48 protein-coding genes and 2 pseudogenes are annotated in these 48427 nt (G+C 47.5%); 39 read left to right on the top strand and 11 right to left on the bottom strand.

All coding sequences use genetic code 11. From position 1 onward, the window contains the following. From B147_RS32485 to B147_RS0115955, 3 genes and pseudogenes are all read left to right on the top strand, one after another. Window positions 1-233: pseudogene (locus B147_RS32485) on the top strand (hypothetical protein); the annotation flags it as partial. A 201-nt stretch (window positions 234-434) separates the two neighbouring features. Further along, entirely contained in the window at window positions 435-2063 is a 1629-nt protein-coding gene (locus B147_RS28625) for a sigma-54 interaction domain-containing protein (protein WP_020588200.1), read from the top strand. Between the two features lie 881 nt (window positions 2064-2944). After that, window positions 2945-3259 (top strand): hypothetical protein, encoded by a 315-nt coding sequence (locus B147_RS0115955; RefSeq protein ID WP_020588202.1) that lies wholly within the window; start codon window positions 2945-2947, stop codon window positions 3257-3259. A 313-nt stretch (window positions 3260-3572) separates the two neighbouring features. Here the strand turns inward: B147_RS0115955 and B147_RS0115960 are convergent, their stop codons facing one another. From B147_RS0115960 to ilvC, 5 genes are all read right to left on the bottom strand, one after another. Further along, window positions 3573-4031: a MamS/MamX family magnetosome protein gene (locus tag B147_RS0115960; protein ID WP_020588203.1), complete on the bottom strand. Its 459-nt coding sequence runs from the start codon at window positions 4029-4031 to the stop codon at window positions 3573-3575. Between the two features lie 196 nt (window positions 4032-4227). Then, entirely contained in the window at window positions 4228-4476 is a 249-nt protein-coding gene (locus B147_RS0115965; RefSeq protein ID WP_020588204.1) for a hypothetical protein, read from the bottom strand. Continuing rightward, window positions 4476-4715 (bottom strand): hypothetical protein, encoded by a 240-nt coding sequence (locus B147_RS0115970; protein ID WP_020588205.1) that lies wholly within the window; start codon window positions 4713-4715, stop codon window positions 4476-4478. Before B147_RS0115970 ends, B147_RS0115965 begins: the two co-directional genes overlap by 1 nt. Next, window positions 4715-5548, bottom strand: a complete 834-nt coding sequence (locus B147_RS0115975; RefSeq protein WP_033397532.1) for an SIR2 family NAD-dependent protein deacylase — start codon at window positions 5546-5548, stop codon at window positions 4715-4717. Before B147_RS0115975 ends, B147_RS0115970 begins: the two co-directional genes overlap by 1 nt. Window positions 5549-5989: 441 nt before the next feature. After that, entirely contained in the window at window positions 5990-7462 is a 1473-nt protein-coding gene (gene ilvC / locus B147_RS0115990) for a ketol-acid reductoisomerase (RefSeq protein ID WP_020588209.1), read from the bottom strand. 229 nt (window positions 7463-7691) lie between these two features. Between ilvC and ilvY the strand changes: the two genes are divergently transcribed. Further along, the gene (gene ilvY, locus B147_RS0115995; RefSeq protein ID WP_020588210.1) at window positions 7692-8573 is read left to right on the top strand and encodes an HTH-type transcriptional activator IlvY; all 882 of its coding nucleotides are present in this window, start codon (window positions 7692-7694) and stop codon (window positions 8571-8573) included. A 25-nt stretch (window positions 8574-8598) separates the two neighbouring features. Here ilvY and B147_RS30445 read toward each other — a convergent pair whose 3' ends face one another. After that, window positions 8599-9204: a DUF1007 family protein gene (locus B147_RS30445; RefSeq protein WP_020588211.1), complete on the bottom strand. Its 606-nt coding sequence runs from the start codon at window positions 9202-9204 to the stop codon at window positions 8599-8601. 265 nt (window positions 9205-9469) lie between these two features. Here B147_RS30445 and B147_RS0116005 point away from each other — a divergent pair, with 265 nt between their 5' ends. The 30 genes from B147_RS0116005 to fliW all read left to right on the top strand — a co-directional run bounded on the left by B147_RS0116005 (window position 9470) and on the right by fliW (window position 37425). Next, window positions 9470-10123: a nitrite/sulfite reductase domain-containing protein gene (locus B147_RS0116005; RefSeq protein WP_020588212.1), complete on the top strand. Its 654-nt coding sequence runs from the start codon at window positions 9470-9472 to the stop codon at window positions 10121-10123. 30 nt (window positions 10124-10153) lie between these two features. Further along, window positions 10154-10885, top strand: a complete 732-nt coding sequence (locus B147_RS0116010; RefSeq protein WP_020588213.1) for a ParB N-terminal domain-containing protein — start codon at window positions 10154-10156, stop codon at window positions 10883-10885. A gap of 160 nt (window positions 10886-11045) precedes the next feature. Continuing rightward, window positions 11046-13379, top strand: a complete 2334-nt coding sequence (locus B147_RS0116015; RefSeq protein WP_020588214.1) for a PAS domain-containing sensor histidine kinase — start codon at window positions 11046-11048, stop codon at window positions 13377-13379. Window positions 13380-13611: 232 nt separating this feature from the next. Continuing rightward, a complete protein-coding gene (locus B147_RS0116020; protein WP_020588215.1) occupies window positions 13612-15522 on the top strand; it encodes a flagellar hook-length control protein FliK in 1911 nt (636 codons plus the stop codon). 386 nt (window positions 15523-15908) lie between these two features. Next, on the top strand, window positions 15909-16520 hold the full coding sequence (locus B147_RS0116025; protein ID WP_245569032.1) for a flagellar basal body-associated FliL family protein: 612 nt from the start codon (window positions 15909-15911) through the stop codon (window positions 16518-16520). Window positions 16521-16527: 7 nt separating this feature from the next. Then, a complete protein-coding gene (gene fliM, locus B147_RS0116030; protein ID WP_020588217.1) occupies window positions 16528-17526 on the top strand; it encodes a flagellar motor switch protein FliM in 999 nt (332 codons plus the stop codon). Between the two features lie 2 nt (window positions 17527-17528). After that, window positions 17529-17885 carry a flagellar motor switch protein FliN gene (fliN, locus tag B147_RS0116035; protein ID WP_020588218.1) on the top strand — a complete coding sequence of 119 codons (357 nt, stop codon included), beginning with the start codon at window positions 17529-17531 and terminating at the stop codon, window positions 17883-17885. Then, window positions 17882-18310 (top strand): flagellar biosynthetic protein FliO, encoded by a 429-nt coding sequence (gene fliO, locus B147_RS0116040; RefSeq protein ID WP_020588219.1) that lies wholly within the window; start codon window positions 17882-17884, stop codon window positions 18308-18310. Before fliN ends, fliO begins: the two co-directional genes overlap by 4 nt. Beyond that, a complete protein-coding gene (gene fliP / locus B147_RS0116045; RefSeq protein ID WP_020588220.1) occupies window positions 18307-19083 on the top strand; it encodes a flagellar type III secretion system pore protein FliP in 777 nt (258 codons plus the stop codon). The genes fliO and fliP overlap by 4 nt, the downstream gene beginning before the upstream one ends. Before the next feature lies 1 nt (window position 19084). Then, window positions 19085-19354, top strand: coding sequence for a flagellar biosynthesis protein FliQ (gene fliQ / locus B147_RS0116050; protein ID WP_020588221.1), 270 nt, complete (start codon window positions 19085-19087; stop codon window positions 19352-19354). A gap of 17 nt (window positions 19355-19371) precedes the next feature. Then, on the top strand, window positions 19372-20160 hold the full coding sequence (fliR, locus tag B147_RS0116055) for a flagellar biosynthetic protein FliR (RefSeq protein ID WP_020588222.1): 789 nt from the start codon (window positions 19372-19374) through the stop codon (window positions 20158-20160). Window positions 20161-20163: 3 nt separating this feature from the next. Continuing rightward, a complete protein-coding gene (flhB, locus tag B147_RS0116060) occupies window positions 20164-21240 on the top strand; it encodes a flagellar biosynthesis protein FlhB (RefSeq protein WP_020588223.1) in 1077 nt (358 codons plus the stop codon). 59 nt (window positions 21241-21299) lie between these two features. Further along, window positions 21300-23408: a flagellar biosynthesis protein FlhA gene (flhA, locus tag B147_RS0116065; protein WP_020588224.1), complete on the top strand. Its 2109-nt coding sequence runs from the start codon at window positions 21300-21302 to the stop codon at window positions 23406-23408. Beyond that, on the top strand, window positions 23401-24504 hold the full coding sequence (locus B147_RS0116070) for a flagellar biosynthesis protein FlhF (protein WP_020588225.1): 1104 nt from the start codon (window positions 23401-23403) through the stop codon (window positions 24502-24504). Before flhA ends, B147_RS0116070 begins: the two co-directional genes overlap by 8 nt. Further along, the gene (locus B147_RS0116075; protein WP_020588226.1) at window positions 24505-25398 is read left to right on the top strand and encodes a MinD/ParA family protein; all 894 of its coding nucleotides are present in this window, start codon (window positions 24505-24507) and stop codon (window positions 25396-25398) included. Between the two features lie 41 nt (window positions 25399-25439). Beyond that, window positions 25440-26186, top strand: coding sequence for a FliA/WhiG family RNA polymerase sigma factor (locus tag B147_RS0116080; RefSeq protein ID WP_033397538.1), 747 nt, complete (start codon window positions 25440-25442; stop codon window positions 26184-26186). Window positions 26187-26263: 77 nt separating this feature from the next. After that, window positions 26264-28000, top strand: a complete 1737-nt coding sequence (locus B147_RS0116085; protein ID WP_020588228.1) for a midas domain-containing protein — start codon at window positions 26264-26266, stop codon at window positions 27998-28000. 12 nt (window positions 28001-28012) lie between these two features. Then, on the top strand, window positions 28013-28321 hold the full coding sequence (locus B147_RS0116090; protein WP_020588229.1) for a hypothetical protein: 309 nt from the start codon (window positions 28013-28015) through the stop codon (window positions 28319-28321). Beyond that, window positions 28318-28917 (top strand): hypothetical protein, encoded by a 600-nt coding sequence (locus tag B147_RS0116095; protein WP_020588230.1) that lies wholly within the window; start codon window positions 28318-28320, stop codon window positions 28915-28917. Before B147_RS0116090 ends, B147_RS0116095 begins: the two co-directional genes overlap by 4 nt. Next, window positions 28914-30503: a flagellar hook-length control protein FliK gene (gene fliK, locus B147_RS0116100; protein ID WP_020588231.1), complete on the top strand. Its 1590-nt coding sequence runs from the start codon at window positions 28914-28916 to the stop codon at window positions 30501-30503. Before B147_RS0116095 ends, fliK begins: the two co-directional genes overlap by 4 nt. Before the next feature lie 2 nt (window positions 30504-30505). Continuing rightward, window positions 30506-30790: an EscU/YscU/HrcU family type III secretion system export apparatus switch protein gene (locus B147_RS0116105; protein ID WP_033397528.1), complete on the top strand. Its 285-nt coding sequence runs from the start codon at window positions 30506-30508 to the stop codon at window positions 30788-30790. A gap of 359 nt (window positions 30791-31149) precedes the next feature. After that, complete coding sequence (locus tag B147_RS0116110) at window positions 31150-31842, top strand: flagellar hook-basal body protein (RefSeq protein WP_020588233.1); 693 nt, start codon at window positions 31150-31152, stop codon at window positions 31840-31842. 12 nt (window positions 31843-31854) lie between these two features. After that, window positions 31855-32637 (top strand): flagellar basal-body rod protein FlgG, encoded by a 783-nt coding sequence (flgG, locus tag B147_RS0116115; RefSeq protein ID WP_020588234.1) that lies wholly within the window; start codon window positions 31855-31857, stop codon window positions 32635-32637. Between the two features lie 20 nt (window positions 32638-32657). Next, complete coding sequence (flgA, locus tag B147_RS0116120) at window positions 32658-33761, top strand: flagellar basal body P-ring formation chaperone FlgA (protein WP_020588235.1); 1104 nt, start codon at window positions 32658-32660, stop codon at window positions 33759-33761. Window positions 33762-33775: 14 nt separating this feature from the next. Further along, the gene (locus B147_RS0116125) at window positions 33776-34501 is read left to right on the top strand and encodes a flagellar basal body L-ring protein FlgH (RefSeq protein ID WP_020588236.1); all 726 of its coding nucleotides are present in this window, start codon (window positions 33776-33778) and stop codon (window positions 34499-34501) included. Between the two features lie 21 nt (window positions 34502-34522). Beyond that, window positions 34523-35548: a flagellar basal body P-ring protein FlgI gene (locus B147_RS0116130; RefSeq protein WP_020588237.1), complete on the top strand. Its 1026-nt coding sequence runs from the start codon at window positions 34523-34525 to the stop codon at window positions 35546-35548. A gap of 13 nt (window positions 35549-35561) precedes the next feature. Continuing rightward, a complete protein-coding gene (locus tag B147_RS0116135) occupies window positions 35562-35870 on the top strand; it encodes a rod-binding protein (RefSeq protein WP_020588238.1) in 309 nt (102 codons plus the stop codon). Between the two features lie 163 nt (window positions 35871-36033). Next, window positions 36034-36549: a flagellar export chaperone FlgN gene (gene flgN / locus B147_RS0116140; protein WP_020588239.1), complete on the top strand. Its 516-nt coding sequence runs from the start codon at window positions 36034-36036 to the stop codon at window positions 36547-36549. A gap of 183 nt (window positions 36550-36732) precedes the next feature. Continuing rightward, the gene (csrA, locus tag B147_RS0116150; protein ID WP_020588241.1) at window positions 36733-36981 is read left to right on the top strand and encodes a carbon storage regulator CsrA; all 249 of its coding nucleotides are present in this window, start codon (window positions 36733-36735) and stop codon (window positions 36979-36981) included. 6 nt (window positions 36982-36987) lie between these two features. Then, the gene (gene fliW / locus B147_RS0116155; protein WP_020588242.1) at window positions 36988-37425 is read left to right on the top strand and encodes a flagellar assembly protein FliW; all 438 of its coding nucleotides are present in this window, start codon (window positions 36988-36990) and stop codon (window positions 37423-37425) included. Here the strand turns inward: fliW and B147_RS0116160 are convergent, their stop codons facing one another. The 3 genes from B147_RS0116160 to fliS are packed head-to-tail and all read right to left on the bottom strand — an operon-like array spanning window position 37426 to window position 38774. Then, entirely contained in the window at window positions 37426-37857 is a 432-nt protein-coding gene (locus B147_RS0116160) for a flagellar protein FlaG (RefSeq protein WP_020588243.1), read from the bottom strand. Between the two features lie 29 nt (window positions 37858-37886). Continuing rightward, window positions 37887-38279 carry a hypothetical protein gene (locus B147_RS0116165; protein ID WP_020588244.1) on the bottom strand — a complete coding sequence of 131 codons (393 nt, stop codon included), beginning with the start codon at window positions 38277-38279 and terminating at the stop codon, window positions 37887-37889. Between the two features lie 15 nt (window positions 38280-38294). Further along, on the bottom strand, window positions 38295-38774 hold the full coding sequence (gene fliS, locus B147_RS28635) for a flagellar export chaperone FliS (protein ID WP_020588245.1): 480 nt from the start codon (window positions 38772-38774) through the stop codon (window positions 38295-38297). Window positions 38775-39153: 379 nt separating this feature from the next. On the opposite strand from fliS, the gene B147_RS0116175 reads away from it, so the two are divergent. Together B147_RS0116175 and B147_RS0116180 are read left to right on the top strand one after the other, a co-directional pair. Then, window positions 39154-39453: an integration host factor subunit alpha gene (locus B147_RS0116175; protein WP_020588246.1), complete on the top strand. Its 300-nt coding sequence runs from the start codon at window positions 39154-39156 to the stop codon at window positions 39451-39453. 12 nt (window positions 39454-39465) lie between these two features. After that, window positions 39466-39903 carry a hotdog fold thioesterase gene (locus B147_RS0116180; RefSeq protein ID WP_020588247.1) on the top strand — a complete coding sequence of 146 codons (438 nt, stop codon included), beginning with the start codon at window positions 39466-39468 and terminating at the stop codon, window positions 39901-39903. Between the two features lie 5 nt (window positions 39904-39908). On the opposite strand, the gene B147_RS0116185 is transcribed toward B147_RS0116180, so the two are convergent. Both B147_RS0116185 and B147_RS0116190 read right to left on the bottom strand, forming a co-directional pair. After that, window positions 39909-41720, bottom strand: a complete 1812-nt coding sequence (locus B147_RS0116185; protein WP_020588248.1) for an ABC transporter ATP-binding protein — start codon at window positions 41718-41720, stop codon at window positions 39909-39911. Further along, window positions 41717-43465: an ABC transporter ATP-binding protein gene (locus B147_RS0116190; protein ID WP_020588249.1), complete on the bottom strand. Its 1749-nt coding sequence runs from the start codon at window positions 43463-43465 to the stop codon at window positions 41717-41719. Before B147_RS0116190 ends, B147_RS0116185 begins: the two co-directional genes overlap by 4 nt. A 258-nt stretch (window positions 43466-43723) precedes the next feature. On the opposite strand from B147_RS0116190, the gene B147_RS0116195 reads away from it, so the two are divergent. The 3 genes and pseudogenes from B147_RS0116195 to B147_RS33545 all read left to right on the top strand — a co-directional run. Continuing rightward, window positions 43724-45538 carry an AMP-binding protein gene (locus B147_RS0116195; RefSeq protein WP_020588250.1) on the top strand — a complete coding sequence of 605 codons (1815 nt, stop codon included), beginning with the start codon at window positions 43724-43726 and terminating at the stop codon, window positions 45536-45538. Window positions 45539-45604: 66 nt separating this feature from the next. Beyond that, window positions 45605-48073 carry a phosphate acyltransferase gene (locus tag B147_RS0116200; protein ID WP_020588251.1) on the top strand — a complete coding sequence of 823 codons (2469 nt, stop codon included), beginning with the start codon at window positions 45605-45607 and terminating at the stop codon, window positions 48071-48073. A gap of 202 nt (window positions 48074-48275) precedes the next feature. Continuing rightward, window positions 48276-48427, top strand: a pseudogene (locus B147_RS33545) (IS110 family RNA-guided transposase); the annotation flags it as partial.

The raw sequence follows: 48427 nt of genomic DNA on the forward strand, positions 1-48427 counted from the left end.
ATGAAAGACGGCTTGATTTCCCCACTGTAAAAGCGTTGAATTTACCTATTGGCAGCGGTGCTATTGAAAGTTCAATTCGTAGGGTGGTGAATTTACGTCTGAAAGGTCCATGCACTTTTTGGTATCGGGAAAATGCAGAAAAAATGATTATGCTACGATCATACTTTAAAGCAGGGCGTTGGGATTGTTTGAAACTCATGGCAACCACGCACAATCCAATGCCGGCGGCATGACCGGGAAAATGGGAATGCGCCCATTAAAACAATTCTTATGCCAAAGGCATTAAAATTTTATTACCAATTGAAATCATAGGATTTTGTTGGCTTTTAAACCATTTTCGAAAACTCAAAATATTGAGATTTCTCAATTTATGCATATCTTTATCTCAAATATTCGAGGAAAATATGCGGTGATTCTTTGGAAAGGTGCCCCTTATGCCCCATACTAGAGACAGCTTAAAAGTGCTTGAGAATAAATGCAGGCTTCTGGAAGGCCAGTGCAGCGAATACGTTGACGCGTTGAAAGAGGCGAATCTGTCGCTTGAAGAACGGGTTTCCCAATTACGCATTTCAGAGAACAGCATAAGGGAAAGCGAATCAAAGTTTCGTAAAATTTTTAAGCATGCGCCTTTTGGCGCATCCATCAATGATCTTAAGGGAAATGTCCGCTTAGCCAATCGGGCGCTTTGCCGTATGATGGGCTACCCGGAAGAGGAATTGAAGAGAATGCATTTTTCCCAGATTACTCATCCGGATGACCAGGATACCAATCAGGTTTTATTTAAAAAATTGATATCCAATGAGATTGATCACTACAGCATGGAAAAAAGATATATCCGGAAATCAGGGGAAATCTTCTGGGCAAGTCTTGCGGTCATTCTGGTGAAAGACAGCAGAACAGGGGAAAAAATGATTATTGCCATGATCGAAGACGTTTCAAAACAAAAAAAAATCGAACTGGAACTCAAAGCGCACCGGGATCATCTTGAGACAATCGTGGCAGAACGGACCTCTGAAATACAATTGCTCAAAGACCGGCTGCAGGCGGAAAATATATTGCTCAAGCAGGAACTTGCCGACTCCCTTCAATATGGGACGATCATCGGCCAGAGCCAGTTGATGAAAAATATCATATCCCAAATAGAACTGGTGTCACCCACCAAATCCAGCGTTTTGATCCAAGGAGAGTCGGGAACCGGAAAGGAGCTCGTTGCCCGTGAAATCCATGTGCACAGCAGCAGGCGCAGCGCCGCATTCATCAGGGTCAATTGCGCCGCCATCCCCAAGGAACTCTATGAAAGTGAATTTTTCGGTCATGTGAAAGGCGCCTTTACGGGTGCAGTCAAAGACAGAATCGGCCGATTTGAAGCTGCAAATGGCGGTACAATTTTTTTGGATGAAGTCGGTGACATCCCTTTATCCCTTCAAAGCAAGCTGCTGCGAGTCCTTCAGGAGGGGGAATATGAACGCCTTGGTGAGGAGACAACACGAAAGGTTGATGTCCGTGTTATTGCCGCCACCAATAAAAATTTGACAGATGAAGTTAAGCAAAAAAGATTCCGGGATGATCTTTTTTACCGGTTGAATGTCTTTCCCATCCATGTTCCACCTCTAAGGGACCGAATTGGTGACATCCCGCTGCTGGCCTCCCATTTTATTGTGAAGCTCTCAAAAGAAATGAATCGTCCGAAACCTGAATTGACCCAGGCAAATATAATGGATCTGCAGTCTTATGACTGGCCGGGGAACGTCCGTGAACTTGAAAACGCCGTTGAAAGGGCTATGATCCTATCAAGGTCAAAGCGGCTGAGCTTTAATTTCACCATAGAAGCAGAAGGAGGTCCTGTCACCAAAGAACCACAGCAGTTGCCCGCTGCAGAGGCACAGGGCATTTTATCTATTCATGATTTTCAACAATTAGAGCGGGAAAATATGATCCGGGCACTCACGCATTGTAAATGGAAAATTTACAATAAAGACGGTGCAGCCAGCCTGCTTGGCATCAAACCCACAACGCTGATTGAGAGAATGAAACGAATGAATATAAAAAAACCAGGAAAATAAATCCCCCCTTCACTTTCCAAACGGCTCTGTCTCCTTTAATTTTTTATAAGAAACTCTCTGTAAGCCAAAGAGATGTTACAATATTCGTTGTGGAGCGAACCACGGTCAAAGACCAAGGACGGTCCGTGACCGTTTATATGAAAGTCTCCAGCAACTAACTGGATTCTTTTTATCTTTGTTGTGGGCTGAGCCTGGGTGCTGATAGACCAGGTCAGCCCATGGCTGTTATAAAAAATTATGCGCCAATTTCAGTCAAAACCTATGTTGAAACTATAGGTCCCCATATTTATTGAAATAATTTTCCTTGTTTACAATCTACAGCTTAACGGGTTCACACAAAGCGCGTTTTTCAACGGCAGCGTTCCCGCATGTCCCGCAAAAATAAGAAGGCTCCATTTTGACGGGATTGCAAGATGTCTTCTGCCCGACTGCTCCTCTACTGCAGTCGTGACACATATAAACAGCCCGCCCCGATTCCGTCCTGCGCTTTACAGATTTTGTTTTTGTCCGTGGATATTTTACCACAGGTTGTACACTGAAAGTTTTTCATATCATCATCTTCATATTTTATCTGGCACATCCAGCCTGTATTATCAATTGAAGATTCAAAATCTCGGACAGCCCACGCAAATCCTTGCTGAATCTTATGTAGAAAAGATATGACTATTTCAGGATTAATCAATATTATGGCTATATGAAATTGTTATTCAGAGCTAAGATTATAGAATAATAATTTCCACATCTTGATTTTTGTTTAGCATTATTTATCTTTTTTAGCAGGAACATATAAAATATATTTATGCCAAATAAAATCTTTAGTGGCTAACATAAAATCAGTATTATGCTGTCATATAAATGCTTAACAACAAAGAAGTGAATTTATGGAAAAAGACAAAATAAAATTACAGGAAGATCCAGCGGATCTTGACACCTGCACTATGGCGCCCGAATTCGCTGAGCATGCCAGGCCCAACGAACCGGCAAGAGAACCCTGTGACGACGGCAGGGCAGGAGGCGCAATGAGCGTTACACCCATAAAGGAGGTGAATGAGATGGCAGAGAAAAAACAATGCTTGGACATTGTCAAAGAAAAAGAAGAACAACGGCAGCATACCATGGACAAAATGTCCATAGCCACGTCTGAGGCGCATACCTATGATAAAAACCAGGATGCTGACTCAGAGAAATGTTCATAAAAACAGATGATACGACAGCCGGGAGAAATTCATCCCGGCTGTTTTTATAAGAAAGTCTGTGTAACTAACACAGATCTTTCAACTTTCGTTGTGGGCTGAGTCTGGGTGTCGATAGACCAGGTCAGCCCATGGCTGTCAGTCGAACTCTTTCATCGCCATCAAATTGCTATATAGTGTCTGAACGAAAACCTGGAAATTTTGTTGAGTACAAGGCGGGATAAAATTTTAAACGGAGGAATACATGGAGTATTTCGAGGATTAAAATTTTAGACCAATGCCGTAATCGGCAAAATTTACGGTTTTCGGTCGGGCACTATCTACGCCTCCAACCGCTCCAAATAGGAAAACCGCTTGCATCTCGAAGTACCAACACGTCACCACCCTTCATTACCTCCGCAGCAATCAGGGTGGGGTTGCCCTCAAATGTGATTCGCGAACCTTTAACTTCGATTTTGTCCTTAGGCACAATTTTCACGTCCTGGTTTTCAATATACCAACTCGGACCAAGATGCACAGAAATCATTTCCTTGTCTGTTTTAAGAATGAGGTGCACACCGTAATTCATGCCCTTCATAGGCGTGATCTTATCAACTGTGACAACCTCACCACTGATCATCTCAACGGTCTGGGGGTTGTACATCCTGCCGTAAGGATCTCCTGGTCTCCAGCCTCCACTTCCTTTCCACGTCATTCCTCGCTGTGCCAACGTGTCGGTAGAAAAAATAAAAGCTATTATAGTCATCACGGCCATTAACGTAATTATTTTTTTCATTTCGTGCACACTCCTTTCGTTTTTTGAGGCTAACAGTTGATTAGACAAAATGGGTCAATTGGGTTATAGACAGACCCTGACTGTTCGTTTTTAGGTGGACGGTTTAGAGCAAAAACGCAACTACAGAATATCCTTACCCAGCCAACTTATGCAAGAAAAACATGAGCAAAATGAATTAAAACCTGAAATCATCTTCTCACACCGATGAAAGCGGCTGCAATCCTGTTGCAATCAGAGGCCAGATACCCGTAGCCATAGCATCTGACTGACCCAGGCCGAAGAGGATCACCCCATATGTGGCGATCCGGGTCATATCGACGATAAACCCGATCATGGCATTGGTGACCACAAAAGCTTGAGTGGAGCCACCGGCCTTTGACAGGAAAGCTGACCGAAGTGCCCCCTGGTGTCTGGAAAGCCCGCCGAAAAAACCAATCAATTGCATTATTCAAACAACCAGCTGTATTGCAATCCCGGCCCAACACATTTCCAACCATCGTCAAGTAATGAGAGGCCTGTCGAGCTGAAGTCAATATCAGTTTGACGATCAATGATATTAACATTTCCATTCTGATTTGATTGAAAGGCGACAGCTTTTCCATTTTTATGCAAGAGTACAAAATTATCGGTCCCTTTTTGAAAGAGCCTTTGTAAGCCGGCTTCTGGATAATCATTCTTATTCATCAGCACAAAATCCGGTTTATGCCTTCCCTGGCGCCAAGCGGCAGGCCGATGGCACCTTGGCAGACATGGTAATCCCTTGGGTTGATGCGTATCAAGGTTGAATTTAAGTTCCGGCCGGTTCGTTGGGATTTATATCTTACCGTAGGTACGGCAAGGCCTGCCCCCATTTCAATAATGGCCAATTTTGCATTGAAGCTGTTGAGCTTTTCAAGCCATTTCTGCAAACGTGCCCCTTGTTCACTGGTGCGGTGCGATATCCAGTTCCAGTCTCCAAACATTAAAATATTGGGGCGTGCCAGTCTTCCGCAGTTTTTACATTTCGGCAACTCTCCTGTAGCCCTGAACGCTTCCATATCAACATTGATTTTTTCTTCCCCAATCTTCCAGATGTCGCTGGAACATGGTCCGGTGCATTGAAGATGGTGGATAGAGCCATGGCACTCTTCAATCAATGCATCGTCAAAGCCGGCTTTTTGAAACTGCCCGTCAACATTCGAGGTGAATACAAAATATCCGTACGGCTTGCTTCTTCCCAGATCAAGCAATTTTGAAAAGCCCTCGTGGGGGATTGTTTCACGATAAAGATTCAACCTGTGCCCATAAAACGCCCAGGCAATTTCAGGTTGTTTGTCAAACCAGACAGGGTCTGCCATTTCACTGAACGATTTGCCCAGTTTCGCTATGGGCGGATAAGCTTTCCAGAAACCTGCATTTCCCCTGAAATCGGGCAAACCCGAATCGACGCCCATACCGGCACCGGCCGTTATAAAAAGTGCATCTGCATCTTTAATTGCCTGGCAAGCCTGTTCGATATTTTTGTTTAGGTTGTCCATAAAATATACCGGCATTACCCGGCCCAGTTTTCAATTTTAAGATCCGGCACCTCTTGAAAATGCCTTTGATTATTGATTACAAGCACCATATCCCGGCTTCCGGCATGGGCCGCAATTATCATATCAAAAATGCCGATGGTATTACCACAGGTTTTTATGGATTCAATTTTTTGTTATGCTTTTCCAGCAAGTGGTAGAGTCCGGCCATGGTGCAGGCTCTTTCAATACGTCTTTCGCCTCTTTTTCCAGTTCCTTGGTAACTTTTCGGCTCTTTTGGAATCAATTTTTCTTTTTTGGGGCAAGCGTTGGTGCAGGAGGGCTGCACCAACGCTTAAGTCGCACTGGCAGGATGTTATTCCAGCAAAGGAATGCTGAAAAGTAAAACAGGCTTGTATTCATCCGGATCTTGGACGAACGCGCTGTCTTTTAAATGGGTACGGATTAACGCAGAGCCTTCATTGCACCCATATATCCACGCAGTTTCTTACCCACAATTTCAACAGGATGGTTCCGGATAGCATCGTTGACCTGGATCAGACGGATGTTATCCACGCTGTTGTCTTCAAGTGCCAGGCCTTTACCGATCACATCAGTATCAAGGCCTGCCATGAAATCTTTAAGCAACGGCACCGCGGTATGGGCAAACAGATAGCAACCATATTCCGCAGTATCTGAAATCACCACGTTCATTTCATACAGTTTTTTCCTGGCAATGAGGTTGGAGATCAGGGGCACCTCATGCAGGGATTCGTAATAGGCGGATTCGGCGATAATACCGGCGGACACCATGGTATCAAAGGCCAGTTCAACGCCGGCCTTGATCATGGCCACCATGAGAATGCCGTTGTCAAAATATTCCTGCTCCGGAATATCTGCGTCCTGGGAGATCGATTTTTCAAACGCTGTATCCTGGGTCTGGTCCCGCCATTTGAGCAGGTTGGCGTCATCATTGGCCCAGTCTTCCATCATGGTTTTCGAAAAATAACCGGTCATGATGTCGTCCATGTGCTTGTTGTACAACGGTGTCCAGATCTCCTTGAGCTGCTCGCTCAATTCAAAGGCCTTGATTTTAGCCGGATTGGACAGCCGGTCCATCATGTTGGTGATACCGCCGTGTTTCAGGGCTTCGGTCACGGTTTCCCAGCCATACTGAACCAGTTTGGATGCATAGCCCTCATCCATGCCGCCTTCAATCATCTTATCATAGCACAGCAGCGCGCCTGTCTGCAGCACCCCGCATAAAATGGTCTGCTCGCCCATGAGGTCCGATTTCACCTCGGCCACAAATGAAGACTGTAAAACACCAGCCTTGTGGCCGCCTGTACCGGCCGCATAGGCTTTGGCAAGTTCAAAGCCCTCTCCTCGGGGATCGTTTTCCCGGTGCACGGCAATCAAGGTGGGCACGCCAAAGCCTCTTTTGTACTCTTCCCTCACTTCGGTGCCCGGGGATTTGGGGGCCACCATGATAACGGTGAGGTCTTCTCTGATCTGCATACCCTCTTCAACAATATTGAATCCGTGGGAATAGGAAAGGCAGGCGTCCTTTTTCATCAAAGGCATGACCGATTCAATGACATTGGAGTGCTGTTTATCCGGGGTCAGGTTGATGACCAGATCTGCCGTGGGCAGCATCTCTTCATAGGAACCTACGGCAAAACCGTTTTCCGTGGCATTTTTCCAGGACTGGCGTTTCCCGGAAATGGCGGCTTCCCTTAACGTATAGGACACATCCAGGCCGCTGTCCCTTAAATTCAATCCCTGGTGAAGACCTTGGGACCCGCATCCCACAATCACAATTTTTTTCCCCTTGAGTGCCTCAACCCCGTTAAATTCCGAAGGGTCCATGAACCGGCACTGGGACAGTTCCTCAAGTTGCAGCCGTAACGGCAGGGTGTTGAAATAGTTGGTGCCCATATCTTGTCTCCTTAATTTTAATGTCTGAACGAGAAGTCACCCATCTGAGTCGTTGCAGGAAAATTTGCATCTGGGCAACTTCTCGTTCAAACACTAGGTAAATGTTGTAAATAAAATGGCTTAAAACTATTGTTGCGTCAAATGAATCATTTGCAATTTTATATTGCAGATAATGAAAGGCTCGTTTAAACTACGCGAAAATACGGTTATTAACTATGTTAAGGTTAAAATGGATATACGCACCCTTGAATTATTTCACCATCTGGCAGGCTCCCTGCATTTTTCCCGGACAAGCCAGAGTTGCAATATTTCGCCGTCAGCCCTGACCCGGGTGATCCAGCGCCTGGAAACCGATGTGGGGAAACAGCTTTTTATCCGGGGCAACCGCTGTGTGGAACTGACCTATGCCGGACAGGTCTTTAAAAAATATGCAGAGGATGTGCTTGGCCGCTTTGAACGGCTCCAGGGGGAATTATCAAAGGACGCGATTCTGTCCGGCCAGCTCTCCCTTTACTGTTCGGTGACCGCCGCATACAGTATTTTGCCCAGCTTTATCCCCCACTACCGGGCCCTGCACCCTGGCGTGCAGATTCACCTTGAAACAGGAGACCCTGCCCAGGCCATAGATCGACTGATGAACCGGGATGCAGATGCCGTCATTGCAGCCCTTCCCGAAAAACCCGGCGTCCAGATCAGTTTCTTAAACATGGCTGTCAGTCCCCTGATTTTTATCGGGGCCAAGCATTATCCCGATGTCCTGGTAACAGACGGCAAAGGGGGACCGGACTGGAAAAAATTTCCTTTAATCCTTGCGGACAAAGGCTTAAGCAGGGAACGTATTGATAAATGGTTCGTTGAAAACGCCGTGGTCCCGCGCATTTATTCCCAGGTCACAGGCCATGAAGCCATTATCGCCCTGGTGAACCTGGGCTTTGGTATCGGCCTTGTGCCCCGGCTGGTGCTTGACAAAAGCCCACTTTACCGGAATATTGTTGCCTTGGACAACATGCCGGAACTGCCCCCCTATGAAATAGCCCTTTGCACACGGGATGCAAACCTTTCCAATCCCCGGGTCCGGGCCCTTTGGGATATCGTTGCAGGAGCGTCTTGACTTCGGTTTTAAATATACTTAATGTTTATTTTCGTTTAAACGAAAGAAAAATTGCCATGGGATTTACCGTATCATAATAGATCAGGGTGGATTGGTCCCTGGCAGTCTGTGTCTCAATGGAAAAGGCCTCTGCATTTTCCAAATTTAAAGGCGTCTTATCAGGAAAATAGATATCGGAATAGTATTCCGGGTCATAGGGAGATAAAACCACCTGCTTGGGTGTATCCACAGCTACGACATGGCAGGGAATGAAAAATTCATAACAGACGGTCCCATTATCAAGCCATGCATTAAATGATTTAATGAATTTTACCTCAAAGGGCTTCCCGTCTATTCGGACATGGATGTAATAATTGTACGGGGCAATATAACCAAATGCCTTTTCCTTAATCACCGCCACTTCGTTGGCATCCAGGGCCTGGTTATGGTCTGAGTCAAAATCCTCGCTGATCATAACGGAAAACATTTCATCAAAAGCCCAGTTCACCCTGAAACCGGCCAGTCCCTTATCATCAAAAACAAAACCGGTACGCTGGGAAATGAATACATGGGGATGGGGTATCCCGGTAGGGGGAAACAGGATAATAAAAACCGCAAGCAATAGCGGAAAAAAATAATTAAGTCGGGGCATGGGTGTAAACGCCGTTATGTGTATCGGACTTTTTTCCACTTATATATGTATCAGCCTATATTTTCAAGGCAGCGTATCATGGTACTCACGTATAACCTGCATACAGTTAATGTGAACGGGAGCATACGGTTCTACTCAGTTCGACAGAACAAGGCCAAAAGAGGCTTTGCCCTTGAATTTGAAAAATATCGAATTATACTTCATCGAAGTTTTAGCGAAAATAACAACTCTCAAAAAGCTGTTACAAAACCCCTGGAGACCATATATGTCACAAGAAAAACCCCTTCCTCCCGGTGTAATCCTGCAACGGGACGGTAAAACATTTGCGGCCCGGATCACACCGCCTTCCGGACAACTCCGCGCCCGGGATCTGGAGAAAATGGCTGAACTAGTCCGAATCTATGAAGTGCCGGCGGTGAAGCTGACCTCGGGACAGCGCATTGGATTTTATGGACTGAGCAGAGAAAAAATAAATGCCCTGTGTGATGCCATGCCGTTCAGAACCGGCGGACACTATGTCCAGGCTTGTCAGGGAACAACGTGGTGTAAATTCGGGCAACAGGATGCCATGGGGCTTGCCAAAATCCTTGAGGAAAAATATGGATCCATTCCAACCCCGGCCAAAATCAAACTGGGCATTTCCGGCTGCACCTTCAGCTGTGCAGAATCTCGGCTGCGGGACATCGGCTTCATCGGAACACCCAAAGGCTGGCGCATGTTTGTGGGCGGTAATTCCGGCATGAAACCAAGAATTGCCGATGAACTGGCAAAAGAGTTGCCTACCGAAAAAGCCATAGAACTTTGCCAAAAATTTCTCGACTTTTACTGTGAAACAGCCCCGGCCAAAAAAAGGACCTCCCGTTTTGTTGAAAAGACAGGGATCCAAACCATTAAAGAAAAGTTAGGCCTTCCGCATTAACCCCAAAACCCCCTTCACTCAGGAAAAATAATGGAATTAAACACAACCTTTGTAAACCCTGACGTCTTAACGACTCGGCAACCCTTTGAAAAACTGTTCCCCATCCAGGAGGAGACCCTGGCTGCCATCAGCCAGGACATGGAGGTCAATGGGTTTGATCCGGTATTTCCCCTGGTGGTCTGGAAAGAGGAAAATGTGCTCGTGGACGGCCATACCCGATTTACAGCCGCCAGAAACACACACCTGGATCAGGTGCCGGTAGTATACAAATCATTTGAGGACGAGGATGACGCCCTGCTTTACAGCTTCCATGCCCAACGGAACCGGCGCAACATGTCTGACGATGATATTGTAAAGTGTCTGGCGCTTTTGGATGTTGTGCACAAAAAAAATGAAGCGGGTCAAAAAACCACGCGCAAGGCGGAAAACGAAATCCGGGCTAAAGAGCTGGGCATCAGCCCCCAGAAAGTAGACAAAGCCAGAAAGGTCATGGAATACGGCAGCCCCGATATCCAGGAACAGGTTCAGGCCGGGGAAAAATCCATTAATAAGGCCTTTAACGAAGTCCAGGCCCAGCGCCGTGAAAGTGGTGAAATTAAAGGCAGGGAGACCGACGGGTTAGGGCTTTCGGCAAAGTACACCCAGTCCCTGGGAAAATTCCTCAAAGAGCTGACCCGCATCCGGGAGCAGGGATGGCAGGAGGTCAGCCGGGAAAAAGCTGTGGCCGATATTGAAGCGATCCTTGACCTGATCAGGAACTAAGGGGTTTGAAAAAAATAACATTAGGAACGTTCATTGATTTTGTGTTAAATTTATTCATTCCATATTTTTAAATCTGTGCGGGAAATAGGGACCGCAGAGGGTGCTTCTATCAAAAAACTGATTGACAAAAATCGTAAAGGTTCTCGGGGCCTAAAACATTTTGTTAAAATCATTATTTAAAAAAATTAAAGCGTTAAGGGATTCTGCGTCTAAAAATAAAAGATTGAATTCTGAAAAGGAATTTTATTCTGCTTTCAATGCAATGAAGTCTGCCGTTTGGATTATTGATAAAGATCACTATATCTTAAAATCCAATAATGCTGCCAACCGCCTATTCAATCACACCAAGTTAGAAATAATCGGGAAAAAATGCTGGGAAATCGTTCATGGTACTGACCGACCGGTTAAGGAGTGTCCTCTTCTAAAAGCCGGCCAAAGCTTACAACAAGAATCCATTGAACTCCAAATTAATGAAAGATGGTTTGAAGTCGTTGTAGACCCGATTCTCGATTCCAAAGGGAAGCCCTCAAAGTATATTCACATCATCACGGATATCACAGAAAGCAAACTGATATCCGAGCAACTGGAACGTAGCCAACAACTGCTTGCGAATGCTGAACGCCTGGCAAAAGCAGGTGGATGGGAATGGAATATAGACCAACAAACGATGTATTGGACAACAGAATTGTATCGGCTGCATGAATTTGATCCCAATCAGTTTGAACCGGGTTCGCCTGAACATCTGAATGCAGGGCTTGCATGCTATAGCTCAGAAGACCAACAGACAATATTGGATGCTTTTCATAGGTGTGAAAAGGAAGGGGTTGCCTATGACCTTGAGTTTGAATTTCGAAAATCGTCAGGAAAAAAAATATGGATTAAAACCGTAGGCGAACCTATCTGGAAAGGTAATAAGGTTGAAAAAATCATCGGCAATGTCATGGATATTACCGAATCGAAATTGGCGAAGGCAGAACTTTTCGCACAATCGGAAAGAATGAAGACCTTTTTCAATTCCATCAATGACGCAATTTTTATTCATCCCTTGAAACAAGAGAGTTTTGAATCCTTTGTTGAAGTTAATGACATCGCCTGTAAGCGATATGGATATACCCATGATGAGTTAATGAATCTTTCGGCACCTGATATAACCGTCGAGCCCGATGTGAATGGGCATGCCCAACCCATTTGTAGAGAAAAATTACTTAAAGAAGGGCAGCTTGTTTTTGAAACATCGCATATCAAAAAAACAGGTGAAACATTTCCCGTTGAAATAAATTCAAACATTTTCTATCAAAATGAAAAACCATACATCCTTGCCGTTGTTCGGGATATTACAAATCGAAAAAATGCCGAAAAAGTACTTCGAAAAAACGAACGGTCATTTCGAAATCTGTTTGAAAATCATGCCGCCGTCAAACTCATTCTTGATCCTGATTCCGGCCGGATTATAGCGGCCAACAAGGCTGCCGCGGATTTTTATGGATGGTCTTGCAGCAAACTTGCGCAAATGAATATTGATCAAATCAACACAAAACCCTTTGACGAAATCAAACAATTAATGGGAAATGCGAAGAACAAAGAACGCATTTTTTTTGATTTCCAACACCGGTTGGCCGACGGTTCCATACGAGACGTTGAGGTGTTTAGCAGTGGCGTTGAGATGAACGGCAAAAAATATCTCCATTCCATTGTTCATGATATCACTGAACAAAAAAAAGCGACAAGGGATATGGAGGAACTGAGAATTCAAAATTGGCACCTTAAAAAACAGGAAAGTCTTAGCCGAATGGCCGGAGCGATTGCTCACCACTTCAACAATCACCTGATGGCTATTATGGGGAATCTGGAAGTGGGCATTAAATTAATTGAGAGGAATAAATCCCCTCTTCAAAATCTGATAAAATCCATGGAAGTTGTTCAAAAGGCCGCCAAAGTCAATGGGTTGATGCTTACCTACCTGGGGAAGAACGCTTCCGGAAAAATGCAAATGGATATGGGCAAAGCCTGCAGCATGACCATACATCTTCTTCGTGCCTCACTGCCGGTCAATATTGTTCTGGAAACGGATTTCCCGGATCAGGGCCCCATAATCTACGGGAATGAGGCTCAAATTCAGCAGCTTGTCACCAACCTTGTCACCAATGCCGCAGAATCCTATAAAAAACATGGCACCATCCATCTTAGTTTAAAAACTGTCCTCGCCAACAAAATACCCAAAAAGAATCGCTTCCCTGTAGACTGGATACCCGACCGCAATGAATATGCCTGCCTGGCGGTAACCGACTCGGGTTGTGGGATTGAAGAACAGAACATCGAAAAAATATTTGATCCGTTTTTTTCGACCAAGGTGACCGGGAAAGGGTTGGATTTACCTGTTGTTCTGGGGATTGCACAAGTAAACAATGGCGTCATCACCGTAGAAAGCAGATACAGTGAAGGAAGTACCTTTCGATTCTTTACCCCTGTGGAAACAAAACAAAATTCACAATAGCCACGGTACGCCGGGGTAACTGTCAGGAAAACAGGTAATTATTTCCCCCGTGATGTCTTTTATGGGAAATTCCTGCCCTGCCAATTATAACATTTCTAATTTCACACGCAAGCAATGCCCCCTCAACACATTGAAAATATTAATTATTACATCTCAAGTTCATTAATTGGCATGACTGTTGCTCTTTTGACAGTAAAACGAATAAAAAAGGCCCATAAATTAAAGGTGACTCATGTTATCCAATACTTCAGACATCAATGCGTTACTGACAGGAAATTCTTCAAACGCCCTCATGGGTGTAACCAGTACCGCCACCACGTCCACAGACAGTGATGCTGGGGCATCCGCATTTCAGGGGCAGTTGGACAAGGCCATGCAGCAAGCCCCGGACATGGAAAGCACGAATGAGGTCAACACCAATGCGAAAATGACCAATCTGTCCACGGGGGAACAGAACGCAGAAATGTCCACAGTGGAGAAATCCAATTTTCTTGTCCGAACGACGAAACAAAAGGTCTCAGACATTGAAAATGTGCTGGAAAATGGCGGAGGCACCAAATTTCTCACGGAATTGAAAAATCTGCTTTTATCCCTTTCCAATAGCGATCTGGACAATCTATCCCTGGATGAAAACGGGCTTGAAGCTCTTGGAGATCTGCTTGTTCAAGCAGGTTTTGACCAGGCTTCCGTTGAAGAACTGATGGCGGATTTGACCCTTACCTTTGAAGAGGGTACCGACCTGATATCTGTGTCCGATTTCATGGATGATTTGTTTGAACTACCCCTTGCCGAGGATGAAGATATCACCCAGGCAGAGACACTCATGCCGACCTCTGATTTGCCATATATCAAATCCCTTTTGTCAATGATGGGGGTGGATGAGCAGCAAATTACCTCAATCATGGATAACGTTTCCGAAGGGACTCAGGGATTTGATTTTGACGATTTTATCGAACAGTTAAAGCAGCTTTTGGATACGGCCAATGAATCCGGCTTGACCTGTCAGACCGATGAAGATGACGCATATATGACCCTTTTGAAACAGCTTGATCTGGATTCTTTTATTGAAGAATCTGACGAGCCGTTGACCCTGGCCACATTAATTGATGCCTTTGTCCAGAAGCTTGATCTGAAAAAAGATAATTTATCGAACCAAACTGAAGAATCCGTATCAGAGGTCTTCACAACGGATCCTTTTGAGGCACTGGCAACCCAGTCCGGTCACCACGGATTGCTTAATCAACTTCTTTCCGGACTGAATATTCAAGAAGACAGTGAGGAAACCGTCGATGCTGCCATAACGCTCAGCGCAAATTCGAATGCCATGGTAAAGGAAATTGAGGATCGGGTCCAGGTTCAGTTCATGGATCAAATCAGAGGGGGAGACGTAAGTGCAAAGGATGCTTCCAATAGCGCACCCACGAACACTCAAACAAGAGAAAGCGATTCTGATGGTGCATTTAAAATAGCCAACAATTTTTCCGACACAACAAGAACAGCCAAAGAATCTGCATCACAGAACTCCGTCAAAGCAGCCCAAGCCGATGCTGCGGCCCTGGAAAAAATGGCTTCCAACACCAATGCCCTGTCAGGGGATACAACATCGAAAGGTTCAGAAACCCAGAACCTTATTTTTGGCGTGGAAAAATCAACCACAACGCAGACTGTAGGGACTTCAGGCACACAACAAAGCCGGCAGGCCTTTTCCACACTACCGGACTTTGTCACCCGGCAGGTGGGCAAAAGCATTGTCCGGTCGATCAATACCGGTAGCGACACCATCCGAATGCAACTGAAGCCCCCTGAGTTAGGCCGGGTATACATGAGTATTGACCATAATGGCAATTCCATGAAGGTCAGCGTAATTACTGAACACCAGTCAGCAAAAGATATTTTGGCAGCCAATGTCAATGAAATCAAAACCATGCTCTCTTCCTCGGGTATTAACCTTGAGAGTTTTGAAGTTGACATGAGCAGTGATTTCCAACAGTCCATGGCCGATGCCCGGGCCCAAGATCAATCAGCCGGAAAGAAGCAGGCAACGCGTGGATCAGGAGATGATGCCCAGGATGACCTGTCAGATAATTTAACGGCCCAGAACGCTGTCCTAAATGACAGTGGGTCGCTGCACTTTGTTGCATAAGCCTCCTTTACCATGGATCTGTCAAAACATTGACAGATCCATGGTAAAAGTGACGTTTTTATTTCATGTTTAAACGTTACTAAAATAAATAATTTTGCAAATCTCTCTTCTTTCCTATAATCTTTACCATAAACGTTTAGTTTTCCGCACCATCCAGGTAAAATCAATGCGGGCTGGCATAAGGTTTGCTATCATTCCTCATAACGGCCATGGGCCGTCCTTGGTCTATACTACACCCAGGCTTCGGCCCACAACGAACGTTGAAAAATCTGTGTTCGTTACACAGATTTTCTTACAAAACCTGATTTATCAAGGACATTCGCAATTCAGCCTGCAAGGGCCGGCTGGATCAGCGAACGAACGACCAGATTATTTTGGGAGGTATTGTGGCTGAAGATCTGCTGGAAAATATCGAAGGCGATGAACTGACCGAATCCATGAACGTTACTGGCGAAGATTCAAATGAAGAATCCGTCAAAAAGGGATTTATCGGCAAACTGCTGTCAGGGAAAGAAAAGCTGCTCATTATTCTGCTTTTGTTTATTCTCTTATTGGGCACGATTGGTGCCGGTGCGTTCTTTTTACTGTTCAGCGGTGAAGAAGAAGAAAAGGTTTCTGAACAACCGGCTGGTGAAGATGTCGTGACCGAGGAAAGCATACAGGCGGCCCTGGAAGATCAGAGCAAAACGATATTTGAGGATATTGTACAACTTGAACCCTTTGAACAGATTTTGTTAAGACAAGATTCAAATATGCATTACATATCCCTTGGTATCGCCCTTGAAATGATGGAACCCGGATTTCGAAGACAGGTGTATACCATGGAGCCCAGGATAAGAAAAATAATTGAAACCCAGATGCGACAAATGAGATGGATGGACCTGCGAAGCCCCCAGGGCAAACTTAAATTGAAATTTACACTTCTCAACCGAATTAATCAAATTTTTCCCAACGTTGCCATAAGGCATATTTATTTTACTAATTTTATAATGCAGTGATGGTGCCATGAGTGAAATTCTATCCCAGGACGAGGTTGACAGTCTACTAGACGGACTGGATTCCGGAGAAGTAGAAACCGAAACCGATATTCCGGAGATTGCCGAGGAGCCGGTTGAGGGGGTCGTTGCCTATGATTTCACCAGCCAGGACAAGGTGGTCAGGGCAAGAATGCCCACCTTTGACGTTATTAACGAACGTCTGTCCAGGGAAGTTCGGGCCACATTGTCTTCACTGCTTCAAACCAATGTGGATGTGTCTGCCAACCCCTTTGACACCCTGAAGTTTTCTGAATTCGTTCGCAGTCTTCCGGTACCCACAAGTCTTCATGTATTCAGGATGGAGCCGTTAAGGGGGCATGGCCTGGTGGTATTTGAAAGCCAGCTGGTCTATAACCTCATTGATACTTTTTTTGGCGGTGAAGCCTTGGGAAAAGCAAGGGTGGAGGGCCGTGAATTCACCCGCATTGAAGAGGTGATGATCAAAAAGGCCGTGGTGGCTGTTCTGAAAAATATTGAAGCGTCCTGGGCCCCCATAGAACCGGTAAAGGCATCCTTGATCCGGTCGGAAATGAACCCGCAGTTCACGGCCATCGTACTGCCCACAGACCTTGTCATTGTCACCCGGTTTGAAATCGAACTGGAGCAGGCTGCAGGTAATCTTGTGGTCTGTTACCCCTATTCCATGATCGAACCCATGCGAAATAAGCTGTCATCCGGTGTCCAGGCCGAAATCGAAGAGATCGATTATAACTGGCGGCGTATGATTGAAGAGGTCATTCTTCACTCCGAGGTCGATTTGAGAATTCTTCTGGGTAAGACCGAGATCACCGGCGAACGGCTGTTGTATATGCAGCCCGGTGATGTCATCCAACTGGATAATGACGCATCAGATCCTTTGTCCTGCTTTGTGGGAGGGCTTGTGAAACTGACAGGTTTCATCGGTGTACAGCGGGGATTTCAGGCATTTAAAATCAACGAAAAAATTATAACCGACTGTGAGGGGTAAACATGGTTGATGAAAACGGCACGATAAATGAAGAAAATATAGGAGAAGATCTGGAAGAAGAATCCGGACACGATGAGGAGCGTGGCGCAAGGGAGCTGGATTTTATCCTGGATATCCCTTTGGAACTGTCCGTGGAACTGGGCAAAACAAAGATGCTGGTCAACGATCTTTTGCAGCTGGCCCAAGGGTCCATTATTGAGTTGAACAAACTGGCCGGAGAACCCTTGGAAGTATATATCAACCGTAAGCTCATTGCCCGGGGAGAAGTTGTGGTGGTCAATGAAAAATTCGGCGTTCGTCTTACCGACGTCATTACGCCCATTGACCGCGTCAAATCCCTGGCTGCAGAAGACCAATGAATACGGATATGGATATGTGGATGGCGTTCGGCAAAAGCTTCGGCATGCTGTTTGCTGTTCTGGCTTTTTTTCTCATCGCCCTTTATCTTGTCCGCAGATTCTCGGGCCGATTTGGAAATAAAGGTTCGATGGCACTGATCAAGGTGTTATCGGTCCATCACTTATCCCCCAAAGAAAAACTGGTGCTGGTGGCCGTCCAAGATGAATCGGTTCTCATTGGGGTTTCGCCGGCCGGCATTTCGTCTTTAGCCCGTTTTGACAAGCCACCGAATACGGTAACGGCATCGGAACCCCTCGAAACGGCCAACAAATTTCACAATCTGCTCAAAAAGAGTCTAATTAAAGACAACAGTGTGCATAAAATGCCCTTGGGGAATGAATCTTCCGATTCCCGTAAGGATTCCGGTAAAGGAGAAATATCATGATTAATTATCTCCGGTCGGCCGGCTGGATTGGATTAATCGTGGTTACAGCCATGATGATCGCAGGCGTTGCTGATACGGCAGAGGCTGTCACCTTCCCGATTCCTTCCCTGGAACTTAATGTCAGCACAGCCCAGGAGCCCGAAGAAGTGGCGGTGGTCCTCGAAATTATTGCTCTTCTAACCATCATTACCCTGGCCCCGGCTATTTTGATCCTCATGACGCCTTTTACCCGTATAACCATGGTGTTTCATTTTCTGCGCCAGGCCATCGGAACCCAGTCAAGCCCGCCCAATCAGGTAATTGTAGGGCTTTCGCTGTTCATGACGTTTTTTATCATCAAACCCGTGGCGTTAGAGGTGTATGACAAAGCCTTAAACCCATATCTTGAACGTGAAATCTCCTATGAAACAGCCTTTACTGAAGCCCAGAAGCCCATACGAAAGTTTATGCTGCTCAACACCAGGGAAGCCGACATTGCCCTGTTTGTCAAAGAAGCCGGTGTAAAAAAGCCTGAAACCCGGGATGATGTGTCGCTTTTAACACTGATTCCGGCCTATGTGATTTCCGAGCTTAAAACAGCATTTATCATCGGCTTTATTCTGTACGTTCCCTTTCTTGTCATTGATATGGTCGTGGCCTCGGTGCTGCTGGCCATGGGCATGATGATGCTGCCCCCGGTTATGATTTCCCTGCCTTTCAAGCTGATGCTCTTTGTCCTTGTGGACGGCTGGCATTTGATTGCAGGTTCCATGATTAAAAGCTTTGGAGTGTGAAATGACCCCTGAATTTGTAATAGCCTTTGCCAAACAGGCCATCATCCTTACGATCCTTTTGTCCATGCCCATGCTGGGTCTAGGGCTGATTGCCGGCTTGGCCATCAGTGTGTTCCAGGCGGTGACCCAGATCCAGGAGATGACTTTGACCTTTGTACCCAAGATCCTCGCCGTTTTTATCGGGCTTTTGTTTGCCGCCCCCTGGATGATGGAAAAGCTGATGGAGTTTACGACCAATATTATTACCAATATTCCCATGTATATCCGGTGAGTTAGGACAGAGCGACTGTGGAACTGCTTGATCTCATTGATCCCATTCGCTTTAGAACCTTTATGCTGGTTCTGGCACGGGTATCCGTGTTTTTATTTTTGTTTCCTATTTTTGGGTCCAATATAATTCTCAACCGGCTGAAAATGGCGTTTGCTCTGGTTTTAACCCTGTTGTTTTATACGGTGGTGCCCGTGGATCCGGCCCGTTTTCCAGAGGATGTCCCCACCTTTGGCCTGATGCTGGGCGCCGAGATTCTTGTGGGCCTTGCTCTGGGGCTTTGCCTGCGGATTTTTTTTGCAGGCATCCAGATGGCCGGCCAGGTCATCGGCTTTCAGATCGGATTTGCCATGATCAATGTTATGGACCCCCAAAGCGGTGAAAATGTCTCCATCATGGATCAAATCGGCTACTGGGTCTGTCTGGTCATTTTTCTTATACTCAACGGCCACCATATTATTATCATGTCCATGATTGACAGCTTTGAGCTGGTGCCTGTGGGTGGGTTTATCATGCATTCCGCCTTGACGCCCCGACTGTTGGATGTGGGGGCCGGGTTGTTTGTGACGGCCATTAAAGTCAGTGCCCCGGTCATTGCCGCCCTGACCTTTGTCAATACCGGCTTTGGATTAATCGCAAAATTTTCACCCCAAACCAATGTGATGATTGTGGCCTTCCCGGTGAAGATCGCAGTGGGCCTGATTTTTTTTTCCATGACCCTGCCGATCATTTTCATTGTTACCCGAAATTACATTGAACCGTGCAGAAAATTGTTTCTGACACTATTGTTTTATATGGGCGGAGGATAACATATGGCCGAAGATCCAGAGGGTGGCGGCGAGAAAACCGAAGACGCATCGGGGCGAAAGCTCAACAAGGCAAGGGAGGAAGGCCAGGTTGCCAAGAGCATGGAAATTCCTTCGGTCTTTGTCGTGTTGGGCGGTGTGACGGCATTGTATGCCACGGCATTTTTTTTCTACCAAAACTGCGTGGAAGTCTTTCGTTATAATTTTATGTTTGAGCGGGTGCCGGAACTAAATCCGGCAGATTTGAGCGTGATGCTGATTTATCACGCCAAAAAAATGTTTTTAATGTGCCTGCCAGTATTTACCGCCGTTTGTGTTGTGGCGATCATTTCCAACCTGGCACAGGTTGGATTCCAGATATCCTGGAAAGCCTTGGAACCGAAACTGTCCAAACTGAATCCCATTAGCGGATTTAAACAGAAATTTTCTTCCTCGGCCATCGTCGAATTTGTAAAATCACTGGCCAAGCTTGCCGTGATTTCACTGGTCTGCTATCTGGCCACAAAGGGTGACCTGTCCGAGGTGCTTAGGCTGTACGATCACGCTGTACCCCAGATTCTTCTTTTTCTTTTTATTAAATCGTTCTGGATTTTTATAAAAGTCTGTATCGTCATGATTTTGGTCGCCATTCTGGATTACGCTTTCCAGAAATGGAAGTTTTTAGAAGACCAGAAAATGACCAAAAAAGAGGTCAAGGACGAACGTAAGCAAACGGAAGGTGATCCGGCTGTTAAATCCAGGATTCGTCAACTCCAGATGGCCGCAGCCAGAAAACGCATGATGGCTGCCGTGCCCAAGGCGGATGTGGTTGTGACCAACCCGACCCACCTTGCCGTGGCATTGCAGTATGACAAAGAAAAGATGGATGCCCCGAGCGTTGTGGCCAAGGGCGCAGGTGCCGTGGCCGAAAACATCAAGAAAATTGCCCGGGAAAACGATGTGCCGGTGGTGGAAGATAAGCCTTTGGCCCGGAATTTGTATAAAGTAGTAGACATTGGCGGCCAGGTTCCATTTGAATACTACCAGGCTGTGGCGGAACTGCTTGCCTATGTTTACGGGCTTAAGAATGGTCAGCAAAGTTAAACGGTAAAAAGTCAATTTTTTGGCACCGGATGTCAAGCATCCATCAGCAAGGAGGATACATGTCCACGGAAAACGTCGGTATAATGGGCACAATGAAAAAAGAGTCATCAGATATCCTGATGGTTCTGGCCTTTATCGGCATTCTGATGGCAATGATCCTGCCCTTGCATCCTATTATCCTTGATTTCTTTCTGGCCCTGAATATTTCCCTGGGTATTGTGGTGCTGATCACCACCATGTATACTCAAAAACCCCTTGACTTCAGTATTTTTCCCACCCTGCTTCTGGTGCTCACCCTTTTCAGACTTTCGTTGAATGTAGCATCTACCCGGCTGATTCTTTTGCACGGCAGCGAGGGGCCCGAGGCTGCGGGGGCGATCATCATGTCATTCGGCGCTTTTGTGGTGGGCGGCAACTATGTGGTGGGTCTGATCATCTTCATTATCCTTGTGCTCATCAATTTCATGGTAATCACCAAAGGTGCCGGCCGTATTGCAGAGGTCGCCGCCCGTTTTACCCTGGATGCCATGCCCGGCAAACAGATGGCCATTGATGCGGATCTCAATGCCGGTATGATCGACGAATTAGAAGCAGGCGAGCGACGGGCTGCCATTGCCAGGGAATCGGAATTTCATGGTGCCATGGACGGTGCCTCCAAATTTGTCCGTGGTGACGCCATTGCCGGCATTATCATCACGTTGATCAATATCGGCGCAGGCTTTGTCATCGGCGTGGTGCAACAGGGCATGCCCCTTGGCGAAGCGTTGACCAATTACACCCTGCTTACCGTGGGTGACGGCCTTGTCTCCCAGATTCCGGCGCTTTTGATCTCTGCGGCCGCAGGTCTTCTGGTTTCCCGGTCCGGTGCAGAAAACAAGATGGGTCAGGAATTTGCCAAACATCTATTTTCCAGTACCACACCGGTCATGGTGGGGGGGGTAATTGTTTTCCTCATGGGCGCAATCCCTGGCCTGCCCACCATCCCCTTCATGACCCTAGGCATTACCATGGGAACTATTGCCTGGTATTTTTTAGGACAGGGGGAGAAAAAAGCGGAAGAAAAACAGCAGGAAATTGAAAAGGCCGAGACCCAGGCCCAGGAAGAGACGCCCGGAAAGCCTGAGGATGTGGATCACCTGCTGCGTCTGGATACCATGGAACTGGAAGTGGGTTATGGTCTGATTCCTTTGGTGGACAAGCAGCAGGACGGCACGCTTCTAGGGCGGATCAAGGCCATCCGCCGGCAGTTTGCCACGGAGATGGGCATTATTGTACCGCCCATCCATATCCGGGATAACCTGAATTTAACCCCGGCCCAGTACCGGCTTATGATCAAAGGTGTTGAGGCGGCCGGTGCAGAGCTGATGGTCAATCATTATCTGGCCATGGATCCTGGTGGTGCGGCCAAAGAAATTGACGGAATTGAAACGGTTGAACCGGCCTTCAACCTGCCGGCTCTGTGGATTCCCATGTCCAGGGAAGAGGAGGCCAAGTTTGCCGGATACACTGTGGTGGACAACTCCACGGTGATTGCCACCCATTTGACGGAGATCATCAGAAACAATGCCCACAACCTGCTTAGCCGGCAGGATGTCCAGCATCTCCTGGATAACCTGGCCAAAACCAGCCCCAAGGTGGTGGAAGAGCTGGTACCGAATCTGTTAAGTGTCGGTGCTGTCCAGAAGGTGCTCCAGAATCTTTTGCGGGAACGTATCTCCATCCGGGATCTGTTGACCATCGTGGAAACCCTGGCAGATTTCGCCCCGGCAGGCAAGGATCCGGACCTGTTAACCGAATATGTACGCCAACGGGTTGCCAAAGGCATGCTGGCACCCTATCTGCAGCCCGGTAAAAAGCTGCAGGTCATGACATTGGACCGGAAGCTTGAAGAAATTTTAACAAAAAATATTAAACGGACCGACCATGGAACTTACCTGGCCTTAGAGCCTGTCCTGATCACAGAATTTGTCGGCGCCGTATCAAAACAGGTGGAAAAGCTCATCACATTGAACACCCAGCCGGTGCTCATGACATCGCCCACATTGCGCCGTCATGTCCGTCGTCTGATTGAGCCATCTCTTCCCAATGTATTTGTGGTATCCCACGCAGAGATCGTGGATGACATAAATCTGCAGGCTGTCGGAAAGGTGAGTTTAAAGAATGGATAAAAAAATTTTCAGGGCACCGAATATCCAGACGGCCCTAGCCGGCATCAAGGAGGAGCTGGGGCCCGATGCCATGATTCTTTCCACCCGAAAGGTACCCAAATCACCCAAAGATCCCTACGGAAAAACCATGTTCGAAGTTGAGGCCGCAATCCCTTCGGGCGGTGATGATAAACAGGAAACACCTGTTCTACAGGATGTGGAATCTTTGAAGTCAGATATTGCGGAGATAAAGGACATCCTTTCAGTGGCCGGTTTCGGTTCCGGGGTGCAGTCCATTTTGTGCAACCATTTCGAATCCGTGGGCGTGCTGGCCTCCCTGCTTCGCTGCGGTGTCAGCGAACGTCTGGCGGCGGATCTTGTTCAAAAAGCTGCCGCTGATCTGGATGAAAATCTTGATAAAATTTCGCAAATGACGCAGTTGAAAAAAAAAGTTATGGGCCTGTGTCTGGATCAATTTCGCACCAAGGACTTTTTCACCCGGCGTAACTCTTCCGGGCTTCCCCAGGTGGCGGCCTTTGTGGGGCCGACCGGTGTGGGAAAGACCACCACCATTGCCAAACTGGCCGCCTATCTGAGCTTTACCCGGAAAATGAAGGTGGGGCTGGTCTCCATAGACAATTACAGGATCGGGGCCTTTGAGCAGCTCAAAGCCTATGCCGGCATCATGGGGCTGGTCTGTGTGCCGGCCTTTTCACGACAGGATCTGGCATGCGCCCTGGACCGGATGAAATCCATGGATCTGGTGCTTATTGATACGGCGGGGCACAGCCATTATGACAAGGAAAAAATTGACGAAATCCTTGAGCTGATCAAAAATGATTTCCAGATCAGCGTTCATTTAACCTTGAGTGTTACCTCTGAATTGATTAATATGAAGGAAGCGGCATCTGCTTTTTCCGTATTCAATCCAGACACCTATGTATTTACAAAAACAGATGAGACAAAAAGATGCGGGAAAATTCTTGACCAGGTGGCAAGCCATGACTTGCCGGTGTCATTGGTAACCAACGGCCAGAAGGTGCCCGAGGATTTGATTATCCCGGACCGCCATGAGCTTTTGAAGATAATTCTAAAAAAAGAGCCCAAAGGAGATTAGGTGGATCAGGCAAAAGGACTGCGGCAGATGGCCAGGACAAGTGCTATGCAAAAACGGGAACGAAACGGGGCTTCCAATGGCAGTTCATACCCCAGGGTCATTGCAGTGACCAGCGGTAAGGGCGGGGTGGGCAAAACCAATATTGTGGGGAACCTGGCCGTGGCCATGACACGGCTCGGAAAACGGGTGGTGATCATTGATGCGGATGTGGGCCTGGCCAATATCGACATCGTATTTAACCTGCGCCCCAAATATAACATCCGCCATCTGGTATCCGGGGAAAAAACCTTGTCCCAGGTAATGATAACAACGAATCACGGCATCGGCATTCTACCCGGTGGTTCCGGGTTTGCCGATTTGACCCGGTTCAGCGAAGGTGAAAAACTGACGCTGTTATCTGAGTTTGAGGCATTTTCCGATATGGCAGACATAATATTGCTGGATACCGGCGCCGGCATTTCCTCCAATGTGCTCTATTTTAACGCATCGGCGGACCAGTGCCTGGTGGTGGCCACCACGGAACCCACCTCCATTACCGATGCCTATGCCCTGATGAAGGTCATGTCCCAGGAGTACGGAATAAAACATTTCAAATTGGCTGTAAACATGGCGGACAACCGGAACGGGGCCAAAAGAGTTTACGGCTCTTTGAGCAACGCCCTGGATAAATTTTTAAAGAATGTGGTTCTGGAATACTGCGGGTATATTCCCTTTGACCCGGCCCTGCAAAAGGCTGTTCGAAACCGCAGCATCCTTTTGGATACCGTAAAGCACAGCCCTGCAGCTGATGCCGTGTCCGATCTTGCAAAAAACCTGCTCAACGACGACAGGACAAACCAGAACCAGGGAAATCTGACCTTTTTTATGAACCGGGTGTTTGCGGCGGCCAAATGAGTGGTTATGGTCATTTTACAAAAGGACGCAATAATATTTCCATGAAATACCCTAACAAAAAAAATCAGGCGGCGTGGGAGGCCTGGCGGCAGGAGAGTATTGTCAATTACGCGTATCTGGTCCGGTACATTGCTTCCCGGTTTGCCATGCGGCTACCCACCAGTGTACTTTTTGACGAACTGATGTCAGCAGGCTCTCTGGGGCTCATTGATGCGGTGGACAAATTTGATCCGGGCAAACATGTCAGCCTTGAAACCTATGCCCGGTATCGTATCAAGGGAGCCATTCTGGATGAATTGCGCAGCATGGACACCTATTCAAGGTCCATGCGAAAAAAAATCCAGGACATCTCCAAGGCGGCAAAAACCATTGAGGATGAAAAGGGGCGGCCGGCCGAGGACGATGAAATTTGTGAAGTTTTGGGCGTGGATCTGGAAACGTACCAGAATATGCTGACAGATATTCATGGGGCGGCAGTCCTCAGTCTGGATGATTTCATCAAAACGAAAAAAAATGATATCTCTTCCGAGACCCGTTTTCAGGCCGGCCTCAGGGGTGACGAAAATCCCGAAGACGACTTTTACCGGGCAGAACTGAAATCCGTTCTGGTGAAAGCCATCAAAAAATTGACGAAAAAAGAGCAGATTGTTATCTCCCTTTACTATTATGACGAACTGACCTTGAAAGAAATTGGGGAGGTTTTGTCTTTGACTGAATCCAGGATCTGCCAGATCCATACGGCTGTTCTGGTGAAACTGCACGCGAGCCTGGATAGCTATGGAAAATAATTTATTTTGATTGGCCTGATATTTGCTTTACTTTTAAGTAATAAGTAGTATTTATTTTTTAGATTTTAGGGGGAGTTATGTCAGACCCGATTTTGGAAGAAGAAGACGATCTAATTTCCCAGGATGATATTGATAAACTGCTGGATATCTCTTCAGAAGATGACGATACCGACGAGTTGGCCCAGAATGATATAGACAGCCTGATCAACGGGTCCGGCCAGGATGTAGATACGTCGGGCACCGGAGAAAAGGATGCCGGAGAATTGTCACAGGACGACATCGACAGTTTGATGACGGACGATGACCCGGATGATGATGCTGGCCCCGAAGCGGACGATGCCGGAGAGTTGTCACAGGATGATATCGACAGTCTGCTTAACGGACCCGACCAGGATATGGATGCGTCGGGCACCGAAGAAGAGGATACCGGCGAACTATCCCAGGACGACATCGACAGTTTGATGACGGACGATGCCCTGGATGACGATGACGAAACGTTGTCCCAGGATTCCGGGGCCGGTGATGACGACGATGACGAGTTGATCTCACTGGAAGATATTCAGGGGGCTATGGATGGTGATACCCAGGGGGATGACGCCTCCGATTCTATACCTGAACCCGAACCGCAACCGGCAGCGGAGCCGGAACCCGAACCAGAGATCTTGGAAGCTGAATCAAACCAGGATAATGTGGCGGAACAAAGGGTGGAAGATGAGACCGTTGACGATGCCGCGATTATGGACGAATCAAGCCGGGAAGAAGACCCCTTTGATGTGCCCATAGATGAAGATCAAGCCGCAGACGTGGCGGATTGTATGCTCACCCAGGAAGATATGGACGCCCTGATTGAGGCCGGTCTTCCGGCCCCGGATGTTACGGAAGGGGATGCCCGGGACAACGGAGAGGACTCCCTGCCGGAAGAGATCGACCTGACGTCCGCAACAGATGGGGACGGGGTGGATGATGCCGTTCAGGAAAATGACGATGATGTCACCCAGGAAGATATTGATGCCCTTCTCCAGCAGTCGGATGAAGAGGACGAATTCCTGGATGCAGATGAGGATATCCTCATCTCCCAGGATGACATTAATACCCTGCTCATGGCCGCAGATCAGGAGGATGAAGACGTTCTCGGCGATATTGACGGAGAAGACGATGCGTATACTGATCTGGAGGCCCAGTCCGATGCCTTGGAATCCGATTCGGATCAGGTGGTTTTGGAAGGCATTGAAAACGCCGAAATTTCAGACGGGAAAGAATCTGCCCTAACGGGATTATCTAAAAAAGGCGAAAAGATAAAAGCCCTTCTCAAATCAAAAGCGGTGCTTGCCGCCGCGTCTGTCTTGCTGTTCATGGGAATATCCGTTCCTTTAAGTTATTTTTTGTTTTTTTCAAGTGCACCTGCGCCACTGCCGGAAAGACAGACCGCCTCTTTAACGGAAATTGATTTTATCCGGGATGGCCAGGCCAATATTTCTGCAGATACGCCGGCTCTGCCGCCCAGCCGCAGGCCAGGAACAATTTTGTTAACGGATTTTATCATTCTGGCATCCGATCAAAGCCGGACCATGACCTATGTGTATGCAGACGTATCTATTGATTATTCAGATCAAAGGGCTTATGATGAAATAAACAGCAATCTTGCCTTTTACCGGGATTTAATTTACGGCGCTATTCAAACCCGGCTGGTGTCGGAAAAGAACAATGAAGTGACGGAAGCTGATCTGCTATGGGGTGTGGAAGCCTCTTTGAAAAAGGTATTGCCGCCCCAATATATTGACAAGATCAGTTTTAAATCGTTTAAAGCAACTTAAAGCAGGGAATAAATGACCACAGTTCATGGACATAACCAGATTTTTCAGCAATCCGGTATTGCCCAGGATTTGAGCCACCAGATCCAGTCTCCCAAACCGGATCCCGATCAGGCAGCAGTGCAACAGCAAAACCAGCAGGTGATAGAAAACACAACGGTTCAGGAAAGCGAAGAGACACTCTCTTTGAGAAAAGAAAAAGAGAAGGAAAGGGAAAAACGGGAAAAGGCCCGTAAGGCCAAACGTGCAAAAAAACAAACTCCCCAAGATGAACTGCCGCCGGACCCGGATGGGCCGGGTCGGCTTATAGATACCACGGCATGATGCTGAAGGTTCCCACTGAGTTTCTTGTTGTCCTTTCACTGATCATTGATGTGTTTTTAATCTTTCTGCTGTTTCTTTTTATCCGGCGGGCCGGCCGGCTCCAACGCAATCCAAGCCATACCCAGGGAACCGACCTTGGCGACATCGCCGCCCAAACCCGTGAAAAAGCCCAAGTGGTGGCCAGGGAAGTTCTGACGGAAACGTCTGAGATGATTGAGCCCATTTTGGAAGCCTCAAAGGATGCGGCTATGGAATTTGAGCGATTGGTACAGGAAAAACAGACACTGACCCGAAAGCTTGATAAATCTCTGGATTCAAAAATTATCAGCATCAATCTGCTTTTGTCCCGGGCCAACACCCTGTACAGCCAGCTTGAAAATCAGCATAATTCCCTGCTTAATGCCCTGCCGAAGGGGGGGGCTGCCTTATTTCACAAAGAAACCGATGTCCTTGATCAGCAACAGCGGATCATAGATCTTTACTATCAAAAGATGGATGTTGACACCATTGCAGAAAGGCTTTCCATACCCAAAGGGGAGGTTGCGCTTGTCATCGACCTCAAGGAAAAATTTATTGCAATGGAGAACGCCAGATGATCCCCAGCCTGCCCCTTGGGTCCCTGAAAATTATCAGCGGCAATCAGAAACAATCCGGGCCGTTGGATGTCATAAATTTAAAGCCCGGACGGATTATCGATGCAAAGGTGCTTGATGTCACATCTGAAAATCGTGTTCAACTTCTTTTATCAGAAAAATCAGAAACCGCTTCCAGCTTGGGGGAGCTTGTTCGAAATCGCACACAGACTCTGTCAAGTGGTAGGCAACCTGGGCCTTCAACGTCACCCGGCCCTTCAAATGGACCCGGTAAACCTTTGTTGGCCGGTCAAAAAGTTGAGGTTTCAACCCCGCTGCCGTTAAAACCGGGGATGGCGCTGACGTTGACCCTTGTTGCCACCCGGGAAGGTCCGGTTCTAAAACCGGTTCCGTCCACGGTGTTGTCCTCGGCCTCCCCCCTGTCTTCCCCCGATACGGATACCACGCTTAAAATTCTTCCCGGCAAACAAACGTCTTCGGCATTGCCGGACTCAGGTATAAAGCCCGGCCAGACAGTGGATGCAAAAGTAATTAATGTTACCGCCCAAAACCGGGTTCAATTGCTTGTGGGCGGTCAGAAACTGACTGTTTCCACCCAGCTTCCTCTGGCCCAGGGCATGGATATCCCCATGAAGGTTGTCCGTTCCCAGGACGGCATTGTGCTAAAGCCGGTGACTACCCCGTCTGCGCCTGTATCCACGGAAACGGCAGGGCCGGCAGTGAATACCGGAAGACAGGTATCTTCCCTGCCGGTCGCCTTGCCGGATTCATCAGTGCTTTCCGGAACGGAAAAATCCTTTCAGACCACCGACTTTCAATCCTTTTCCCCTGCAAAAATTTTCCAGGGTTTGGGTGCGCTTAGCCAGGCCCTGGAGCCGACTCTGAATGATATCCTAATGGGACTTTCCCTGAAATCCGATGTTCGGGATGATCAATTTTTGCCCAAAATTATAGAAAATATGGGTCTGAGCTTTGAAAAAAAACTGACAACCCGCCTTGAAGATGCCCCGGATAAAAAAACAGTTGCCAATGTCATCAAACAGCTGGCGAGCCAAGATCTGAAAGCAGCTTCTTTGTTTCTTACCGGTATGGAAAGCGACCCCAATAAAGCCACTGAATTAAAACATATCTCAGATGCGCTGGATAATTTTGCCCAGTTAAATATCAAATCCGGGGATAGCGGACAAAATCCGGATAACACACGATTCCTGCTGCCGTTCCCTGTCTGGCGGGAGGATGGCTTTGATTTCGGCCAGCTCATGGTGGACGTAGGAAAAAAAGGCACAACAAATACAAAAAAAATGCTCAGCATTTCCTTTTTATTAAATATGACCACCCTTGGTCCCTTACGGGCTGATTTTTCCATTCTGGATAAAACCATTACCGGTCGATTTTTATTGGAAAGCCAGGAAACCTGTGATTACCTTGTTCCCAAGGTTTCAGAATTGAGACAGCGTCTATCCGGAATCGGATATCAGGCAGGAACCATCGACTGCCAGGTCGCCCAACCGGAACAAATTGCCCCGACCAGCTTAATGCTTTCCATGAAAACACCAGATGACATGCAAGGTTTGAATATCGTGGTTTGACCATGGCACCTAAAGACAACAAAAAAAAAGCAGTCGCCCTGAAATATGACAGGTTGAAAGACACGGCACCGACGGTCACAGCCAAAGGTCAGGGAAAGGTGGCTGAAAATATCATTGCCCTGGCCTTGGAGCATGGGGTACCGGTAAAGGACGATCCTGATCTGATCGAGGTCTTGGCATCCCTTGACATCAGCCAGGAAATTCCGGCTGAAATATATGTGGCAGTGGCCGAACTTCTTGCTTTTGTTTATGGGGCCAATGCCGAGGGGATTAAAAAGAAATCCTAAACGGGTCGGGATGCAAGGCGATTTTTATTGCCACCCATGATTGGGCCTGACGATGACCCATTGAGATAAAACTTTCTGAGACCGATCCCAAAACAGTGGGAAAAATTTTCTGGGTGCGTCAAATTCGATGGTCTCAAATGTCGGCCTTTTGGCACATTATTTTTAAAATCAAATCATTTCCCTTTACTCATACCCCCTCCACGTTGAATAAAAATTCTTTTGAAAAGAGCGATGGTCAAGGATTGGGCGTCATTTAAAAAGAGATGGCATCTCATTTGCATAAAATGTGGATAAGGTACAATTAAACCACTCAATGCCATAGGCACATCGGCAAAGCATGCAAAGGAGTAAACGGCCCTATGATTCTTGAAATGACGCGGCCGACCCAGGGCGGGTTAAGGCAGGAACGAAAACTAGAAGCAGTCTCCAATAACCTGGCCAATGCGTCCACCATTGGGTTTAAAAAAGATTTCGTCAGTTTTGACAAGGCGTTCAGGGCCCGGGTGGACCAAGATTTCTCACAGGGAAATGTGATAAAAACAGACAATCCCCTGGATGTGGCATTAGGTCCCCAGGGGCTTTTCAAAGTGGAAACCCCGGACGGCATTAAGTACACTAGGAATGGCAATTTTTCGTTGAGCAGTGAGGGTATTCTCGTGGATAAAAGCGGAAATCCCGTCATGGGTCAAGGCGGTGCTATTTTCATGGATACTGTAGATCCCAATACAAGTGTGAATATAAATGAATCCGGCCAGATTTTTTTAGATAATGCTCTTCTGGATACCCTTGATGTGGTCTCCTTTGAAAATATGGAGGGACTTGAGAAAACCGGGGACAATCTGTTTGTTTATACCGGAGATACAGCAGATGAAATTGTCCTTGAAAATGTCAGGGTTCACGCCGGTTCCCTTGAACAGGCCAATGTTCAGGTCGTAGAAGAAATGGCGAAAATGATTGATTATCAGCGGATGTTTGAAACGTACACCAAGTCCATGAAGACATTTGATGAAATCGATTCCAAGGCAATAAATGAAGTCGGGCAATTTACTTAAAGGAGTCAATTTATGATACGGGCACTTTGGTCGGCAGCGACGGGAATGATGGCCCAGGATACGCAGATTGGTGTGACCTCCAATAACCTGGCGAACTCCTCCACCACCGGGTTTAAAAAATCCCGGGCAGCATTTGAGGATTTAATGTACATGACCCAGCGGGTCGCAGGACAGACAACCCCCGGCGGGGGGCAGGTACCGACTGGAATTCAGGTGGGCATGGGCGTGAATACGGCAGGTATTCAGAAAATATTTACCCAGGGTGATTTTCTTCAAACGGATAACCATCTGGATTTTGCCATCCAGGGCGAGGGATTTTTCAGGGTTCTGCACGGGGACGAGGATATGTATACCCGGGCAGGGGATTTTTCACTGGACAGTGAAGGGTATATTACCTCCCAGGCAGGGGACCGTCTTCAGCCGGAAATCACCATCCCTGTAGAGGCCGTTACGATTACCCTGGACGGTGACGGGACCCTGACCGTGTTTGCCGACGATGACACCATTCTGGCGACAGAACAGGTTCTTGTAACGACCTTTGTAAATCCCGCCGGACTATATGCCGTAGGCGGCAACCTGTTCAGAGAAACCGAAGGTTCGGGTACTCCCCAGGAAAATACACCGGGGGAGAACGGGGCCGGAACCGTGTTAAACTACTATATTGAAAGCTCCAACGTGGATGTTGTGGAGGAAATGGTCAGTCTGATTTCAGGCCAGCGCACCTATGAGGCCAATTCAAAATCCATCACCACCGCCGACAGTATGCTGGCAACGGCCGTCCAGTTGAAATCTTAGAAAACTTTGAGGATACCGCCATGTTAGAAGCTAGAGACAAAAAACAAGAAACAAGAGGGCGAAGCGCCTGCGGCGCCCATTTTAAATATGTGCCCATTGATGCAACGAAGAAAATGGGCAAAAAGACAAGCTGTATGTTGAATTTTATTGTTTCCATGGCCCGTAGCCATACATTGTTGGTGTTTTTAGTTTCATTGCTTGCTTTCAGCCTGCCGGTATTGGCTGCCACACCGGGAAAAATCATCATTGAAGTTGCCCGGACAGCAGAAGTTACAAGTCCTGTCATATATTTGGGAGAGGTCGCAAATATAACAGGGCCTGATTTTTTTAAAGAAGAACTGACACGTATTGAGCTTGGGAAATCACCCCGGGCCGGCCGGATGAAACAGCTTTCAGGAGAAAGGGTCACAGCGGCCATAAATGCCATGGGGCTTAATGACAATGACATTAATATCCAGGTACCGAAACGGGTATTTGTCAAACGTGCCGGCCAGCAGCTTGATCCGTCCTACGTGGAAAAGGCGCTTCTACAATTTTTATCAGGATTGCTTCCAAAGGAAAAATTTAAGCTAAAGGCCTTCAGAGTCCGGGGGATTGAACCCTATCCCCAGGGCGATTTATCCTTGGTATTTGACAAGCGGTATACCCCCTCTAGCAACGGCCGCCTGTCCATCCATGCCGAAGTCTGGGTGGACGGCGTCAAAGAGGACCGGTTGACTGTCACAGGGCGTCTGTCACAGATGAAACCTGTGGTCGTTGCGGCTACACGCCTGGAAAGGGGCAAAATCATTACCCCGGCGGATGTCACCCTGCAGGATATGGACGTATTCGGGGGGCAACCGGATGTAATGACTTCGGTTGATCAGGTCAGCGGCATGGTGATAACCCGGACCATTGATAAAGGGGAATGTGTGACCCGGGGAGAATTCAAACAGGCGCCGGCCATTGAAAAAGGGGCCGTGATAAAGCTGGTGGCAAAAAAGAACCGTTTATCCATTGTTACGTTAGGGATCAGCAAGGAAGACGGTTATCCGGGACACACTGTGACAGTGCAAAATTTAACATCTGGAAAACTGGTGCGCGGCCTTGTTACAAAAGACGGCACCGTGGAAGTCGTTTTTTAAGCGGGAGGTTTGTTATGCAGTCAATTCAAAAAAATTTAATACGATGGATGCCGGCGTTTTTGCTGATTTTTATGGCCGGAATTTTTACCGGTTGTATATCTGGCGGAGGTGAACCGCCCTTAAGTGTTTTGCCCCAGGACACAATGCCTGGGTCGGCCGTTCAACCCAGTTACACCATGGCCAGGCCTGCGGAGGGCTCTCTTTGGACGGCCCAGAACAGATTCCTGCTGGATGACACCAAGGCGGCTTATATTGGAGACACGGTGATCGTGGATATTGTGGAGAATTCGTCTTCGACGATGGAGGTGAATTCCGAGGGTAAGCGGACAACCAGTATGTCGGTGGGGGTGCCGACTTTGAATGCCTTCGGAAAAGTGACGCATCTTGGCGGTACTATCGGTGATAAACTCATTGACACTGATTTTCAAAATGCCACCAAAGGTGAAGCCACAAGTGACAGGTTAGGTCAGGTCACGGCCTCTATTGCAGCCCGGGTTACGGAAGTAATGCCCAACGGGAACTTAAGCATATTCGGGAAAAGAGCTATGAAAGTGGATAATGAAGTCCAGTACATCATGGTTTCAGGAATTGTGAGGCCCGATGATATTGATTCGGACAATCGGGTGGAGTCCACCTCTTTAGCGGACTCGCACATCGAATACTACGGCAAGGGAGCCCTTGCCGACAAACAGAAACCGGGCTGGGGGACGCGAATCATTGATAATATCTGGCCCTGGTAAGTGTTGAAGGAGCGGAACGCCATGAAAAATCTGTCTCAAAAAATAACGACCGGTATAGGGATCGTACTGTGTTTGCTTTCCCTTTCGCAGGCTGCCATGGCCACCCGAATCAAGGACATGGCCGCCATCCAGGGGGTCCGTTCCAATCAACTCACCGGATACGGCCTGGTGGTAGGACTTAACGGCTCCGGAGATAAAAACAATATTCTGTTCACCAGACAGTCCTTGACCAATATGCTTAAAAAAATGAATCTTCATTTTGACAAAAGCCAGATCAAGGTGAAGAATGTGGCCGCTGTCATGGCCACGGCAAATATTCCGCCCTTTGCCCGGATCGGGGACCGCATTGACATCACGGTTTCGTCGTTGGGTGATGCCACAAGCCTTAAGGGCGGGACCCTTTTAATGATGCCATTGAAAGGGGTTGACGGCAATGTTTATGCCATTGCCCAGGGCGCAATCAGTCTTGCCATTCCCGCCGGCATGAACGATAGGAGCAGTCATCTTCTCACTGCCCGGATTATCAACGGAGCCACGGTGGAACGAGAGATTCCCTTTCAACTGACAGGGAAAAAAAATTTAACTTTGTCCCTGTTCCGGCCCGATTTCACCACGGCCCGGCGGGTGGGGGATACCATCAATGCCGCATTAGGGGAAGGGGTCGCAAAGATCATTGATGCCGGTTCCATCCAGCTGAATGTGCCCGAATCCATGCAGCAGGAGCATGTGGCGGAGTTTATTGCCGATGTGGAAGGCCTGTCCGTGGTTCCGGATAGCGTTGCCAAGGTTGTGATCAATGAAAAAACCGGCACCGTGGTTATCGGCAGCGAAGTGACCATTTCAAATGTGGCCGTGGCCCATGGGGACTTAAACGTAACGATTCAGGGACAAAACCCCGAGTACATTATGGAATTGCCCGGCACGTCTACCATCGGAGAACTGGTGAATGGACTGAACTCTCTAGGGGTCCGGCCCAGAGACCTAATCAGTATTCTGGAAAGTATCAAGGCTGCCGGGGCGCTGCAGGCCAGTCTTGAGATACTATAGGAAGGGTGAAGTTATGTCTATTCAAATGCCCGGCGCCATGACGCCGGTTACGGATACCAAGGATACCACAAATACGGCCCGGCAACTCCAACGGGAAAAAGACCTTAAAAAGGCCTGCCAGGGGTTTGAGGCGCTGATGCTCGATACCTTGATGCAGCGTATGCGCGATACCCTGCCCGGAGACAGTCTTTTCCCGGAAAGCAATGCGTCCGATATCTATCAGTCCCTGCATGACCAATATCTTACTGACAATTTATCCCAGGGCCGGCGTGTTACCGGCTTTAAGGAATTCTTATACCAGCAGCTTCAGGATAGCGTTTGACAGCCTATGAAGACATTTTGGCGGTATCGGATTATGGCATAATAGTTGCTGTTTATATCTATACAACAATACAAAACGGAAAATATTTCCTTGTTTTGTGGATTGAGTCTATCCTTAAAGGCTTAATATCTTGTTTTATATTAACATGATAGGGAGAAGGGACATGGAAAAAGCGGCCGATAATATCCAAAACTTGCTTAAGGAAAAACTTGCCTGCTACCAGCAGCTGCACTTGGTATTAAAGGCTGAAAAAAAGGCCATCGGAACCATTGACCTGGGCATGATCTGGGAGACAACCCGGGCCAAGAAAGATCTTGCCGGCAAAATTGAAACATTACGAAATAATATTCTTGCTTCTTGCCAAAGCCATTTTCCCGGCATGGATAAAAAATTAGGTAAAAAAACGGATTCCTTTTCCCTGGGTGCACTGGTACATGCCCTGCCGCTGCCCAACAAATGCAAAAACGATTTGAGACAACTCAAGCGCACCATTGATAAAGAGAAAGACATTGTGGCCCACTTTATAAAATCCAATGAGATTCAGATTAAAAAGCACCTGTCTGTCGTGGATAACATCATGGATGTGATTGGGAATAACGTTGCCCAGGCCCGGTATACAGGCAAAGGGATGATGCCCCAGACAAGAAAACCCAACTGCCTGTTCATGGCCCAGGTGTAACATGGCTTAACAGCCCCTTTTAGGACATGGATCGGGAACAAGGTTGACTATGATATCACATATGATTATAACAATAGCACGTCCGGTTATGAATTCAAAAATCAATTCGGCCGGCCTGTACGGCCTTTTTGAATTCAACAGCTAAACTATTAATGTCAGTCCGGTGGATTATTTGTTACGCCTATGCTTATTCTAACACGAAAAGTTGGTGAGAGTATCGTCATTGCCAATGATATCATCGTAAAGGTGATTGAAACCGGCAAAAACAGCGTTCGGATAGGTATTGATGCGCCCCGGGAGATATCGGTTCTGCGGCAGGAGGTGTTTGACGCCATTCAAAAGGAAAATATACTTTCCTCCCAAAAGACAGAGAACATTGATATTGCAAGGGCAGCCAAACTGATAGGTAATAAGGACAAGGAGTCTGAATAAAAGGTAATGAAGATCAATACAAGGCAATTCGGTGAAGTGAGTATTGATGAAGACAAAATCATCAATATGCCGGATGGTATTCCCGGATTCAAGCGGCAGAAACGATATGTTGTTCTTGAAAAAAAGGAAACCTCACCGTTTTATCTGTTTCAATGCGTGGATGACCCGAATCTGGCATTTGTGGTCATGGATCCCCTTCGTTTTTATCCTGAGTACACACTGTCCGTTAAAGATTTTGACAAGACGATTAAATGGGAATTTGGAAAAGAAGAACTCTCCTGCTTTGTCATCATCACTATTCCCAAAGGCAAACCCGAAGATATGACGGCGAACTTTATGGCGCCTATTGTGATTAACAATGAAAGAAAAGAGGGGATGCAGCTGATCCTCCAGGGCAGTCCTTACTCACACCAGCAGCTGCTTTTGAAAGAAGAAAAAGATTAATTAAACATTCGTACTGAAAAGAAGACCGCTTAAGTCCTGCATTTTTTCACGAAGCTCAAGTATCTCTTCTGCAGGGAACTGCTTGATGACTTCATCGGTTTCTTTGTCCATAATTTTGACAACCACATCCTCGGTGTCGTCATCAATGCTGAAATTCAGCCTTGTCTGAACTGTGTTGGCAAAGTCCTCAAGGGCTTCCACCATATCTTCAACATCTTTTCTGGTCAATTTGGCCTGATTACCGGTATCCTCACTTTTTTGTTCAGAAGTTTGGTTTTCAGCCCGCTTGGTGTTGATCGAAGAAGATTCAGCCTGCTTTAACTCGGACAGCGTAGTAATCTTTTCACTTGCTGTCTCGGCAACAGTTTCTTGAACCCGAATGCCGGTTTCAGGTCTGTCTGTATTGATTATTGCATTTCCTGTTACATTCATATTTCTTGCCTTCCTAAGGTAAACAATTTCTACCGGCTGATGCTGATAAGACTTGGGCTGTTCTTTGACGGCCGGTAGCTCTCCAAAGTTGTTTTCCCGTGCTTGAGATGTTTGAGGCTTTTTTCCAATTGGTTCTTGTGTCTTTGTATCTCAACCCCAATGGCTTCGTCAACCTTTAGGATTAGCCCAAGGCGCTGTTTAAGTGTCGCCATCTCATGATTATCAGATGGAAATTTAGCCTGATTCGTTGCGCTGATAAATTCATCAATGGCACTTTTCAGCTTTTCCGAGGCCCCCCTGCGCTCAATGGTCATTTGGGCTATATCTGGTAACAACTCTTCCCTCAGCAGATCTAAATGTCTGTTCTGAAGATTTTCATATTCACTACACTGATTTGAAACATGCGCTACTGAATCTTTCATGTGTTTCCTTACCGTTTAAATGGCAATACTTGTTTTTTGACCATGTTTTTCATACCCTGAATAGCTCATGGAAGAAACTTCTTTTTTTTGTGCAGTCTTATTATTGGTCTTTTCAGCAGTATCCGCCAGCCCCATCACGCTGGTTTCCCATATCCGTTTGAGTTCCATCAGGTATTTGGTTGACCGGTCCAGGGTTTGGATATCGTTGGTGATTGAAACTTTACAAAGTTCCTGCATCATGGCTAAAAAAAGGCTTCTTAAAAAGGCAATTTCTTCACCCTCAATATTACGCAGGGAAGCATTGAGTTCGGAAATAATGGCAATGGCCTTGCTCAGATTCTCGCCTCTTTGTTTGGGATCTTTATTAATCACGCCATCTTTGGCAAAGCTAATACGTTTGATGGCGCCATCGTAAAGCATGAGGATCAATTTTTGTGGATTGATTTCACTGCTGACCTGAACTCTCTGATAAGAACTAAGGGCATTGTATACCATTTAATTTAACGCTCCTTTTTGCAACCGCCTTGACTTTTGTCATCCCTGGGGTTGCACTAAAAATTTGTGGGCATAAGGCTGCATGGGCCCATTTCTTAACTCTGTGCAGTCATTGGGTTTTGTCATTTCATATCGTCTCTTTTTCTTTGGCTGTTTCATGAATTCTTAAAGTTATTTATCGGCAAAAATCGGTAATACTTTATACATAATTCCCATGAATTTTTTTACAAACTGATTTGATTCCTTTTATGTTGCCTTTGACGGCAGGCGGCAACGATTTGTGCACGGGTTTCATTCCTTTTTCTTGACATCCGGCTTCAATCACAGTAGTTAGGGCCAATCTTTAAATCTTTTCAATGGGTTGAATGAGGAAAAAATATTGACACTTACCAAAATGGATATTGTTGAAAAAATATCAGAAGCACTCGATCTATCAGGAGCCGAGGCCAAAGATACGGTGGAAGAGATGCTTGAAATCATCAAATATACCCTGGCATCCGGAAACGACATCATGATATCAGGATTTGGGAAATTCCAGGTAAATGAAAAAGCCCCCAGAAAAGGCAGGAATCCTGCCACGGGTGAAACGATGATGCTGGATAGCAGAAAAATTGTCACTTTCAAATGTTCCGGTAAACTGCGAAACCAAATCAACGAGAGTGAAACTAAGGTTTTATAAAGGTTGATTAAAATGGGAAAAAATAGAGAAAAAAAAATAAATGATTATATCCAACATGATCCGTTTGCTCAATTTTTAGGGGTTAAAGTTGAGGTATTGGAACCGGGCCATAGCCGTGTGACCCTGACCATTACCGAGAACATGCTTAATTTCCATGGCATTACCCACGGAGGCGTGATTTTTTCCCTTGGAGATATGGCGTTTGCTGCAGCAAGCAACTCTTACGGACAGACGGCGGTGGCATTGAACGTTGCAATTAATTTTTTAAAAGCCACAAAATCAGGCGACTGCCTCATCGCTGAAGCAATAGAACAATCCCAATCCGGGCCAATAGCATTGTATGATATCAGCATTACAAATGATCGAACAGGCGACATTGTTGCCAAGAGTCAGGATTTGGTTTATCGAAAAAAGGAGTGGTTTGTTCCAAGTGAACAGATAGAAGGATAAGGATCTTATCCAATCCGCTCCTTTTCAAGGAGACGTGCATATTCGCCGCCGACCCGGGAAAGCTGTTCATGACCGCCTTGTTCGATGATCTGCCCATCCTTTAACACCAGGATGTGATCACACGATTTTACGGTTGAAAGGCGATGGGCAATAATAATGGACAGACGCCCTTCCATCAATTTTTTCATGGCGTCATGGATTTTCACCTCGGACTGGGAATCCATATAAGAGGTCGCCTCGTCAAAGATAATCAAATCCGGATTAAAGGCAAAGGCCCGGGCAATGCAGACCAGTTGTTTCTCCCCTGAAGAGAGCGGGCGGCCGCCATCCTGGAGCATGGTGTCAAGCCCTGAAAATTTATCAAACAGGAATGAACAGTTGGCCTTCTTCAGGGCCGCTTCAAGGCGTTGATCTTCCTGGTGGGAATCACCATCCAAAGGACGGCCAATATTTTCCCGCACGGTTCCCGAAAACAGGATGGGATCCTGCATGACCAGGGCGGTGTGCTGCCGGACGCAGGCTATATCCATATGCACATAGTCCTGGCCGTTAATGCGGATGTGTCCTCCTGTGGGGCTGTAAAACCCGGCCGTAAGATTGATGATGGTACTTTTCCCGGCCCCGGTCCGGCCCACAATACCCATGGCCCTGCCCTTTCCAAGGCTGAAACTGATATTTTTCAATACCGGGACACCGGCTGTGTATGAAAATGACACATCTTCGAATGCCAGATGCCGGATACCTCCGGGATCAACGCCTCTGAACTCTGTATCCTGCCTGGATTTGGGCGTGTTTAAAACCGTAATGATCCTTTCGGCTGAGGCCAAAGCGTTCTGCAGCAGATTGAATTTTTCGGACAACTCTCTCAAGGGTCTGAAAAACAATTTCATATAGGTCAAAAATGCCGCGAGTTCACCAATGGTCAGGCCTTGGCTCTGCACCATAAAAGAGCCGTTCCAGATAATAACCGCCACCGCCAGGGTACCCATGAGCCCCACCATGGGCATGAACACGGCAAAGACCCGGATATGGGCCATGGCGGCCCTGAAGTGGGCCAGATTCAGGCGTTTAAACTCATGGATAAAGTGCGGGCCGGCCATACAGGTCTGAATGACCCGGATACCGGTGATAGCCTCGGAAAAACGGTGGTTAATCTCAGCGTTTTTCTGTCTCAGCGTCCGAAATACCCTGCGCAGAATACCCGAAAAATAAACCACGCCCGCAAAGACCACGGGAATGATCAGGCTTAAATAAAAGGTGAGCCGGTGATTGGTGAAAAACAGGATGACAAACACCCCGGCCATGAGCAGAAGATCCCTGAAAATAAAAACAAGAACGCTTGTAAACATTTCGTTCATGTTTTCAATGTCCCCGGCCACCCGGGCTACAAGTCTTCCCGAGGCATTTTTATCAAAATAGGCCACAGGCAGATCCGTCATATGGTCAAACAGGCGGCACCGCAAATTGAGCATGATCTTCTGGCCCGTATACTCCATGAACATGGCCTGGCTGAAATCCAGAACAAACCCTGCCAGGATCACCACGCCAAACCAGATACCGAAAACAGAGAACTGCTTAATGTCAAACCCCATGATATTAAAACCCGGGTTGCCCGAGACAAGAATGAACCCGTCAATGGCCTGCTGGATGAGCCAGGGCTGCAACAGTTCAAATCCGGTGACCATAAAAACCAAAACCGTAGTTAACCCAAGCATCCACGCATAGGGCCGGACATAGGGGATCAATGCTTTAAACAGGGCCAGGTCCGCCAGGCTGACCTTTTTTTCCTCGTCGGAAAAGGCGTGGGGCTGATTCATGACCGGCCTCCCAGGGGCTGTCTTTCAGACTGCTGGACCTTAAAAGATGTACGGTAAAAAGCATTGGAGACCTTGAGTTGCTCATGGGTGCCCTGGTCCGCAATGGTGCCGTTATCCATCACATAAATCCGGTCACAGTCGGCAAGGGCCGAAAGCCTGTGGGAGACCATGACCATGACGGCTTCCCGGTTCATCCGGCTGATGCCCCGGATCACCCGTTCTGCAGTGCGGGTATCCAGATGACTGACCGGATCATCCAGAAGAATCAATGGATTGGGACGCACCAGGGTCCGGGCCAGAGTGACCCGCTGCTTTTGCCCGCCGGATAAGGTCACCCCCCGCTCCCCGACCAAGGTGCCAAGCCCTTTGGGCATCTGCGCAATGGTGTCGCCTAAAGCACAGATGTGAATTACCTGGTCCAGGGTTGCACGCGCGTTGTCCCCGGAAAAACGTTCACCCATCAGGATATTATCTTCGAGTGTGCCTGAAAATAAAAACGGTTCCTGGGCCATGAAGCTGATATGATGCCTTAAAAATTCAGGATCAAATGTTTTCAGATCTTTTCCATCCAGACAAATTCGGCCGGTCATGGGGTCATACAGACGCGGGATCAATGAAAGCAGGGTGGTTTTTCCGCAGCCCGGAGGTCCGGTAATGCCGATTCTGGCCCCTACCGGAATCTCCATTGAAATATCAGAGAGCACATTCACTTTTTTATCATAGGAAAAACAGACTTTTTCAAACCGGATATTGCCGTTCACAATATCCGGCATCACCGTACCTTCAGGGAAAGTGATTTCGGACCGGGTGTTCAAAAGGACGTTTATTCGTTTCAAGGATGCCATACCCCGCTGGATCAGATTGGTCATCCATCCGATGGCAATCACCGGCCAGGCCAGAATCCCCAAGTATTGAATAAAGGCCACAAACTCTCCGGGACTCAATTGATGTTTCATGACCAGCCCCCCGCCGTAAAGGATGATAATCAGGGTGGAGGTATTAAAAAAAAGGCCTAACAAGGGACGCAACAGGGCATTGATATAGGCTCGTTTTAAATTCTTTCTAAAATAGTCCAGTGCACTGTTTTCCGTCTTTTGCCGGACCTGGGGCCCAAAATTGAACACCTTGATGACCCGTATACCGAAAAAACTTTCCCGCACCTGTTCGGTGAGTGCGGAAAAAGCCTCCTGGGCGGTGCTGTGATACTGATGCATTTTGTTGCCCAACTTCTTTGTGGCCAAAACCAGAAAAGGAATGGGAATCAGGCACAGAGCGGCAAGCTTGGGACTGGTCCAGACCATGATGCCGATACAGGCACTGCCGAGAAGCAGGGTGTCCACCAGGGCGATGATGCCGAAACCAAAGGCCATACGTACATGAAGAATGTCCGACGTGGCATGGGCCATGATGTCCCCGGCGCGGGTTTTATCATAATAGGCCGAATCCAGGCTAAGCATATGGGCGTACAGTTCATCCCGAATGCCTCGTTCAAGATCCCGGGCCGAGCCCATTAAAAGCATACGCCACCCGGAACGAAGCAGGGCCATGAACAATCCGGCCCCTGCAATGACGGCGCATTGCACGAAAAGCACATGACGGTCAAAATGAGCCTCTGCCAGCATGTCAACAGCCCTGCTGACAACCTGGGGAACCACAAGCTGGAGCAAATCCACCACAATCATACAAAAAACGCCCGCAGCAATCTTCCCTAAATTTTTCTTGAAATAATAAAGGATCAGCTTCAACGTTTAGCTCCGGTAAATGAGCTGCTGCGGCAGATTAAATCATACATTTGAAAAAAATAATCATCCGGCAATAAATTTCAATATTGGGAGAAACTTAAGATAGGCATGACAATTTCGTTTTATACATTTCTTGGTTTTTATGTTGACACCCATTTTAATGATATTTAATCTAACGTGTATGCTGACAATCATGATATGATGTTGGTTGTAATCACGTAAGAATCACCCCTTGAATGTTCCAAATTAGGGAGTAAAATTATGGAAAGCTTTGACCTTGAGCCCAAATTACCCGCACGTCTTGATGCATTTCGCCGTCTGCACAGGCATACGCTTGACCACCGTGAACAATTCTGGGCTGCCCAGGCAAAACGGCTGCAGTGGCAGACTGCTTTTTCCGGTGTGGTCAAGGAAGATTTTTCCAAGCCCCTGGCATCCTGGTTCTATGACGGACAGATCAATGCCGCGCAAAACGCACTTCACAGAATAATTGAAAAAGGGAAGGCAGAAGCACCGGCCCTGGTCTATTATCCAAAATCCGGCCCGGCCTGCACCCTGACGTTTAATGAACTTAAAGACAAAGTGCTCATGCTTGCCGCGGCTTTTCACCGGACGGGCCTTGTCCCGGGGGACTGTATCGCCTTAAATCTGCCAAACTGTCCTGAATTTATTGTCAGTGCCCTGGCCGCTGCCTACCTTGGCATCACCTACCTTCCCATAGGCTGCCATCTGCCCCCCTCCATTGTGGCCGAGGATGTCACTGCATCAAGAGCAAAACTTGTAATCATGGCAGACAGCAACGTCTATGAACAAAATAAGGACCATATCTTAAAAGTCCGCTCCCTGCTTGAAGATTCAACCATTCTTATTTCAGAGGAAAAGCTTGAAGGTATCCCAACCCTTGAAGAATACATGGCCAAGGCGGCCGATCCTGCCGGACTTGAGCCGGCCAGTCCCCAAGCGGCTCACCCCCTGTTTGCCGTTTATGAAAACCGCCTGGCCGGTAAACATGTGGGATCTGTTTTCCCAACCGGCGGATTCCTGGTCCAGGCCCACGCCTCCTTTGACGACATTTTCAACAGAGCCCTTGCACAGGATGAACCCGAGATGATCGTCAACACCCTGGATATGAGCAAAGCGCCCACCCAGGCGTACGGTCTGTGGGGCCCCTTGACCAATGGCACCGGTATTATTCTCATTGATGAAGATGTCCGGGTGAATACCATTGAAAAAATTCTCAATGAGCAACCAAATCCGGCGCTGCTGTGTCGGCCCAGTTTGATTTCAGAACTCAGGGAACAACTGGGGCAGGGTCAGCTAAACACGGCCAAACGGTTTCCCGTTGTTGCCTGCTGTGGGAACGCCCTTCCCCCCCGGCTGGTTAAATATGCAGACGGCATACTGGTAAACGGCCCGGAACGGGTGGTCAACCTTTGGGTGCAGAGCAAAAGCGGTACCGCACTGCTCAATTCATATCCGACCCCTGAACTGAACCGTCCCGGCGCCCTCGGATTTGGCGCTTTAGGGGTGGAGCCACTGATCATGAGCGACTTTGGAGAACCCTGCAAAACAAATATCAGCGGCAATCTGGTTTTTGACCGGTCGTGGCCGGCCATGGCAACGGCCACCATAGGCACAGCCGAACATTTTAAAAAGACCTATTTTTCAAAATTTCCGGGGTGTTTTTTTACCTACGACGGAGTCAGATCCGACAAGGACGGCTTTTTCTGGTTCATGGGACGGCTTGATGACATCATCAAGGTCAAAGGACAGGGTCTTGGCGCATCCTTGATCGAGGGGGTGCTTACCTCCCATCCTCTGGTTGATGAAGCAGCCATTATCAGCGGCCAGGACAAATCCGGGGAGGAGATTGTGGTCTTCGTGGTGCCTCCGAAGACGATTCAGGATGAACAAAAATGTATTGACCAAATAAAAGATTATATTGCGGATAAAATCGGACGTTTTGCCGTACCGAAAAAAATCATCATCACGGATCAGCTGCCAAGAACCGCCACGGGAAAACTGTTCAGGTCTGCTTTGCGCCGCATTGCCGCCGGGGAGGAGACCCTGCTTTGACCGACATGTCAGCCAGGGGCAAAAACCTGCAAATCAATTGACATCACATAAAGGGGACCCTAAAAAGTGAGCGCAACACTTCGCAATAAAATAATTGAAGCCGTGGGCGAAATTGGAAAAATCAATGTTTCCATGTCCGCCTTTGAAAGGGATCTGACAGTGACCAGTGAAGCGTGGCTGGCCGATCTTTCAGAACAGATAAAACAAGGCATGGGCACTTCGGATGCCAGACTGATGCAAAGCGATCTCTCGGCAATTATTGAGGTCCTGATCAAATCGTCCCCGTCCCCCGGTATCAATACCATCGTGGGCAATGCCCTGTCCATGATGCTGGAAATGGAACGTGCAAGCCAGGAAAAATCCCCTGCAATACGACGTCTTCTCGGTCCATCCCTGGCCCGGGAAGCGCAACGGGAAGAGATGCGGTTTCTTCTACTGAATCCGGGCACGGTCTCCACCCGGCTTGCCGTATACCAGGGTCTGGAACAGGTGCATCATTTTGAAATACATGTTCCTCCCGATGAGGAGGACAGCCTGGACCACAGGATAAAAGCTGTGGCAGCACATCTGGACCGTGCCGGAATTGCGCTTGCTTCCTTTGACGGCATCGCCTGCCAGGGCGGATTTCTCAAGCCCATCCCGTCCGGAACCTACCGGGTGGTCCCGGAAATGGCCAGGGACCTTGTGGAAGCGCCGTTGCGGTCCCATGCCAGTAATATGGGTATTCCCATGGGCATGGAACTGGCCCGGATGGCAGGCAGTCAGAAGGATCTGCTTTTGACCACCACAGATCCCTTTGTCTGTGACGAAATGGATCTGGTGGACCGGGTTACAGGTTTTGTAAGAATCAAGCGTAACGGGGCCGGCGCACACTACTTAAGTCACAAGGCGGCTTGGCGGATCGTGGCATCTTTAATGAATCAGACCCCGGAACATGTGAATGCAGTCACCGCCCATCTGGGCGGGGGGACCTCCCTTGCCGCGCACAGACAGGGACGGGTCACCATGCTCATTGACGCCTATTCAGGCCTGCCCTCAACCAGCAGAAGCGGTGCCATAGACATAGACCGGGTCATTAAAGCCATCAAATCCAAAGATATCTCCATCCGGGATCTTGAACAGATCATGGACAGCCGGGGCGGGCTTCTCTCCCTTGTGGGCACCAATGATTTCTATGCCATGATCGGCTTCCTGCGCCAGGGGGCCACCCCTGTACAGCGCAAAAAAATTGAACTGGTCCAGAACTTTATGGCAAGAAAAATTGCCGGGGGGATGCTCAAGCTCACCGCAGACGGAGCAGATGTCAGGGTAATGGCAATCACCGGCGGACTTGCCAAAAACCCGGACATGATGCACCGGGTCAAGCAAAATATTGCAGGGCGTTACCCTGTGGTAATCATGCCCGGTTACTTTGAACATGACGCCCTGGCAGCCGGACAGATCCGGGGGTATTTTGCCCCTGAATTTCTCAAGGACTACGAAACCGAACGGGATGCCCTGGCAAAAAAAAGGCATGATGAAGACACATTAATTGATACTCCCGTATTCAAACGCGAAATCAGGTTCAAGAAAAAAGGCGCACCGTTGACCACCTTGGATGATATCATTGATGCGGCCTACCTGACGGTCGAAGATAATTATGCGCCGACCATCGCCATCGTAGGCGCAAGCAACGAAGAGGCGATCCAGGCGGCCAAACGGGCCAATGAAGAAGGCCAGTTCCGCATCTCCAAATTCGTACTCCTTGGCGACTTCCAGGAGATCAGCCAGATGGCCTATGAATACGATCTTGTCATTGACAATGACAACTACACCATCGTTGATACGGAAACACCCGTAGAAGAAGCTGTCAGCCTTTTGGACCAGGGCAAGGTTGATATCCTTATGAAAGGGCGTATCCATACCGAAGATATTCTCAGGGGGGTTTTTAAATACCTGAAAGCCAGCGGCAGGCTCCAAAAAGGCCAAGTCATGAGCCACACAGCCATTGTGGACATCCCCACCCGGAACAAATTGCTGGCATTTTCAGACGGTGCGTTAAACACCTATCCGGATGAACAAAAACGTGTGGCCATCCTTGAGAATGCATTAAAAGTGGTGCACAACCTGAATATCAAAGTCCCCAAGGTGGCAGTCATCTCTGCTGTCGAAAACGTAAACCGCAGCGTGGACAGCTCCATTGAAGCAGAACGTATTGCTGCCCGTTTTGCAGACAGGGACGACTGCATCGTCGAAGGGCCCTTGTCTTTGGATGTGGCCATGGATCTATCCATTGCCGAAGAAAAGCATTATACGGGCCGAATCCGGGGCAATGCCGATGTGCTGATCCTGCCGGATATTGATTCGGGCAATATTTTATGGAAAACCCTGACAACCCAGTCCGGGGCAGCCCTTGCCGGGGTTATTCTGTGTGGTGATATGCCCCTGATCCTGACGTCAAGGGGGGATTCGATACGGTCAAAACTGGCGTCACTGTCCCTTGCCGTAAAATTTTACTTTGATCTCAAAAATGAAGCCAAGGTGTCGTCTTTATAACGGCCACGGGCCGTCCTTGGTCTATTTACACCCAGGCTTCGGCCCACAACAAAGATAGAAAAATCCAGTTACTTGCTGGAGACTTTCTTTATAACCCCCATGTCCTAGCGGACACAACGAAGCATGAAACACTTGCAAATTTTGAAAAATGGTCATAGCTATCAAATTTTTTTTTCGACCAAGAAAATATAAGGAGATAGCCATGACCAAGAGATCAAAAAATAACACATTAATCCAAATCGTTCACCCAATTTGTTGTGGTTTGGATGTCCATAAAGACAAAATTTCGGCCTGTTTAATTACGGTTGATGATAATGGGAAAGAACAGCATGAGATTCGAGAGTTTTCATCATT

Source organism: Desulfobacter curvatus DSM 3379 (assembly GCF_000373985.1).
In the GTDB taxonomy this organism is placed as follows: domain Bacteria; phylum Desulfobacterota; class Desulfobacteria; order Desulfobacterales; family Desulfobacteraceae; genus Desulfobacter; species Desulfobacter curvatus.

Bases quoted from the DNA above. Each gene is read 5' to 3' on its own strand.
- fliP (WP_020588220.1), top strand. From the start codon at position 18,307: ATGATTAATTATCTCCGGTCGGCCGGCTGGATTGGATTAATCGTGGTT.
- flhB (WP_020588223.1), top strand. From the start codon at position 20,164: ATGGCCGAAGATCCAGAGGGTGGCGGCGAGAAAACCGAAGACGCATCG.
- B147_RS28625 (WP_020588200.1), top strand. From the start codon at position 435: ATGCCCCATACTAGAGACAGCTTAAAAGTGCTTGAGAATAAATGCAGG.
- flhA (WP_020588224.1), top strand. From the start codon at position 21,300: ATGTCCACGGAAAACGTCGGTATAATGGGCACAATGAAAAAAGAGTCA.
- fliW (WP_020588242.1), top strand. From the start codon at position 36,988: ATGAAGATCAATACAAGGCAATTCGGTGAAGTGAGTATTGATGAAGAC.
- fliK (WP_020588231.1), top strand. From the start codon at position 28,914: ATGATCCCCAGCCTGCCCCTTGGGTCCCTGAAAATTATCAGCGGCAAT.
- B147_RS0115970 (WP_020588205.1), bottom strand. From the start codon at position 4,715: ATGAATAAGAATGATTATCCAGAAGCCGGCTTACAAAGGCTCTTTCAA.
- csrA (WP_020588241.1), top strand. From the start codon at position 36,733: ATGCTTATTCTAACACGAAAAGTTGGTGAGAGTATCGTCATTGCCAAT.
- B147_RS0116135 (WP_020588238.1), top strand. From the start codon at position 35,562: ATGTCTATTCAAATGCCCGGCGCCATGACGCCGGTTACGGATACCAAG.
- B147_RS0116070 (WP_020588225.1), top strand. From the start codon at position 23,401: ATGGATAAAAAAATTTTCAGGGCACCGAATATCCAGACGGCCCTAGCC.
- ilvC (WP_020588209.1), bottom strand. From the start codon at position 7,462: ATGGGCACCAACTATTTCAACACCCTGCCGTTACGGCTGCAACTTGAG.
- B147_RS0116180 (WP_020588247.1), top strand. From the start codon at position 39,466: ATGGGAAAAAATAGAGAAAAAAAAATAAATGATTATATCCAACATGAT.
- B147_RS0115955 (WP_020588202.1), top strand. From the start codon at position 2,945: ATGGAAAAAGACAAAATAAAATTACAGGAAGATCCAGCGGATCTTGAC.
- B147_RS0115975 (WP_033397532.1), bottom strand. From the start codon at position 5,548: ATGGACAACCTAAACAAAAATATCGAACAGGCTTGCCAGGCAATTAAA.
- fliS (WP_020588245.1), bottom strand. From the start codon at position 38,774: ATGGTATACAATGCCCTTAGTTCTTATCAGAGAGTTCAGGTCAGCAGT.
- B147_RS0116185 (WP_020588248.1), bottom strand. From the start codon at position 41,720: ATGAATCAGCCCCACGCCTTTTCCGACGAGGAAAAAAAGGTCAGCCTG.
- B147_RS30445 (WP_020588211.1), bottom strand. From the start codon at position 9,204: ATGCCCCGACTTAATTATTTTTTTCCGCTATTGCTTGCGGTTTTTATT.
- fliQ (WP_020588221.1), top strand. From the start codon at position 19,085: ATGACCCCTGAATTTGTAATAGCCTTTGCCAAACAGGCCATCATCCTT.
- fliO (WP_020588219.1), top strand. From the start codon at position 17,882: ATGAATACGGATATGGATATGTGGATGGCGTTCGGCAAAAGCTTCGGC.
- B147_RS0116085 (WP_020588228.1), top strand. From the start codon at position 26,264: ATGTCAGACCCGATTTTGGAAGAAGAAGACGATCTAATTTCCCAGGAT.
- B147_RS0116130 (WP_020588237.1), top strand. From the start codon at position 34,523: ATGAAAAATCTGTCTCAAAAAATAACGACCGGTATAGGGATCGTACTG.
- fliM (WP_020588217.1), top strand. From the start codon at position 16,528: ATGAGTGAAATTCTATCCCAGGACGAGGTTGACAGTCTACTAGACGGA.
- B147_RS0116080 (WP_033397538.1), top strand. From the start codon at position 25,440: ATGAAATACCCTAACAAAAAAAATCAGGCGGCGTGGGAGGCCTGGCGG.
- fliN (WP_020588218.1), top strand. From the start codon at position 17,529: ATGGTTGATGAAAACGGCACGATAAATGAAGAAAATATAGGAGAAGAT.
- B147_RS0116005 (WP_020588212.1), top strand. From the start codon at position 9,470: ATGTCACAAGAAAAACCCCTTCCTCCCGGTGTAATCCTGCAACGGGAC.
- B147_RS0116160 (WP_020588243.1), bottom strand. From the start codon at position 37,857: ATGAATGTAACAGGAAATGCAATAATCAATACAGACAGACCTGAAACC.
- B147_RS0116095 (WP_020588230.1), top strand. From the start codon at position 28,318: ATGATGCTGAAGGTTCCCACTGAGTTTCTTGTTGTCCTTTCACTGATC.
- B147_RS0116125 (WP_020588236.1), top strand. From the start codon at position 33,776: ATGCAGTCAATTCAAAAAAATTTAATACGATGGATGCCGGCGTTTTTG.
- flgG (WP_020588234.1), top strand. From the start codon at position 31,855: ATGATACGGGCACTTTGGTCGGCAGCGACGGGAATGATGGCCCAGGAT.
- B147_RS0116195 (WP_020588250.1), top strand. From the start codon at position 43,724: ATGGAAAGCTTTGACCTTGAGCCCAAATTACCCGCACGTCTTGATGCA.
- ilvY (WP_020588210.1), top strand. From the start codon at position 7,692: ATGGATATACGCACCCTTGAATTATTTCACCATCTGGCAGGCTCCCTG.
- B147_RS0116010 (WP_020588213.1), top strand. From the start codon at position 10,154: ATGGAATTAAACACAACCTTTGTAAACCCTGACGTCTTAACGACTCGG.
- B147_RS0116110 (WP_020588233.1), top strand. From the start codon at position 31,150: ATGATTCTTGAAATGACGCGGCCGACCCAGGGCGGGTTAAGGCAGGAA.
- B147_RS0115960 (WP_020588203.1), bottom strand. From the start codon at position 4,031: ATGAAAAAAATAATTACGTTAATGGCCGTGATGACTATAATAGCTTTT.
- B147_RS0116165 (WP_020588244.1), bottom strand. From the start codon at position 38,279: ATGAAAGATTCAGTAGCGCATGTTTCAAATCAGTGTAGTGAATATGAA.
- flgN (WP_020588239.1), top strand. From the start codon at position 36,034: ATGGAAAAAGCGGCCGATAATATCCAAAACTTGCTTAAGGAAAAACTT.
- B147_RS0115965 (WP_020588204.1), bottom strand. From the start codon at position 4,476: ATGCAATTGATTGGTTTTTTCGGCGGGCTTTCCAGACACCAGGGGGCA.
- flgA (WP_020588235.1), top strand. From the start codon at position 32,658: ATGTTAGAAGCTAGAGACAAAAAACAAGAAACAAGAGGGCGAAGCGCC.
- B147_RS0116105 (WP_033397528.1), top strand. From the start codon at position 30,506: ATGGCACCTAAAGACAACAAAAAAAAAGCAGTCGCCCTGAAATATGAC.
- B147_RS0116020 (WP_020588215.1), top strand. From the start codon at position 13,612: ATGTTATCCAATACTTCAGACATCAATGCGTTACTGACAGGAAATTCT.
- B147_RS0116090 (WP_020588229.1), top strand. From the start codon at position 28,013: ATGACCACAGTTCATGGACATAACCAGATTTTTCAGCAATCCGGTATT.